52 protein-coding genes, 1 tRNA gene, 2 pseudogenes and 2 other annotated features (2 of these 57 only partly in view) are annotated in these 56,566 nt (G+C 64.3%); of the genes and pseudogenes, 39 read left to right on the top strand and 16 right to left on the bottom strand.

Annotated elements, in window-relative coordinates; translation table 11 throughout:
• Window positions 1-899, top strand: the 3' end of a protein-coding gene (locus tag ACVXZ4_RS13575) for an ATP-dependent helicase (protein WP_461795356.1). The gene continues 2,272 nt to the left of window position 1, outside the view; only the last 899 of its 3,171 coding nucleotides appear in the window; the start codon falls outside the window, past its left edge; the stop codon is at window positions 897-899.
• On the top strand, window positions 892-4,077 hold the full coding sequence (locus ACVXZ4_RS13570; protein WP_461795355.1) for an ATP-dependent helicase: 3,186 nt from the start codon (window positions 892-894) through the stop codon (window positions 4,075-4,077). Before ACVXZ4_RS13575 ends, ACVXZ4_RS13570 begins: the two co-directional genes overlap by 8 nt.
• A gap of 21 nt (window positions 4,078-4,098) precedes the next feature.
• Here ACVXZ4_RS13570 and ACVXZ4_RS13565 read toward each other — a convergent pair whose 3' ends face one another.
• A complete protein-coding gene (locus ACVXZ4_RS13565) occupies window positions 4,099-4,959 on the bottom strand; it encodes a LysR substrate-binding domain-containing protein (RefSeq protein WP_461795354.1) in 861 nt (286 codons plus the stop codon).
• Between the two features lie 124 nt (window positions 4,960-5,083).
• Here ACVXZ4_RS13565 and ACVXZ4_RS13560 point away from each other — a divergent pair, with 124 nt between their 5' ends.
• From ACVXZ4_RS13560 to ACVXZ4_RS13540, 5 genes are all read left to right on the top strand, one after another.
• The gene (locus tag ACVXZ4_RS13560) at window positions 5,084-6,436 is read left to right on the top strand and encodes an MFS transporter (RefSeq protein WP_461795353.1); all 1,353 of its coding nucleotides are present in this window, start codon (window positions 5,084-5,086) and stop codon (window positions 6,434-6,436) included.
• A gap of 122 nt (window positions 6,437-6,558) precedes the next feature.
• Window positions 6,559-7,848 carry an efflux RND transporter periplasmic adaptor subunit gene (locus tag ACVXZ4_RS13555; RefSeq protein WP_461795352.1) on the top strand — a complete coding sequence of 430 codons (1,290 nt, stop codon included), beginning with the start codon at window positions 6,559-6,561 and terminating at the stop codon, window positions 7,846-7,848.
• Window positions 7,848-8,585: an ABC transporter ATP-binding protein gene (locus ACVXZ4_RS13550; protein ID WP_461795351.1), complete on the top strand. Its 738-nt coding sequence runs from the start codon at window positions 7,848-7,850 to the stop codon at window positions 8,583-8,585. The genes ACVXZ4_RS13555 and ACVXZ4_RS13550 overlap by 1 nt, the downstream gene beginning before the upstream one ends.
• Complete coding sequence (locus ACVXZ4_RS13545; RefSeq protein ID WP_461795350.1) at window positions 8,582-9,796, top strand: ABC transporter permease; 1,215 nt, start codon at window positions 8,582-8,584, stop codon at window positions 9,794-9,796. The genes ACVXZ4_RS13550 and ACVXZ4_RS13545 overlap by 4 nt, the downstream gene beginning before the upstream one ends.
• Window positions 9,797-9,835: 39 nt before the next feature.
• Window positions 9,836-10,396 (top strand): hypothetical protein, encoded by a 561-nt coding sequence (locus tag ACVXZ4_RS13540; RefSeq protein WP_461795349.1) that lies wholly within the window; start codon window positions 9,836-9,838, stop codon window positions 10,394-10,396.
• 221 nt (window positions 10,397-10,617) lie between these two features.
• On the opposite strand, the gene ACVXZ4_RS13535 is transcribed toward ACVXZ4_RS13540, so the two are convergent.
• On the bottom strand, window positions 10,618-11,619 hold the full coding sequence (locus ACVXZ4_RS13535) for a phosphotransferase (RefSeq protein ID WP_461795348.1): 1,002 nt from the start codon (window positions 11,617-11,619) through the stop codon (window positions 10,618-10,620).
• Between the two features lie 80 nt (window positions 11,620-11,699).
• On the opposite strand from ACVXZ4_RS13535, the gene nudC reads away from it, so the two are divergent.
• The 3 genes from nudC to ACVXZ4_RS13520 are packed head-to-tail and all read left to right on the top strand — an operon-like array spanning window position 11,700 to window position 15,783.
• Window positions 11,700-12,698 (top strand): NAD(+) diphosphatase, encoded by a 999-nt coding sequence (gene nudC, locus ACVXZ4_RS13530; protein ID WP_461795347.1) that lies wholly within the window; start codon window positions 11,700-11,702, stop codon window positions 12,696-12,698.
• The gene (locus ACVXZ4_RS13525; RefSeq protein WP_461795346.1) at window positions 12,695-14,383 is read left to right on the top strand and encodes an ATP-dependent helicase; all 1,689 of its coding nucleotides are present in this window, start codon (window positions 12,695-12,697) and stop codon (window positions 14,381-14,383) included. The genes nudC and ACVXZ4_RS13525 overlap by 4 nt, the downstream gene beginning before the upstream one ends.
• Window positions 14,380-15,783 carry an MFS transporter gene (locus tag ACVXZ4_RS13520; protein ID WP_461795345.1) on the top strand — a complete coding sequence of 468 codons (1,404 nt, stop codon included), beginning with the start codon at window positions 14,380-14,382 and terminating at the stop codon, window positions 15,781-15,783. Before ACVXZ4_RS13525 ends, ACVXZ4_RS13520 begins: the two co-directional genes overlap by 4 nt.
• On the opposite strand, the gene ACVXZ4_RS13515 is transcribed toward ACVXZ4_RS13520, so the two are convergent.
• Together ACVXZ4_RS13515 and ACVXZ4_RS13510 are read right to left on the bottom strand one after the other, a co-directional pair.
• Entirely contained in the window at window positions 15,747-16,526 is a 780-nt protein-coding gene (locus ACVXZ4_RS13515) for a TOMM precursor leader peptide-binding protein (protein WP_461795344.1), read from the bottom strand. The two genes, ACVXZ4_RS13520 and ACVXZ4_RS13515, sit on opposite strands and share 37 nt — an antisense overlap.
• 66 nt (window positions 16,527-16,592) lie before the next feature.
• A complete protein-coding gene (locus tag ACVXZ4_RS13510; protein WP_461795343.1) occupies window positions 16,593-17,972 on the bottom strand; it encodes a zinc-dependent metalloprotease in 1,380 nt (459 codons plus the stop codon).
• A gap of 103 nt (window positions 17,973-18,075) precedes the next feature.
• Between ACVXZ4_RS13510 and ACVXZ4_RS13505 the strand changes: the two genes are divergently transcribed.
• From ACVXZ4_RS13505 to ACVXZ4_RS13495, 3 genes are all read left to right on the top strand, one after another.
• Window positions 18,076-19,194 carry a YlbL family protein gene (locus ACVXZ4_RS13505; protein WP_461795342.1) on the top strand — a complete coding sequence of 373 codons (1,119 nt, stop codon included), beginning with the start codon at window positions 18,076-18,078 and terminating at the stop codon, window positions 19,192-19,194.
• Between the two features lie 73 nt (window positions 19,195-19,267).
• Window positions 19,268-22,183, top strand: coding sequence for a UPF0182 family membrane protein (locus ACVXZ4_RS13500; protein ID WP_461795341.1), 2,916 nt, complete (start codon window positions 19,268-19,270; stop codon window positions 22,181-22,183).
• A gap of 37 nt (window positions 22,184-22,220) precedes the next feature.
• Window positions 22,221-22,294: transfer RNA gene (locus ACVXZ4_RS13495), tRNA-Met, on the top strand.
• Between the two features lie 211 nt (window positions 22,295-22,505).
• Here ACVXZ4_RS13495 and ACVXZ4_RS13490 read toward each other — a convergent pair.
• Complete coding sequence (locus tag ACVXZ4_RS13490) at window positions 22,506-23,288, bottom strand: hypothetical protein (protein ID WP_461795326.1); 783 nt, start codon at window positions 23,286-23,288, stop codon at window positions 22,506-22,508.
• A 63-nt stretch (window positions 23,289-23,351) separates the two neighbouring features.
• A protein-coding gene (locus tag ACVXZ4_RS13485) for an IS3 family transposase (protein ID WP_461795327.1) occupies window positions 23,352-24,616 on the bottom strand; the annotation gives its coding sequence in 2 pieces (ribosomal slippage) (window positions 23,352-24,313 and window positions 24,313-24,616; 1,266 coding nt in all).
• Window positions 24,183-24,317, bottom strand: a sequence feature (AL1L pseudoknot). Its footprint overlaps the gene before it by 135 nt.
• A 104-nt stretch (window positions 24,617-24,720) precedes the next feature.
• Here ACVXZ4_RS13485 and ACVXZ4_RS13480 point away from each other — a divergent pair.
• Both ACVXZ4_RS13480 and ACVXZ4_RS13475 read left to right on the top strand, forming a co-directional pair.
• Window positions 24,721-25,035: a transposase gene (locus ACVXZ4_RS13480; RefSeq protein ID WP_409158162.1), complete on the top strand. Its 315-nt coding sequence runs from the start codon at window positions 24,721-24,723 to the stop codon at window positions 25,033-25,035.
• Window positions 25,032-25,958, top strand: coding sequence for an IS3 family transposase (locus ACVXZ4_RS13475; RefSeq protein WP_461795340.1), 927 nt, complete (start codon window positions 25,032-25,034; stop codon window positions 25,956-25,958). The genes ACVXZ4_RS13480 and ACVXZ4_RS13475 overlap by 4 nt, the downstream gene beginning before the upstream one ends.
• A gap of 19 nt (window positions 25,959-25,977) precedes the next feature.
• Here ACVXZ4_RS13475 and ACVXZ4_RS13470 read toward each other — a convergent pair whose 3' ends face one another.
• Together ACVXZ4_RS13470 and ACVXZ4_RS13465 are read right to left on the bottom strand one after the other, a co-directional pair.
• The gene (locus ACVXZ4_RS13470; RefSeq protein ID WP_461795339.1) at window positions 25,978-26,625 is read right to left on the bottom strand and encodes an NAD(P)-dependent oxidoreductase; all 648 of its coding nucleotides are present in this window, start codon (window positions 26,623-26,625) and stop codon (window positions 25,978-25,980) included.
• A 48-nt stretch (window positions 26,626-26,673) separates the two neighbouring features.
• Complete coding sequence (locus ACVXZ4_RS13465) at window positions 26,674-27,723, bottom strand: zinc-binding alcohol dehydrogenase family protein (protein ID WP_461795338.1); 1,050 nt, start codon at window positions 27,721-27,723, stop codon at window positions 26,674-26,676.
• Between the two features lie 73 nt (window positions 27,724-27,796).
• Between ACVXZ4_RS13465 and ACVXZ4_RS13460 the strand changes: the two genes are divergently transcribed.
• A complete protein-coding gene (locus tag ACVXZ4_RS13460) occupies window positions 27,797-28,381 on the top strand; it encodes a TetR/AcrR family transcriptional regulator (protein ID WP_461795337.1) in 585 nt (194 codons plus the stop codon).
• 67 nt (window positions 28,382-28,448) lie between these two features.
• On the opposite strand, the gene ACVXZ4_RS13455 is transcribed toward ACVXZ4_RS13460, so the two are convergent.
• Window positions 28,449-28,709 (bottom strand): class I SAM-dependent methyltransferase, encoded by a 261-nt coding sequence (locus ACVXZ4_RS13455; RefSeq protein WP_461795336.1) that lies wholly within the window; start codon window positions 28,707-28,709, stop codon window positions 28,449-28,451.
• A 93-nt stretch (window positions 28,710-28,802) separates the two neighbouring features.
• Entirely contained in the window at window positions 28,803-29,591 is a 789-nt protein-coding gene (locus ACVXZ4_RS13450; RefSeq protein WP_461795335.1) for an LLM class flavin-dependent oxidoreductase, read from the bottom strand.
• Between ACVXZ4_RS13450 and ACVXZ4_RS13445 the strand changes: the two genes are divergently transcribed.
• A complete protein-coding gene (locus tag ACVXZ4_RS13445; RefSeq protein WP_461795334.1) occupies window positions 29,574-29,879 on the top strand; it encodes a hypothetical protein in 306 nt (101 codons plus the stop codon). The two genes, ACVXZ4_RS13450 and ACVXZ4_RS13445, sit on opposite strands and share 18 nt — an antisense overlap.
• A gap of 122 nt (window positions 29,880-30,001) precedes the next feature.
• Here ACVXZ4_RS13445 and ACVXZ4_RS13440 read toward each other — a convergent pair whose 3' ends face one another.
• Window positions 30,002-30,286, bottom strand: coding sequence for a hypothetical protein (locus ACVXZ4_RS13440; protein WP_461795333.1), 285 nt, complete (start codon window positions 30,284-30,286; stop codon window positions 30,002-30,004).
• 432 nt (window positions 30,287-30,718) lie between these two features.
• Here ACVXZ4_RS13440 and ACVXZ4_RS13435 point away from each other — a divergent pair, with 432 nt between their 5' ends.
• The 3 genes from ACVXZ4_RS13435 (at window position 30,719) to ACVXZ4_RS13425 (ending at window position 33,362) form a co-directional block, all read left to right on the top strand.
• Window positions 30,719-31,474 carry a hypothetical protein gene (locus ACVXZ4_RS13435; RefSeq protein WP_461795332.1) on the top strand — a complete coding sequence of 252 codons (756 nt, stop codon included), beginning with the start codon at window positions 30,719-30,721 and terminating at the stop codon, window positions 31,472-31,474.
• Complete coding sequence (locus ACVXZ4_RS13430) at window positions 31,471-32,013, top strand: RNA polymerase sigma factor (protein WP_461795331.1); 543 nt, start codon at window positions 31,471-31,473, stop codon at window positions 32,011-32,013. Before ACVXZ4_RS13435 ends, ACVXZ4_RS13430 begins: the two co-directional genes overlap by 4 nt.
• Window positions 32,014-32,117: 104 nt before the next feature.
• Window positions 32,118-33,362, top strand: a complete 1,245-nt coding sequence (locus ACVXZ4_RS13425) for an IS256 family transposase (protein WP_461794674.1) — start codon at window positions 32,118-32,120, stop codon at window positions 33,360-33,362.
• 440 nt (window positions 33,363-33,802) lie between these two features.
• Here ACVXZ4_RS13425 and ACVXZ4_RS13420 read toward each other — a convergent pair whose 3' ends face one another.
• Window positions 33,803-34,315 carry a hypothetical protein gene (locus tag ACVXZ4_RS13420; RefSeq protein ID WP_461795330.1) on the bottom strand — a complete coding sequence of 171 codons (513 nt, stop codon included), beginning with the start codon at window positions 34,313-34,315 and terminating at the stop codon, window positions 33,803-33,805.
• 620 nt (window positions 34,316-34,935) lie between these two features.
• Between ACVXZ4_RS13420 and ACVXZ4_RS13415 the strand changes: the two genes are divergently transcribed.
• The 4 genes from ACVXZ4_RS13415 (at window position 34,936) to ACVXZ4_RS13400 (ending at window position 39,200) form a co-directional block, all read left to right on the top strand.
• The gene (locus ACVXZ4_RS13415; protein WP_461795329.1) at window positions 34,936-36,090 is read left to right on the top strand and encodes a hypothetical protein; all 1,155 of its coding nucleotides are present in this window, start codon (window positions 34,936-34,938) and stop codon (window positions 36,088-36,090) included.
• A gap of 38 nt (window positions 36,091-36,128) precedes the next feature.
• Window positions 36,129-36,716 carry an ATP-binding cassette domain-containing protein gene (locus ACVXZ4_RS13410; RefSeq protein ID WP_461795070.1) on the top strand — a complete coding sequence of 196 codons (588 nt, stop codon included), beginning with the start codon at window positions 36,129-36,131 and terminating at the stop codon, window positions 36,714-36,716.
• Window positions 36,706-37,743 carry a hypothetical protein gene (locus tag ACVXZ4_RS13405; RefSeq protein WP_461795328.1) on the top strand — a complete coding sequence of 346 codons (1,038 nt, stop codon included), beginning with the start codon at window positions 36,706-36,708 and terminating at the stop codon, window positions 37,741-37,743. Before ACVXZ4_RS13410 ends, ACVXZ4_RS13405 begins: the two co-directional genes overlap by 11 nt.
• Window positions 37,744-37,935: 192 nt before the next feature.
• Window positions 37,936-39,200, top strand: a protein-coding gene (locus tag ACVXZ4_RS13400; RefSeq protein ID WP_461795327.1) for an IS3 family transposase whose coding sequence is annotated in 2 segments (ribosomal slippage) — window positions 37,936-38,239 and window positions 38,239-39,200 — 1,266 coding nt in all. Because the reading frame shifts where the segments join, the coding sequence is not laid out codon by codon here.
• Window positions 38,235-38,369, top strand: a sequence feature (AL1L pseudoknot). Its footprint overlaps the gene before it by 135 nt.
• A gap of 587 nt (window positions 39,201-39,787) precedes the next feature.
• On the opposite strand, the gene ACVXZ4_RS13395 is transcribed toward ACVXZ4_RS13400, so the two are convergent.
• A complete protein-coding gene (locus tag ACVXZ4_RS13395) occupies window positions 39,788-40,570 on the bottom strand; it encodes a hypothetical protein (protein WP_461795326.1) in 783 nt (260 codons plus the stop codon).
• 101 nt (window positions 40,571-40,671) lie between these two features.
• Window positions 40,672-41,352 (bottom strand): response regulator transcription factor, encoded by a 681-nt coding sequence (locus ACVXZ4_RS13390; RefSeq protein ID WP_461795325.1) that lies wholly within the window; start codon window positions 41,350-41,352, stop codon window positions 40,672-40,674.
• 120 nt (window positions 41,353-41,472) lie between these two features.
• Here ACVXZ4_RS13390 and ACVXZ4_RS13385 point away from each other — a divergent pair, with 120 nt between their 5' ends.
• From ACVXZ4_RS13385 to ACVXZ4_RS13355, 7 genes and pseudogenes are all read left to right on the top strand, one after another.
• Window positions 41,473-42,057, top strand: a complete 585-nt coding sequence (locus tag ACVXZ4_RS13385) for a hypothetical protein (protein ID WP_461795324.1) — start codon at window positions 41,473-41,475, stop codon at window positions 42,055-42,057.
• A 158-nt stretch (window positions 42,058-42,215) separates the two neighbouring features.
• Entirely contained in the window at window positions 42,216-43,121 is a 906-nt protein-coding gene (locus ACVXZ4_RS13380) for a peptidoglycan-binding protein (protein WP_461795323.1), read from the top strand.
• A gap of 50 nt (window positions 43,122-43,171) precedes the next feature.
• Window positions 43,172-43,810: an ABC transporter ATP-binding protein gene (locus ACVXZ4_RS13375; RefSeq protein ID WP_461795322.1), complete on the top strand. Its 639-nt coding sequence runs from the start codon at window positions 43,172-43,174 to the stop codon at window positions 43,808-43,810.
• Window positions 43,764-44,990 carry an ABC transporter permease gene (locus tag ACVXZ4_RS13370; RefSeq protein ID WP_461795321.1) on the top strand — a complete coding sequence of 409 codons (1,227 nt, stop codon included), beginning with the start codon at window positions 43,764-43,766 and terminating at the stop codon, window positions 44,988-44,990. Before ACVXZ4_RS13375 ends, ACVXZ4_RS13370 begins: the two co-directional genes overlap by 47 nt.
• A gap of 27 nt (window positions 44,991-45,017) precedes the next feature.
• Entirely contained in the window at window positions 45,018-46,787 is a 1,770-nt protein-coding gene (locus ACVXZ4_RS13365; RefSeq protein WP_461795320.1) for a sensor histidine kinase, read from the top strand.
• Between the two features lie 36 nt (window positions 46,788-46,823).
• Entirely contained in the window at window positions 46,824-47,438 is a 615-nt protein-coding gene (locus ACVXZ4_RS13360) for a carbohydrate ABC transporter permease (RefSeq protein WP_461795319.1), read from the top strand.
• A pseudogene (locus ACVXZ4_RS13355) lies at window positions 47,435-48,629 on the top strand (integrase core domain-containing protein); the annotation flags it as partial. The gene ACVXZ4_RS13360 and the pseudogene ACVXZ4_RS13355, both read left to right, overlap by 4 nt.
• Window positions 48,630-49,014: 385 nt before the next feature.
• Here the strand turns inward: ACVXZ4_RS13355 and ACVXZ4_RS13350 are convergent.
• Window positions 49,015-49,818: an IclR family transcriptional regulator domain-containing protein gene (locus ACVXZ4_RS13350; RefSeq protein ID WP_461795318.1), complete on the bottom strand. Its 804-nt coding sequence runs from the start codon at window positions 49,816-49,818 to the stop codon at window positions 49,015-49,017.
• Window positions 49,819-49,833: 15 nt separating this feature from the next.
• Here ACVXZ4_RS13350 and ACVXZ4_RS13345 point away from each other — a divergent pair, with 15 nt between their 5' ends.
• The 8 genes and pseudogenes from ACVXZ4_RS13345 to ACVXZ4_RS13310 form a co-directional block, all read left to right on the top strand.
• Complete coding sequence (locus ACVXZ4_RS13345; RefSeq protein ID WP_461795317.1) at window positions 49,834-51,513, top strand: carboxylesterase/lipase family protein; 1,680 nt, start codon at window positions 49,834-49,836, stop codon at window positions 51,511-51,513.
• Window positions 51,510-52,649, top strand: coding sequence for a muconate cycloisomerase family protein (locus ACVXZ4_RS13340; protein ID WP_461795316.1), 1,140 nt, complete (start codon window positions 51,510-51,512; stop codon window positions 52,647-52,649). The genes ACVXZ4_RS13345 and ACVXZ4_RS13340 overlap by 4 nt, the downstream gene beginning before the upstream one ends.
• Window positions 52,650-52,663: 14 nt before the next feature.
• Window positions 52,664-53,026, top strand: coding sequence for a YciI family protein (locus ACVXZ4_RS13335; RefSeq protein WP_461795315.1), 363 nt, complete (start codon window positions 52,664-52,666; stop codon window positions 53,024-53,026).
• Window positions 53,027-53,039: 13 nt separating this feature from the next.
• The gene (locus ACVXZ4_RS13330; RefSeq protein WP_461795314.1) at window positions 53,040-53,846 is read left to right on the top strand and encodes an alpha/beta fold hydrolase; all 807 of its coding nucleotides are present in this window, start codon (window positions 53,040-53,042) and stop codon (window positions 53,844-53,846) included.
• Window positions 53,836-54,759, top strand: coding sequence for an alpha/beta hydrolase (locus ACVXZ4_RS13325; protein WP_461795313.1), 924 nt, complete (start codon window positions 53,836-53,838; stop codon window positions 54,757-54,759). The genes ACVXZ4_RS13330 and ACVXZ4_RS13325 overlap by 11 nt, the downstream gene beginning before the upstream one ends.
• The gene (locus ACVXZ4_RS13320) at window positions 54,756-55,079 is read left to right on the top strand and encodes a CoA-transferase (protein WP_461795312.1); all 324 of its coding nucleotides are present in this window, start codon (window positions 54,756-54,758) and stop codon (window positions 55,077-55,079) included. The genes ACVXZ4_RS13325 and ACVXZ4_RS13320 overlap by 4 nt, the downstream gene beginning before the upstream one ends.
• On the top strand, window positions 54,967-55,461 hold the full coding sequence (locus ACVXZ4_RS13315) for a 3-oxoacid CoA-transferase subunit A (protein ID WP_461795311.1): 495 nt from the start codon (window positions 54,967-54,969) through the stop codon (window positions 55,459-55,461). The genes ACVXZ4_RS13320 and ACVXZ4_RS13315 overlap by 113 nt, the downstream gene beginning before the upstream one ends.
• Window positions 55,462-55,577: 116 nt before the next feature.
• Window positions 55,578-55,889, top strand: a pseudogene (locus tag ACVXZ4_RS13310) (integrase core domain-containing protein); the annotation flags it as partial.
• Window positions 55,890-56,046: 157 nt separating this feature from the next.
• On the opposite strand, the gene ACVXZ4_RS13305 reads toward ACVXZ4_RS13310, so the two are convergent.
• Window positions 56,047-56,566, bottom strand: partial view of an SDR family oxidoreductase gene (locus ACVXZ4_RS13305; RefSeq protein WP_461795310.1) — the 3' portion only. Its footprint extends 248 nt past the window's final position; only the last 520 of its 768 coding nucleotides appear in the window; its start codon lies beyond the right edge, outside the window; the stop codon is at window positions 56,047-56,049.

The following is a 56,566-nucleotide window of genomic DNA, read 5'->3' as shown; positions in this document are numbered from 1 at the left end:
CGGAGCGGGCCGCCGCGGCATCCGCTCTCTCGCGGCTCGCTCTCGAAGGTCTGCCCGGCGCCGACCCCGCGCACTGGCACGGGCTCGTGGAGGTGTCGTCGACGGACCCGGTCTTCGCGGCGGATGAGCAGGTGCCGGTCTCCCCGTCGCGGCTCGAGGCCTTCGAGGACTCGCCGGTGGACTGGTTCATCGACTCCGTCTCCGGCACCCAATCGAGCACCGCGATGGGGCTCGGCACCATCGTGCACTGGGCGATGGAGACGGCCACGGATTCGAGCGTCGAGGCAGTGTGGGGAGCCATCGAGACCCGCTGGAGCGAGCTCGCGTTCGAATCCCCGTGGCTCGCCGAGCAGCAGAAACGGGCGGCCCGGGTGCTCGCCGCCGGTGTCGCCGAGTATCTGGCCGACTTCGAGCGGGCCGGCACGACGCTCATCGGTGCCGAGAGCCGGTTCTCGATCGACCTCGACCGCGCGACAGTGAACGGATCGATCGACCGGGTCGAGCGCGCCGCCGACGGTTCAGTCGTGATCGTGGACCTGAAGACCGGCACACCCATCGTCACGCAGTCGAAGATCGATGAGCATCCGCAACTCGGCACCTATCAGCTCGCCTACGTGCAGGGCGTTCTCGACGAGTTCCTCGATCAGCTCGGTGAGCACCGGTCCGGGGGAGCGAAGCTGCTCTTCGTCAAGAGGGGCACTCGCGGCAAGCTCTATCGAGAGGCGAACCAGGCCGCGCTCGACGAGGAGCAGCTCGAGGGATTCCGCACCCGCATCCGGCAGGCGGCGATCGGCATGGCCGCGGCGGCCTTCGACGGTGCCCTCGACCTCGATGCGTGGGGAGCCTTCGACGTCGGCGCGAAGAAGCTGCATCGCGTGAGGTCGGTGGCCAGTGACTGAGTCAACGATCTCGGCGGACGCGATCGCCGACGCCCTCGGGATGCCTCGCCCCACCGCCCAACAGAGGCGGGTGATCGAATCCCCGCTGGCGCCCGGGCTCGTCGTCGCCGGCGCGGGAAGCGGAAAGACCGAGACGATGGCCAACCGGGTGCTCTGGCTGCTCGCCAACGGGCGCGTGAAGGCCGGTGAGATCCTCGGCCTCACTTTCACGCGCAAGGCCGCCGGTGAACTCTCCGCCCGCATCCGCGAGCGCATCGCCCAGCTGCACGGAGCCGGTCTGCTGGCGGATGACTATGACGAGTTCGATCCTCCGACGGTGGCCACCTACAACTCCTTCGCAAACCGCATCTATCGCGACAATGCCATCCTGCTCGGTCGGGAGAGCGACGGACCGGTACTCGGCGAGGCGTCGGCCTGGCAGTTCGCCCGCACGATCGTGGTCGGCTCGACCGACGAGCGCCTGCCGGGCCTCGACAAGAGCGTGGATTCGGTGACGAAGGCCGTGCTCTCCCTCGCCCACGCGGTGAGCGAGAACCTGGCGGACCCGCAGGATGTCGCGGCCTTCGCCGCCAGGTTCGCCGCCCTCGTCGAGCTCCCGCCGGGCGGCCGCGGAGCCTACGAAGACGTCGTCGCGCTCGCGAGGACCGTCGGAGCCCTTCCCGTGCTTCTCGACCTCGCCGCGAAGTTCGCCGAGACGAAGGCCCGGCGCGGATTCGTCGAGTATTCCGACCAGGTCGCGCTCGCCCTGACGATCGTGCGCGAGGTTCCCCGGGTCGCGGACGAACTGCGCGAGCAGCACCGGGTCGTGCTCCTCGACGAGTACCAGGACACCAGTGTGGTGCAGACCTGGCTGCTCTCCGAACTCTTCGCCGGCCTGCCGGTGATGGCGGTCGGCGACCCCAATCAGTCGATCTACGGATGGCGCGGGGCGAGCGCCGCGAACCTCGACGGGTTCGCCCGGCAGTTCGGCGCGGCACCGGAGGGGCACTTCGCACTCACGACCTCCTGGCGAAACGGGCACGACATCCTCGCGGTGGCGAATGCGATCGTGGAGCCGTTCCGGGACACGGACGCCGGGACGGTGGTGGATCGACTCGAAGCCGGACCGTCGGCATCGTCGGTGCCCGTGAGGGTCATCGTCGAGGAGACCCTGCCCGAGGAAGCGGAGGCTGCGGCCCGCTGGCTGAAGGAGCGCCTCACGGTGCCGTTCGGGGTGACTCCGCCGACCGCCGCGATGCTGTTCCGCGCGCGGAAGACCCAGGGTGCGTTCATCGAGGCGCTCCGGAAGAACGGCGTGAAGTTCCACGTGCTCGGGCTCGGCGGTCTCATGGCAGAGCCCGAGATCGCCGACCTGGTCTCCGCGCTCGCCGTGGTGAACGATCCCACCGCGGGTTCGGAACTCGTGCGACTACTCGCCGGGTCACGCTGGCGCATCGGTGCCAAAGACCTGCACAGCCTCGGCAGGGTGGCCTCCTGGTTGCGGGATCGGGACTACGCCCAGCGGGCGTTCGACGACGACGTCAAGGAGGCGCTGCGGGCATCCGTCGCGGACGCCGAGGGGGGATCGATCGTCGACGCCCTCGACTTCATCGCCACCGCGCGCCCCGGGCACAGCCAGCTCGAGCGCTTCAGCGAAGTGGGGGTCGAGCGCCTGAGGGATGCCGGCCGCACGTTCGCGCGGCTGCGAGCGCGGGCGGGACTCGACCTCCTCGACTTCGTCACCTTCGTTGAGCAGGACCTGCAGCTCGACATCGAGGTCGCCGCCAACGAGACGCGGTCGGTCGGCGCGGCGAACATGGAGGCGTTCTTCGACGCGCTCGGAGGGTACCTCACCGTCGACGACTCGGCCAGCCTCGGTGGTTTCCTCGCCTGGCTGCGAGAGGCCGAGTGGCGTGACAACCTCACACCCCGGCCGGAGGACCCGGAGCCGGGAACGGTGCAACTGCTCACGATCCACGGCTCCAAGGGGCTCGAGTGGGACCTGGTCGTTGTGCCCCGCCTGGTCGAGGGCGAGCTTCCCGGCTCGCCGCGTGAGGGATCGAACGGGTGGCTGGGATTCGGGATGCTTCCCTACGACTTCCGCGGGGATGCGGCGGAACTGCCCTCCTTCGACTGGCAGTCCCCGAGCACCCGCAAGGAGCTGCTCGACAGCCAGAAGACGTTCAAGGCGGAGGTTCGCGCGCGACACGACGATGAGGAGCGGCGGCTGGCCTACGTCGCGGTGACACGCGCTCGGCATTCGCTGCTGCTCACCGCCTCGTTCTGGGCGACCCAGGCCAGTGCCCGACGCCCGAGCCCTTTCCTGCGTGAGCTCGAGACCGCGGGCGTGATCGGCGAGCTGCCGCTCGAGAGCGAGCATGCCGAGAATCCGCTCGGGGGTGAGGCGAACCTGTTCCGCTGGCCGATGGATCCCCTCGGCGGCCGGCGCGCCGTGGTCGAGCGAGCGGCCGAGCTCGTGCGGGCGGCCATTCCCGGGGCCGAAGGAGGCTGGCAGACGGAGCTCACCCTGCTGCTCGAAGAGCGGCAGCGCCGGATCGACGTGACCGGGCTCGTCGAGCTCCCGACCAGGGTGTCCGCCTCGCGCTTCAAGGACTTCGTGAGCGAGCCGGCTGCCGTAGCGGCATCACTGCGTCGACCGATGCCGGAGCGGCCCTATCGCGCCACCCGGCTCGGCACGATCTTCCACCGGTGGGTCGAACAGCGCTACGGCGTGCACGGCACCGCCGAAGAACTGGATGCCGCCCCCCTGGAATTGGACGGCGGTGAGCGGGATTTCGAGACCTCCGACGCCCTCGACCCCGCCGGTCTGGCCGAGCTGAGGGCCACATTCGAGCGCTCCGAGTTCGCCACCCTCACGCCGGAGGAGGTGGAGATCGAGATCCACCTCGTGCTCGACGGCGAGGTGATCGTCTGCAAGCTCGACGCGGTGTATCTGGTCGATGGGCGGTACCGCGTGGTGGACTGGAAGACCGGCAAGGCTCCCCGGGATGCCGCGGACCTCGAGTCGAAGCAGCTGCAGCTCGCCCTCTACCGGCAGGCCTTCGCGGAGTGGAAGGGTATCGACCCCGAGCTGATCGATGCGGTGTTCTATTACGTGACAGACGACCGCGTCATCCGTCCGGAACGCATCTACGACCGGGACGAACTCGTGGCGCTCTGGCGCACCGTCGCCCACTGACCGCGCGGGCTTCCGCACCGCTTACACCGAGGGGGAGACCTGGTTCTGCCGGGCGACGATCGCGGCGGCGAGCGCGTCGATCGGTTCGCGGGCGGAGGTCGGATTGTCGAGCAGGCGGAAGTCGATGTCGCCGAGCGGCGGCAGCCCGAGGGAGGCGGGCAGCTGCATCAGGTCCGGAGGGATGAGGCTCTGCGGGAACGCGGCAATGCCGATGCCGGCGCGGGTCGCCGCGAGAACCCCGTTGATCTCGCGGACGTTACAGGTGATCCGCCAGGTGCGGCCCACGGATTCGAGTGCAGAGATCGCCGCAGTGCGACTGAGGCTTGGTGCCTGGTAGGCGATCAGCGGCACCGGCTGGCCGGTTTCGAGGCTGAGGTTGCGATGGCCGACCCAGACGAGCCGGTCGCGTCGCACCAGGCGGCCACCCGGGATGTCGGGCTCCTGTTTCACGAAGACGAGGTCGAGCTGGCCGGCGAGCAGCCGTCGGGTGAGGAATCCGCTCTGGTTGACGGTGAGCTCGAGATTGATCTGCGGATAGAGCTGCCGGAAGTCCCGCAGGATCTGCGGCAGCTGGGTGAGAGCGAGATCGTCGGCCGATCCGAACCGCAACCGGCCACGCATCGCGGACCCGGTGAAGTAACTCGAAGCCTGGTCGTGCGCGGCGAGGATCGAGCGGGCGAAGCCGAGCATCGCATCCCCGTTGTCGGTCAGCCGCACTTCGCGCGTGTCGCGAAGCACCAGGTTGCGACCGGCCGCTGTTTCGAGCTTGCGGATGTGCTGGCTCACCGTCGGCTGGCTCAATCCGAGCAGCTGGCCGGTCACCGTGAAGTTGAGGGTCTCCGCCACAGTGACGAAGGTGCGCAGGAGGAGCGGGTCGAACATCGGGGCCTCCTCTAGGGAAATCGGCATCATTGATAAAACGAATAGGACTTATAGTCTCGATTCTATTCACGAATGACCGCTCCTCCCCGTAGCGTTGACGGCACCATACGAAACTTGTCGAGCAGTGCAGGACCCCTTCCGCGTGACCACCGAGACGTCCACCGCCATCCCGCCAACCGAACCGATTCCCGTCCTCCTCGAACGACCGCGCTGGCGCGACACCTTCGACTCGCTTCGGGTGTTCAACTACCGCCTCTACGTGATCTCACAGGTGCTCGCCAACACCTCGGGCTGGATGCAGAAGATCGCGACGGATTGGCTTGTCAACGAGCTGACGCACAACGTCGCCCTCGTCGGGGTGACCGTATTCCTGCAGTTCGCTCCGGTGCTGCTCTTCGGCGTCTGGGGTGGCGTCATCGCCGACCGCGTGGACAAACGACGCCTGATGATGGTGACCCAGTCCACCACCGCGGTGCTCTGTGCCGCGCTCGGCGCCCTCACGATCGCCGGAGTGGTGGAGGTCTGGCAGGTGTGGGGTGTGGCCTTCCTGCTCGGCATGGTCGCTGTCGTCGAGGGTCCCGCGCGATCCGCATTCGTCAATGAGATGGTCGGACACCGCCGACTTCGCAATGCCATCAGCCTCAACGCCTCGATCTTCCACCTCGGTGGGCTGCTCGGGCCGGCGATCAGCGGTGTGCTCATCGTGCTCGTCGGGTCGGGCTGGTCGATCAGCGTCAACGCGGTCGCGGCGGTGGTCGTGGTGGTGACCCTCGGGTGCATGCGGGTGCGGGAGCTGTTGCCCTCGCCCCGTGCCATCCGGTCGAAGGGTCAGATCCGCGAGGGCGTGAAATATGTGATCGGCAAGCCGACCATCTTCTGGCCGATGGTGATGCTCGCGTTCGTGTCGACCTTCGGCATGACTCTCCCGGTGCTCCTGGTCGCCTTCGCCGACGACGTCTACCGCACGGGGGCGGCAGGCTACGGCCTGTACAGCTCGGCCGCCGCGGTCGGCGCGCTCACCGGAGCCGTGCTGTCGACCAGGCGCATGAACGTGAGGCTTCGCACCATCATGTTCGCCGCCGGCCTGTTCGGTCTCGCCCTGATCCTCGCCGGTAACGCACAGTGGGAGCCGATCTTCCTCGTCTTCCTCGTGGGAATCGGTATCACCCGCCTGCTCTTCGCCACCGGTGCGGAATCGATCGTGCAGCTCTCCACCAACCGTGCCATCCGGGGCCGGGTGATGTCGCTCTACTCGATGGTGATGCTCGGCGGGCAGGCTCTCGGCGGACCGGTCAGCGGGGCCATCGCCGACAGGTTCGGGGTGCAGGCAGCCATGACGGTGGCCGGGGTCGTGCCCGCCCTCGCCGCGATCGTGATCGCCGTGGTGCTGGCACGATCGGGTCGACTCTCCCTGCGGATCCGCATCCGTCGCGCGGGCAGATTCGTCGCCATCGTGCCGCGCGGCCGAGCCGTGTAGTTCGCCGATGCCCGGCTGGTGCCCAGTTCGCAGGGAGATTTCTTTACGTTCTCTCAGACATGCGCGCATCGCACACAGGTTGCTCTTACACGTTTCATAGATTGCGCGAGCAGTTTGCGAAAATGACAATTCGCAAACCCGTGGTGATCAACGTGGTGCTCGCCGTCGTGATCATCGGGGCCCTCATCGGCGCCTACTTCTTCGTGTTTCCCGTCGCCGGGTCCTCGAGCACGGCCACTCAACTCACTTCCACTGTGCAGCAGGGGGTGGTGAGCAACACGATCACCGCGAGCGGATCGGTGGCCCCGGTGACCGAGGCGACCGCGTCGTTCGCCGTCTCGGGCACGATCGCGTCGGTGAATGTCTCGCTCGGGCAGACGGTCGCCGCGGGCCAGGTGCTCGGCACGCTGCAGACAGCGCCCCTTCAGCAGACGGTGAACGATGACGTGACGCTGTACTCGCAGGCGCGGTCGCAGTACGCGAATGCCGGCGCTGAACTCGCGGCGACCGAGTCGGCGCCGGTGACCCCCAACACCTCCAGTGCCCAGACCATTTCGAGCATCAACAGTGCGAAGCAGCAGGTGGCCACCGCCCTCGACCAGATGACCACGGATTCCCAGAACCTGGCGAGGGATGAAGCGAATCTCGCGGACGCGACGCTCACCGCTCCGATCGCGGGCCTGGTGATCGCGCTGCCCGAGTCGGTCGGACAGACGGCGGGCTCCGGCTCGTCCGCGTCGTCCGGCTCATCGGGTTCCGCCGCCTCGGCATCCGGATCGGCGGCGACGACTTCCACGACATCGACGAGTTCGGGATCCGCCTTCGCGACGATCGCGGATGTCTCGGCGATGACCGTGAGCGCGAGCATCGCCGAGGCCGACATCGCGTCGGTGACGGTCGGGCAGAAGGCGGTGGTGACCTTCCCCGCGGTTCCGGGGGAGACCGCGAACGCCACGGTGACCGCGATAGCGCCGACGGCGACGACGAGCAACTCCGTCGTGACCTACGCCACCACGATCACGCTCGCCTCGATTCCCACCGGCCTGCGCCTCGGCCAGACGGCGGCGGTGGCCATCACCACCAAGAGTTCCGCCGCCGACGCGCTCTACGTGCCGGCGGCCGCGATCACCACGGCCAATGGGGTGTCGACGGTCAAGGTCGTCGGCGCCAACGGAAAGGTCACCCCGGTCACGGTCACTCTCGGCATCGTCGGCAATGCCGGTACGCAGATCCTCACGGGCCTTAAGGCCGGTCAGACAGTGTCGCTCGGAGTCGTGACTCCCACGACGACCGGCACGACAGGCACGGGGCGCACCGGATTCGGCGGCGGAAGCGGTGGCTTCGGCACCCGCACCGGGAATGGCGGCTTCGGCGGCGGCGCCGGCGGCACCTCGAACCGGGGCGGTAACTGATGTCGCTCCACGACGACCGGGCGGCGACTCCGGTGGTGCAACTCGCCGCCATCAACCAGGTGTACGGCACCGGCGACGCCGTGGTGCATGCCCTTCGCGGCATCGACCTGGAGGTGGCGCAGGGAGACTACGTGGCCATCATGGGGCCCTCAGGCTCGGGCAAATCGACCCTGATGAACGTGTTGGGCTGCCTCGATGTCGCCTCCTCCGGCACCTACACTCTCGCCGGCAACGACGTGAAGTCACTCGATGAGAACCAGCTCGCCCGCATCCGCAACCAGCAGATCGGGTTCGTGTTCCAATCCTTCAACCTCGTGCCGCGGATGACGGCGCTCGCCAACGTCGAACTGCCTCTCGTCTACGGTCGGGTCGGCCGAGCCGAGCGGCGGGAGCGGGCGCTCGAGGCCCTCGACCAGGTGGGCCTGAGCTCGCGCGCCCACCATCAGCCGCAGGAGCTGTCGGGCGGGCAGCAGCAGCGGGTCGCCATCGCCCGGGCTCTCGTGACCTCGCCGACCCTTGTACTGGCCGACGAGCCCACCGGCAATCTCGACAGCACCTCGACCGACGAGATCCTGGAGATGTTCAGCCTGCTCGCGCTGGAGGGTCGCACGATCATCGTGATCACGCACGAGGCCCATGTCGCCGAACAGTCCCACCGAGTCATCACCCTCAGCGACGGCCTGATCATCGCCGACCGCACGTCGGCGCGCATCGCAGCGTCGGGGGTGCACTCGTGAGCTTTCCCGAGATGATCCTGTCCGCCCTTCGCGGCATCACGGCCAACAAGCTCCGATCGATCCTCACCCTGCTCGGGGTGATGATCGGCGTCGCTTCCGTCATCCTGCTTCTCGCGGTCGGCAACGGATCTGCCCAGACAGTCAATTCCGCCATCTCGCAGCTCGGCACCAACACGCTGACTGTGCGGCCGACCGGTACCGGGGGTGGTGGACAGGCGTCGACGGGCGCGAGCTCGGCGAAGCTCATCACCGTCGCGGTCGGCAAGGAGATCCAGGCGGCGAAGCTCGGGCATGTGAAAGAGGTGATCCCCCAGGTGTCCGGAAGCCTCACTGTGGCGTCGACCACCGCATCCGAGACTGCCATCTCCGTCATTGGAACCACGCCCTCCTATTTCAGCGTCGGCACCAACGCCGTCGCCTCCGGGGCGGCCTTCACCGCCGCCGACGTCACCTCCTCGGCGAAGGACGCGGTGATCGGGCAGACGCTCGCAACGGAGCTGTTCCCCTCGGGTTCGGCGCTCGGGCAGCAGGTGACCGTCGGGGGCACCCCCCTCACTATCGTCGGCATCCTCGCCGAGCAGGGGAGCGTGGGATTCAACGATCCCAATTCGGTGATCATCGCCCCGATCAGCCGCATCCAGGCCTCGTTCACCGGGTATGGCGCGGTCAGCTCGCTCACCGTCGAGGCGAAGAGCGCGGATGCCGTCGCGGCGGCCCAGGGCGAGGTTGAGGTGATGCTCAATCAGCTTCTCGGCTCGACCACGGCGAACGAACCGTACACGATCATCAACCAGGGGTCACTCCTGCAGACCGCCGCGACCAGCGCGGCCAGCTTCACGGTGCTCCTAGGGGCTGTGGCGGCGATCAGCCTGCTCGTCGGTGGCATCGGGGTCACGAACGTGATGCTCGTGACCGTGACCGAGCGCACCAGGGAGATCGGCATCCGCAAAGCCCTCGGCGCCACCCGCGGGGCGATCCTCGGGCAGTTCCTCGCGGAGGCCGCGACGCTCACCCTGCTCGGCGGAGTGCTCGGGGTGATCGCCGCCCTGATCGGGGCGCAGTTCCCGTTCAACGGCACGCAGCCCGTCGTGCTGTCGTATTCGATCCCGCTTGCCCTCGGGGTCTCCGTCGCGATCGGCGTGTTCTTCGGGGTCTACCCCGCGGCGCGTGCAGCGGCGATGCGACCCATCCAGGCTCTCCGAGCCATCTGACGCACCCCATCCATCCCCTCAAAACGAAGGACTTTCGCCATGAACGACCTCACTCCGCCGACAAACCCCGCCCCTGCCGGCGAATCTCCTGCGTTTTCGGCGGGAGCACCCACACCGCCGCCCCGTCGCAAGTGGCTCACGCCGACGCTCGCCCTCGTCGCGGTGCTGGTGGTGGGCGTCTTCGGAGGTGTGCTGATCGGGCACGCCACCGCCTCATCCGCCCAGGGCGTGAGCGCAGGCGGATTCTCGCGGGGCCTCAACGGCGGCGGCGGGACCGGTGGTGCCGGCGGCGCGGGATTCGGCGGCGGCGGCTTCACGTCGGGCACCATCGTCTCGGTCTCGGGCTCGACGATGGTCGTTAAGGCCCAGGACGGGACCCAAAAGACGGTCACCATCGCCAGCAGCACCCGGGTTACGAAGACCTCGTCCGCCAGCGTGTCCGACCTCAAGGCCGGCCAGACGGTCACGGTCATCGGCGCGACGGGCTCCAATGGAGACATCGCGGCGACCAGTGTCTCGGAGGGTGCCCGTGGCTTCGGTGGTCGGTTGGGTGGCGGTGCCGGATCCGGATCCGGATCCGGCGGCAGCACCAACGGCTGACGGCGGCTGTACCGCCGTCTCGGGCGAGCGTGCATTGGCTCCGCGCGATGCCGACCAACGGGCCCGGGCATCGTTCACGGATCAGGAGTGTCGCGCGACACGCCGAGTCGCCCCGTGCGACACGCGGCATCCGCGTCGTAACTCCTGATCCGCGAACATCAGAGCGCTCGGGAGGGAGCGCGGGAGGAGAACTCGGGAGCAGCGCCGGGGAAGACGTCGCGTCAGAGCTTCGAGCGGCGATCGCGGTCCAGCATCGCCTCGACCTCGTCAACGGCCATGACCGGCATGGTGTTGTGGCTCAGGGTCTGATCGAGGTCGTTCTGCACGGTGTCGACGAGCCCATGCAGCATCTGCACTGCGTCGTCCACGATCTCGGTGCTTCGCTCCTGCGTTCCATGCAGCAGCCACTTGGCGATCTCGAGCTCCGCGTAGAGCATTGCACGATGCTTCACCTGGCGATCGCTCGACCCGCGCGCTTCGTTGTAGGCATCGAAGGCGGCCTCGGCAACGTATTCGCCCCGGGCGCTGAGCAGCCAGTACAGGTCTCGCGCCGGGTCGCCGACGCCAAGGGATTGCCAGCCGAGCACGCCGGTGACCGCGTCGTCCGAGGTGAGGAACGAATCGGCGGAGAGCCCGCCGTTGATCACCGTCGGCGCGAACTGCCAGAGAGGGCCGTCTTCGGTTGCCTTCTCCCAGCGTCCGAGCAGGGCCGCCGGCACCAGGTTGGTCGCACTGGCCCGATCCATGATCGTGATCGTCGATCGCAGGATTTCGGCGGGGCTGAGCACCGGGAGTCCGGCATCCGCTACGAAGCTGGTCGGCAGCGTGTGGATGGCGGCGATGGCCCGACCGAGGGAGGGCGCGAGGGGGCTGCCGTCGGGGATCGCCGAGAGGTCGAGCGGAGAGCCATAGACGAAGTCGTAGACGACGGCCCGTGTGCCACTGATGGGTGTTTGGCCGGCGAATTCGGAGACGGCGAAGGGCAGCCGGGCGCGCACTCCGGTACTCAGCGCGCGGAGGGCGACGAGGTCCGCCGACTGCTCGGCCTCGGCGCGTTCGGAGGTCGGGACGCGGATGATCCAGTGGCTTCCGTCCCGCGTCGTGAGCAGCGCGGACTCGAAATCGCCGTGGGTACCCGACCCGAAACCACTGGCCGACGCGACATCGAGCCCGGCGACAGCCGAGGTTGCGAGCGCGGCTAGAGTGAGATGGGATCTGGCCATACCTCACAGGGTAGGTCGTCCTCCGGCGGCCGGTGCCGAACGCCACGCCTTTCCCGCCCCCTTCGATGATTGGTGCCTCGATGCCTTCCGACGCTGTGTCGCCCATCCCCGCGGCCGACTCGGACGCGTCGCCGTCATACTGGCAACCGCTGCCGGCATCCGCGCTGCCGCTCTCGCGCCACGGCCTCGATCGCGACTATCTCACTCGCGCCGACCCCGACCTGTTCGAATCCCTCCGGCATGACCCGCGGATGCGCCAGCTCGTGCTCTGGAACGGCAGGGCCCTGCTCGACTCGGCTGGTGCACTCGACCTGCTTGCGCACGACGCCGAGCTCGACTCGGTGCTTCGCCTGTACCTCGGCCGCTCCGTCGAACCCGGATCGGCCGGAGATCCGGTGATCGCCGTGATTGTGGACGACGAGGCCGCGACAGCGCTCTCCCCCCGGGATTCCGGCCGATGGGGTGACCTCCGTGCGCTCGGCAGCACCTTCAGCGACCGCGATGCCGGGCTCTTCACGGCCGCTCTCGCGCTGGCGAACTGGCACGACTCGCATCCGTTCTCGCCGCGCACCGGTATGGCCACCGTCGCAGGCCAGGGCGGATGGGTGCGTACCGATCTCGAGACCGGCCGCGAGGTCTTCCCCCGCACCGATCCCGCCATCATCGTCGGCATCGTGGATGCCGACGATCGCCTGCTTCTCGGCCACAACGCCCAGTGGCCGGCGAATCGCTACTCCCTCCTCGCCGGATTCGTCGAGCCGGGGGAGTCGCTCGAGAGTGCCGTCGTGCGCGAGGTCTACGAGGAGTCGGGCATCCGCATCGTCGATCCCGTCTACCTGGGCTCGCAGCCCTGGCCGTTCCCGGCATCCCTCATGCTCGGATTCATGGCGCGTGTCGACCCGCAGCTCGAATCGACCCTCACCCCGGACGGCGCGGAGATCCTCGACCTTCGCTGGTTCAGCCGGGACGAATTGACGGCATCCCTCGCCGACATCGGCCTTCCCGGCCACACTTCCATCGCCCGGGCGATCATCGAGCACTGGTACGGCGGTCCCATCACGGACCACCGCGAGTGGTGACCTCCGCAGACTCCCTGCTCGACGCCCTCGACGACGAGCAGCGGGTCGCCGCGCAGACGCTCCTCGGCCCACTCTGCATGCTCGCCGGGGCTGGCACGGGAAAGACCCGCGCCATCACCCATCGCATCGCCTACGGGGTGGCCACCGGTGTCTATGCCCCCGATCGCGTGATGGCGCTCACCTTCACGTCGCGCGCCGCAGCGGAGTTGCGCGGTCGGCTGCGCCAGCTCGGAGCGACCGGGGTCGCCGCCCGCACCTTCCACGCCTCCGCGCTGTCGCAACTCGGCCATTTCTGGCCGGAGGTGATCGGGGGGCAGATGCCCCGTCTCCTCGACAGCAAAGCCCGGGTGATCGCCCAGGCCGCCGAGACCCTCCGGCTCAAACTCGACACCGCGACCCTGCGCGACCTCGCCGCCGAGATCGAGTGGCGCAAGGTATCCCGCCTCACGTTCGACCAGTACGCTGCGGTGCTCCCGCAGCGCACGCTGCCCTCCTCCCTCGATGCCGACAAGATGCTCGCCATCCACCGTGCCTACGAATCCGTGAAGGATGAGCGTCGCCAGCTGGATTTCGAAGACGTGCTGCTTGCGACCGCGGGCATGATCGAAGCCGAGCCGCGGGTCGCCCAGCAGGTGCGCGAGCAGTACCGCTTCTTCGTCGTCGACGAGTACCAGGACGTCTCGCCCCTTCAGCAGGCACTGCTCGACCTGTGGTTGGGGGACCGGCAGGATCTCTGTGTTGTCGGCGATGCGAGCCAGACGATCTACTCCTTCGCCGGGGCATCCGCCGACTTCCTGCTCGGGTTCCCCACCCGGTTCCGGGAGGCGGCTGTGGTGCGTCTCGAGCAGAACTACCGCTCGAGTCCTCCCATCGTCGCAATGGCGAACCAGCTCATGCGGGGACGCCCGGGCGCCCTCGCCCTTCGCGCCTCAGCGGGCACCCCGGAGGCGGCGGCCAAGGCCACCCCCACCATCACGAGCTTTCCGAGCGAGGTCGCCGAGGCCCGGGCCGTTGCCGCGCAGGTCTCCGCCGCGATCGCGAGCGGAACACGTCCGCAGGATGTCGCGATCCTGTTCCGCATCAATGTCCAGTCGGCCCCCCTCGAGGCTGCCCTCACCGATGCCGGGGTGAGCTTCCAGCTGCGCGGTGGCACCCGGTTCTTCGAACAGCAGGAGGTGAAGCAGGCGCTGATGATGCTCAAGGGCGCCGTCGTCGGAGCGACCCGCGAACCCCTGTTCAAGACGGTCAGCGATGTGCTGCGATCCCTCGGCTGGACCCAGGACGCCCCGGATGCTCGGGGTGCGGCGCGCGACCGCTGGGAATCCCTGAACGCGCTGATGGGCCTGGCCGAGGCATCCGCCGTCGGCACCTCGCTCAAGTCCTTCGTCGACGAGCTGTTCGAGCGGGCAGCGAGCCAGCACGAGCCCACGATGGCTGCGGTGACGTTGTCGACCCTCCACTCCGCCAAGGGCCTCGAGTGGGACACCGTGTTCCTCGTCGGACTGAGCGACGGGTATCTGCCCATCACCTACGCGAAGACGGAGCAGGCGGTGGAAGAAGAGCGTCGCCTGCTCTATGTCGGCATCACCCGCGCGCGTCGTCGGCTGCACCTGTCGTGGTCGTCCGGGGCTTCGGGGCGCGGTCCGGAGCGCCGGGCGTCCCGTTTTCTGGCCGGACTCGCGTGAGCTCCCCCGAGGGCATCTTCGGCGCCCGGTTCCTCTGGGTGACCGTCGGCAGCAGCGCGCTGGTGTTCCTCGCGGCGTTCGAATCCCTCGCCGTCACGACGATCATGCCCGTGATCAGCCGCGATCTCGACGGCGCATCCCTCTACGCCCTCGCATTCGCCGGCCCCTTGTCGACGGCCGTGATCGGCATGGTGATCGCCGGCAACTGGTCCGACCGATCGGGTCCGGTCCTGCCGCTCTACGTCTCCGCCGCGCTCTTCGCACTGGGCCTCCTCGTCGCCGGAAGCGCGCCGGACATGGGGGTCTTCGTGGCTGGCCGCCTCGTACAGGGTCTCGGCAGCGGCGCGATGACCGTCGCGCTGTACGTGGTCGTCGCCCGGCTGTATCCGCCCGGCCTGACGCCGCGCATCTTCGCCAGCTTCGCGGCCGCCTGGATCGTGCCGTCGCTCATCGGCCCGTTCATCGCGGGTCTCGTCGCCCAGCTGTGGAGCTGGCACTGGGTGTTCCTCGGCGTCGTGGGTCTCGTGATCGTGGCCACGGCGATGCTCACCCCGGCGACGCGGATGCTGCGGCTGCAGCCCCGCGAAACCTCCGCGACACCGTGGAACGCCCGTCGCATCGGCTGGGCCGTGCTCGCCGCCGCCGCCGTGCTCGTTGTCAACCTGTCGGTGGACATCGGCGGGATCGCGGCGGTGCTCCTTCCGCTCGCGGCCCTCATCGTCGCGGTGGTCGCGGTGCGTCCACTGCTGCCTCGCGCGACGCTCTCCGCGCGGCGGGGACTGCCGACGGTCATCCTGCTTCGCGGGCTCGCCTCCGCGTCCTTCCTCGGCGCCGAGGTCTATCTTCCGTATCTGCTCGTGCAGCAGTACGACTTCTCGCCCACCTTCGCCGGACTCGCCCTCACCGGCTCGGCCCTCGCCTGGTCGGGCACCTCCTGGCTGCAGGGACATCTCGGAGACCGTCTCCGCCCGGCCACCGGGATGAGCGTCGGCATGTGGCTGACTCTCGTCGCCGTGGTCGTCGCCTTCGCCACGGCCGCCCTTCACCTGCATCCGGCGGTGATCATCCTGGGCTGGGTGGTCGGCGGGGGAGGAATGGGGCTGGTCTATCCACGCACCAGCGTGATGACCCTCGGGCTGTCCGACCAGGCCGAGCAGGGGTTCAACAGTTCGGCCCTCTCGATCTCCGACTCACTCGGTGCCGCCATCGCCCTCGCCCTCACCGGCGTCGTCTTCGGGGCCCTCACCCGCGTCGGCGAGACGGCGGCGGGCGGCTCCTGGGCCTTTGCCGGCAGCTTCGGCATCGCGGTGCTGTTCGCGATCGTGGCCGTCGGCGTCGCGCGGCGCGTCGTTCCACGCCCGGCTCAGGCGGTGAGCGACGTGCAGCCGCAGGCAGGGTGAACCGACCATTCCCGCAACGTCCTCTGGCCGGTGGCCGGGTCGAGTTCGATCGACGTGAGCGGCTCGACTCGATGCACGACCTGCCGCGCGAGCACCCGCCGCGCGACTTCGGCCGCCACCTCGCCTGCCGTCAGCGATGACTCGAGGGCGCTGCGCCGGCTCCAGAGCTGGGAGGCCATCGCCGGCCAGGAGGGGTCGGCCCCGGTGCGATGAAGCTCGAGGCAGTAGAGACACGGCCCGGCTCCGGGTCGGATGACCGGACCGATGCTCACCGTCCGATCGCCGTAGACCACGGGCAGGTGCGGGATGTCGCGGCGCAGCCACCGGCCGTGATCCTCCGGTTCCACCACGAAATGGGCCACGATCACGGCCATGTCCGGGGCGGCCTCCGCCAGATCGGGAAGCACGTCGACCCCCGCGTCGCCCAAAAGGCGCCTGACCCGCTGGGCCGTCTCGCCGGTGCCGCTGACGACCGCCGACTGCGGCGAGCGATGCGAGGAGGGGTGTTCGAGCGCCGGTTCGAGGCGCAGCAGCAGCGCGGAGATCGCGTGGTCATCGAGTCCGGCCGAGTGCCCGATCATCTCCGCTCCCGAACGACTCACACCGGCCGCGAGGGCGGCGATCACCATCTCGTCGGCATGGGAGACCGTCTCGAGCACCACGCTCGGTCGGTCCAGCCCGAACTGGAGGCTCTGGGGTGTTCTCCAGAGCAGGGGATGACGGGAATCTAGTCGGAGCACCATGCACGACATGATGCACCGGTTTCGCGGATGCCGTCGCCGACCATCCACAGGTGGCCGCTGGTGTCGCTAAGCCTTCGGGTCGTCCGCACTGCCGTCGTCGGCTTCGTGCGGCCGATCGTCCCGGTCATCGTTGAGCAGGTCCTCGATCGCCTGGTCGATGTCGTCCGCTGAGGTCTCCGAGCCCGAGAGGCGCGCGATGAGCCCGGAGGGGTCGTCGATGTCCTGTGAGGTGGGTAGCAGATCGGGGTGGGACCACAGGGAATCGCGCTTCTCGTCGCCGGCCTCGTCGGTGATCTTCTGCCACATCGCGGCCGCCTCACGCAGGCGGCGCGGCCGAAGCTCGAGCCCGACGAGAGTGGAGAATGCGGACTCCGCGGGGCCACCGGCGGCACGCCGGCGTCGCACGGTTTCGGCGATCGCGTCGGATTTCGGAAGGCGGGCGGTGGCCTGGGCCGTCACGACATCCACCCATCCCTCGATGAGAGCGAGCACGGTCTCGAGGCGTCCGAGGGCCGCAAGCTGCGCCTCCGACTTCGGCGGGATGAGCGCGCCGCTCACCATGGCTTCCCTCAGCTCTTCGGGGTTGGACGGGTCGAAGTCGGCCGCGAGCTGCTCGAGCCGGTCCGTATCGATACGGATGCCCTGGGCGAACTCGGTGATCGAGGTCATCAGCTGGAGGCGCAGCCATTTGGCATGACGGAACAGTCGTGCATGGGCGAGCTCGCGCACCGCGAGATACAGCTGCACCTGGTCCTGCTCGATGTCGAGGCCCGCGCCGAACGCCGCCACATTCTGGGGCAGGATCGCAGCCTGCTGCTCGCCGTCAGTACCCGAGCCGAGGAGTGGGATGCCGATGTCGCCGCCGGAGACCACCTCGCTCGCGAGCTGGCCGACCACCTGGCCGAGCTGCATGGCGAAGAGGGTGCCGCCGACGTTGCGCATCAGCTTCGAGGCGCCCTCGATCATGCCCGACATCTCCTCCGGCGCCTGGTCACGCAGCACCTGGGTGAGCGAGTTGGCGATGCTGAGGGCCACCGGCTCCGCGAGCTGCGTCCAGATCGGCATCGTGGCGGTGATCCACTCGGTGCGCGACATCAGTCGCGGAGTGGAGGTCAGTTCGGAGACGTAGGTGGCCTCGTCGAGCCAGAGGGCGGCAACGTGGAAGGCCTGCTCGAGAGCGGACCTTTCGGCGGGAGTGGTCGCCACCACGTCTTTCGCGGCGAGCGTCTTCGCCTGCTCGAGGGCGAGATCCCAGTTGATCCCGTCGCCGCTCGAGTGCATTGCGGCCTGCAGTTGCCCGATGAGGTTGCGGATCATCTCCGGGTCGTCGGGCAGCCCCGCTGCACTCGCAAGTCGCGCGGGGTCGATGTCTCCGTTTCCGGAGAGGAACTGGCTCAGCATGTCGCGGAATTCGTCTTCCGGGTTCTGGGCCGAATCTTCAGGCATGGCAACTACGCTAGCCGCTGCACGCTGCGCGCGGTGTGTGTATCGAGTTCGTCACGTCAGGCTGCTCTGCGCCCGTGGCGAACAGCTTGCAGAAAGGACCCCGGTGGCACTGTTCATCGACGACCGCCACCAGTCGGCACCATCCCCCGCACGGCGACGCATCACCCGCCTCGGCTGGGTGCTCCTCGTCGCGGCAGTGTTCGGCACCCTCGCCTTTACCCTCGTGCCCGCGCCCTACGTGATCGAGCAGCCGGGGCCGGTGTTCAACACCCTCGGCACGGTCGCCAACGGCTCCAAGCAGGTGCCGATGATCGAGATCCCGGGCCAGAAGACCTATGCCACCAGTGGCGCGCTCGACATGCTCACCGTCAACATCGCGGGCAGCCGCGAGCAGCCTCCCAGCTGGTTCGAGGTGGCGCAGGCCTACCTCGACTCGAGCAAGGCGGTACTTCCGGTGGATGCGGTCTACCCGGCGGGCACCTCGGTCGAGCAGTCGAACGCCCAGGCCACCGTCGACATGCAGAACTCCCAGAAGGATGCGGTCGCCGCAGCGCTCACCCAACTCGGCTACACGCTGCCCGCCTCGCTCACCGTCGGCGGACTGTCGCCCAAGTCGCCGTCGACGGGCATCCTGCAGAAGGGCGACACGATCGTCCGTGTCGACGGCCAGACCACCGACAGTGTTCTCGGGCTTCGGGCGATCGTCGCGAAGAGCGGCGCCGGCACACCGGTGAGCATCGACATCGAGCGCGGGGGAGTGGCGAAGACCGTGCAGGTGACGCCAGAGCTGAGCGGCGGAGCGGATCCGGTGCCTATCGTCGGCATCTTCCCTGCGATCGTCTACAGCTACCCCTTCGACGTGAAGATCCAGCTCGAGAACGTGGGTGGCCCGAGTGCCGGACAGATGTTCGCTCTCGGCATCATCGACAAATTGACCCCCGGAAAGCTCAACGGCGGCGCGAAAGTGGCCGGCACCGGCACCATCGACGGGGATGGCGTGGTGGGCCCCATCGGAGGGATCCGGCAGAAGCTCTACGGCGCGCGCGCGGCGGGGGCCACCTGGTTCCTCGCTCCGTACTCCAACTGCGACGAGGTCACCGGCCACATCCCCAGCGGCATCCGGGTGCTCGCGGTGAAGACCCTCGACGACTCGCTCGCGGCGCTGAAGGCGATCAAGGACGGCTCGAGCACGAGCGGCCTGCTCTCGTGCCCGACCCGGTGAACGCCGGGCGCCTCCCAGACCATGCCCTTAAGATGAGGGAGCACAGCATCCGCCACAAGCCAGGAGCAGTCTCGTGACGTCCACCCCCACCGAAGAACGTCGACCGGCATCGCGATCGAGGGTAACCCTCCTGATCACGCTCGCTGTCGTTGCGGTCCTCGTCATTCTCTTCTTCATCTTCGCGAGCCTCTACACCGACTGGCTGTGGTTCGAGCAACTCGGCTTCCTCAAGGTGCTGACCACCCAGTGGGTCGCGAGCACGGTGATGTTCTTCGTCGGATTCGTGGCGATGGCGGTGCCGGTCTTCGCCAGCATCGAGATCGCGTTCCGCGGTCGGCCGGTCTACGCCAAGCTCAATGCGCAACTGGACCGCTACCAGCAGGTGATCGAGCCGCTGCGTCGACTCGCGATGTGGGGCATCCCCGCGATCCTGGGTCTCTTCGCCGGAGTCGCGACCTCCGCGCGCTGGCAGCTCGCCCTCGAGTGGATCAACGGTGTTCCCTCCGGCAAGGTCGATCCGCAGTTCCACCTCGACATCTCGTTCTATCTCTTCGCGCTGCCCTTCTACCAGGCCGTCGCCGCATTCGCCTCCGCTGTGGTCCTCATCTCGGCGATCGCCGCGATCGCCACCAGCTACCTCTATGGGGCGCTGCGATTCAACGGTCGTGAGGTGCGGATCTCACGCACCGCCCGCATCCAGCTCGCCGTCACCGGCGCGGTCTATCTCGCCCTGCAGGCGGCAAGCATCTGGCTCGACCAGTACGCCACTCTCAGCACCAAGACCTCGAGCACGCTATTCGAGGGTGCCTCCTTCGCCGACGCGACAGCGGTCATCCCCGGCCGCCAGATCCTCGCCGGTATCGCGGCCGTCGTGGCGATCCTCTTCGTCATCACCGCCGTCATCGGACGCTGGCGCTTCCCCCTCATCGGCACCGCGCTGCTTCTGGTGAGCGGACTTCTCATCGGATCCGTGTACCCCTGGGTCGTGCAGAAGTTCCAGGTCGAGCCGAACGTGCGAACCCTCGAAGCTCCGTATATCCAACGCAACATCGATGCGACGAGGGATGCCTACGGTGTCGCCGGCGTGCAGGAAGAGGCCTACTCGGCCAAGACAGACGCCCAGCAGGGTGCGCTGCGCAACGACGCCGAGACGACTGCGAGCATCCGCATCATCGACCCGGCCCTTGTCTCCGATGCCTTCGGCCAGCTCGAGCGCATCAAGCAGTACTACCAGTTCAACAAGTACCTCGACGTGGACCGCTACACGATCGACGGTAAGTCCCAGGACACCGTGATCGCAGTGCGCGAGCTCAACCAGTCCAACACCAACGCCGCCCCGAGCTGGTACAACAACACCCTGGTCTACACCCACGGCTACGGCGTCGTCGCGGCGTACGGCAACCAGCGCTCGAGCGAGGGCCTCCCGGTCTTCCTCGAGTCGGGCATCCCGGTCACCGGTGATCTCGGCAAGTTCGAGCCGCGCATCTACTTCGGTGAGGAATCGCCGACCTACTCGATCGTCGGCGGGCCGAAGGGCAGCAGCAAGATCGAGCTGGACTACCCCGCTGGCGACTCCAACGCCAACCAGAACGCAACGACCACCTTCTCGGGCAACGGCGGGCCGAAGCTCGACAACGTGTTCAAGAAGCTCATCTATGCGATCAAGTTCCAGTCGGAACAGATCTTCCTCTCCAACGGGGTGAACGACGACTCGCAGATCCTCTACACGCGCAACCCTGTCGATCGCATCCAGAAGGCAGCGCCGTACCTCACGCTTGACAGCGATCCGTATCCCGCCGTCGTCGACGGACGCGTGCAGTGGATCGTGGACGGCTACACCACGAGCGCGAGCTATCCGTACTCCGCAGTGCAGCAGCTCAGCAACGCGATCTCGGACACCTACACGCCGACACCGCAACTCGCTCTCGACGACATCAACTACATCCGCAACTCGGTGAAGGCCACTGTGGATGCCTACAGCGGCAAGGTCACCCTGTACGCCTGGGACGACAAGGATCCGATCCTCAAGACCTGGCAGAAGATCTTCCCGTCGACGGTGAAGCCGATCAGCGCGATCTCCGCCGACCTGATGAGCCACGTGCGTTATCCGGCCGACCTGTTCAAGGTGCAGCGCGAGATCCTCGGCACGTACCACGTGACCGACCCGAACACGTTCTACTCCTCGAGTGATGCGTGGATCACGCCCAACGACCCGACGAAGGCGGCCGCGACAGCCCGCCTGCAGCCGCCGTACTACCTCACGATGAAGCTCCCGGGTGCGTCCGAGTCGGCGTTCTCGCTGTATTCCACCTACATCCCGAGCTCGAAGGGAGCCGGCACCAGCAACATCCTCACCGGCTACCTCGCGGCGAACGCGGATGCCGGAAACGTCAAGGGAGAGGTGTCGAAGGGCTACGGCAAGCTCACGCTGCTGGCCCTGCCCAAGCAGAACTCGGTGCCCGGACCCGGGCAGGTGCAGAGCAACTTCAACACCGACACCGCTGTGGCCAACCAGCTCGCACTGCTCCAGCGCGGTAACACCACAGTCGATCTCGGCAACCTGCTGACCGTGCCGGTCGGTGGCGGACTGCTCTACGTGCAGCCGGTCTACGTCAAGTCGAACGCGGAGACGAGCTATCCGATCCTGCGCAAGATCCTGGTGTCGTTCGGTGACAAGGTTGCGTTCGAAGACACCCTGGATGCCGCGCTGAACTCGCTGTTCGGGGGGGACTCCGGTGCGAGCGCGGGTGACGGCGGAGTCACGCCGACTCCGGATCCCGGAACGGGCACCGGCACGACCGATCCCGGAACGGGCACCGGAACCGGAACCGGCGCGACGAGTGCGGAGCTCAAAGCCGCGCTCGCAGACGTGCAGACCGCACTCACCGCCCGCGCTGCGGCCCTCAAGTCCGGAGATCTCAGCGCCTACGCGACCGCGGATGCTGCGCTGGTGACCGCCCTGAACAACGTGTTCTCGCTGGAGAAGTAAACCGACCTCCATCCCCGTGGTAAGCTTTTCTACGTGCCGCGGGGTGGAGCAGTTCGGTAGCTCGCTGGGCTCATAACCCAGAGGTCGCAGGTTCAAATCCTGTCCCCGCAACAGAGGGTCATTCCGGAAATGCAGGTCGTAATTTCCGGATATTGATCGAAAAAGGACCGGGACGACTTAAAAGTCGTCCCGGTCCTTTTTTTGCGCCGTCAACTTGAGTGATCTTGGCGCTCACTCGCTGCCTTCTCCGGTTAAACAGCAATTCGGCCTGCGTTTGGGCAGGCCGAATTGTGTGGGTTCTTCGTAGGAATTGCGATCTGGACTAGGCGGTTTGCCTTGGCGGGCTTTCGCGGTCGGATTGAACCAGCGGCGCGCCGAGTGCGTCGTGCCGTCGCCTCGTTCTGTGCTTTGCGACTAGTCCTGAACTTGCGTCTTGGAGGCGGTGAGCCTCAGCTTTGAAGAAGGTTGCGATTCGTCGGAGATTGGATGTGACGACTGAGAATGTCAGTGTCAGGTAAAGCGCGGCGTATCCGCGTCCGGACCTTTTCTTGGGATTGCCGATATCGCCGTGGGGGACCGTTTTCAAGAGGTTATTCGAGCTCTCAACGAGACTGCGCAGTCCATATTGCCGCCGCCACTCGACGGTCTTGTGTGGAAGGTGCTGGCCGAATTTGATCGGTTGTCGTTTGGTATGTGCGTCGGCAGTGTCTTCAGTTGCTGCCTTCCGCCCGGATCGTTTTCCGGATGCCACAGCATCGTTGATCGGGAGAGTTGGCGGAATTGTGAGACTGGTCACTTTTGGCGCAACCTTGGGCTGCACGAGCATCTTGTTCAGCGGAGGATAGCTGAACCGTTGGTACCCGTCGGCGTCGCGCCGCCCTTTCGGGATCATTCGATATGGCTCGCGAGCATCGATGTTTCGCTGAAGGTTCGGGAGGGCTTCTTCACTGTCGGCCAGGTTCCTCATGGCGGTCTGGACGTCCTCGAAGCTTGGGCCTTTTCTCTTGGTGGGATGCTCCGTCTTGTAGACGACAATTTTCGCTTCGTCTCGAGCTGCTTCTGTTGCGGCGACTTTCCGCGACGCTTCGATCAGCGATTTCGGCATCCAATTCACGTACCAGCTGCCGTCTACCAGGATGAACCGCTCTGGGTTTGATGGAGACTCGCGCTATTTGATTTCGACCGCCTGCTGGTGGTCGGTTTGTTCAGCATAGAACGCTGTCTCGAACTCAGCGGGTGGGATGTCGCCGAGGTAGCCGTGGAGTCGCTGCGTGTTGTGCCAATGGACCCAGCCGAGGGTGGCTAGTTCGAGATCTTCCACCGTTTTCCAGGGGCCCGGGCGTGCGGGCCCTCGGACGAGTTCGGTCTTGTAGTAGCCGTTCACCGTCTCGGCGAGGGCATTGTCATACGAATCGCCGACCGTTCCGATTGAGGGTGTCGCGCCGATCTCGGCGAGACGTTCCCCGTAGCGAATAGACGTGAATTGACTGCCCGCGTCGCTGTGACACCGCAGGTCCTCATGGTGGGTGCCGCGACCCCACCGAGCCATCTCGATTGCGTCCAGGACCATGTCCGTGCGCATGTGACTGGCGCACCGCCAGCCAACGATCATCCGCGAGAACACGTCGACGATGAAGCAGACATACGCGACTCCGGCCCAGGTTGGCACGAAGGTCAAATCGGTGACCCAGAGCCTGTTCGGGCTGGTCGCGCTGAACTCACGGTGGACAAGATCCGGGTGACGGGACGCGGCAGGATCAACCCTCGTTGTCTTGACCCGTTTTGTCCGAGTTGCGCCCTCGATGCCAGCCGCGCGCATCAACCTGCCCGTCTGGTCACGGCCAATATCGATACCGGCCCGACGTGCAGTCTTCCAGAGCTTGCGGACCCCATAGACGCGGTAATTGTTCTCCCAAATCGTCACCAACTCCGGAACCACGACGGCGTCGCTGACCGCTCGCGCCGATGGGGCGCGATCTTTCGCGGCGTAATAGGTGCTCGGAGCCATCTGCAACAGACTGCAGATGGGCTCGACTCCGAGCCGGCGACCTTCGAGGACATCGTCCTTGTTGGTGTCAATGAACGCGACTACTTCCGGTGTTGGCGGTCGAGCTCCGCCCCGAAGAAAGACGCGGCCCGCTTGAGTATCTCGTTGGCCCGCCGAAGTTCCCGGTTCTCCTGCTCGAGCTCCCGAACACGCCGCGCCTCCACCGTCGTCACACCCGCCACGTGACCGTCGTCAACATCGGCCTGCTTGACCCACATCCGCACCGACTCGAGCCCGTAACCGAGCTGCAACGCCACGCGTTGAACTGTCCCATGCTCGGTTCCCAACTCCGCTCGCAACGTCCGCACCATCCGGACCGCTGAGGCCTTCTCCTCTGGCGAATACCGACGTGTCGTCGGCTTCCCCACTGATCGTTCTTTCGACATAAACCCATCCTCGTTTCCAAGGTCAGGAGTCTCCAAGAAACCCAGAGCGGTTCAATGAATCGCCCTGGGTTTCGTTCCGCCTGATCCTTTTGGAGGATTGAACTATGTCGAACCCTTACCCGGCCGAGTTTCGCGAACGTGCTCTTCGGATGCTCGCCGAAGCACGAGCTGATCACTCATCTGATTTCGCTGCGGCCAACCATGTCGCGGGTCGTCTTGGGGTGAATCCTGAGACGCTGCGATTGTGGAAGAAGCGTGCCGATATCAATGCCGGCCGGACACCGGGGACGACCTCGGAGGCGCAGGTGGAGATCAAACGGTTGAAGAAGCAGATCGTCGAGCTGGAGAAAGCGAACGAGATCCTCCGGTCGGCGAGCGTGTTTTTCGCCACCGAGCTCGGCCGCCCCTCATCGAGATGATCCGCTTCATCGACAAGATGAAGCAGCGTTTCGGGGTCGAGCTCGTCTGCCGCACTATGCGGGCAGCTGAGGTGGGATTTGTGAGCGCTCGCGGATATCGAGCGGCGAAATGCCGCCCGGCATCGGCCAGAACCCTGTCAGATCAGTTGATCGGCGGCGAGATCAGCCGCCTGCATGCGGAGAACTACGGCGTCTACGGGGTGCGGAAAATGCACCGACTGCTGGGGCGACAAGGTTGGAGCATCGGCAGGGATCAGACGGGCCGACTCATGCGATCCCTTGGGCTGCGCGGGGTGAAACGCTCGAAACGAGTGTTCACCACCAAATCGGATCCCGCCGGCAAACGCCCGACTGATCTAGTGCAGCGACGTTTTCGTGCTGATGCACCACGCCGGCTTTGGGTCGTTGACGTCACGTATGTGCGCACTTGGCAGGGATTCGCCTATGTCGCGTTCGTCACCGACGTCTTCTCCCGCCGCATCGTCGGCTGGAACGTCGCCGCCACACTGAAAGCCGACATCCTGCCGCTGCAGGCCCTGGACATGGCCGCCTTCGACGCGGGTGGAGATCTCACCGGGCTGACGCACCATTCGGACCACGGGTCGAACTACATGTCGTTGGTATACACGGATCGGATCATGGAACTCGGCGCGATCCCCTCAACTGGAACCGTCGGCGATTCATACGATAATGCGATGGCCGAGGCGCTCAACGCGCTCTATAAGTCGGAGCTGATCCGAGCTCGCGGGCCTTGGCGCACGGTCGAGCAAGTCGAACTCGCAACCCTGGAATGGGTGTGGTGGTGGAACAACCAGCGCCTTCACTCTGAGCTCGGTTACCGCACCCCCATTGAAGCCGAGACCGACTACTACGCTGAAACCGAATCACTCTTGGAAGCGACCGCTTCCCAAGAGAACACCTAGGAACGAAACCCAGGGCGATTCACTTCGCGTACCGGCTCCCGTCGCAGGTGTGGATGGCCGTCGCGTCCTGCACTGTCCGCAGGTTGTATGCGGCGCAGTCTTGGAACGTCGCGATGCTGATCGCGCGCTGCGATCGCTGGAGGACTCCTTTTGACGGACCGTCGGACCCTATTCCGGCGCGGTGCACCATCCATTCGATGTCGTTCGCCTCATCGGTGAGATAGCGCATCACGGCCTCATTGTCTCTGTGCTGTCCCTCGAAGCCGCGAGCGACGGTGTGGCGGATGATCCAGAGTACGAGCGGCAGCCGACGGTGTGGTTTGGCGCTCAGCCCACCGGCCTGATGGAGAAACCGTGAGACGCCGTTGCGCCGCATCGCCGGAACGAGTTCCCGAACGAGGTCGGCGACGATGGTGTGCTCGCGCTGCTCCGCCGCGTTTCCGAGCATCGATACCACGAAATCTGCTCCGGCAACGAGCGCGTCGAGGTCCGGGATGGCAGCGATGGATCCTTGGATGATCTCGAGATTCGGGTCGGTGATGCTGAACTTCGCGGGGTTGCGTGCCAGGGCGCGCACTCGGAGCCCGTCCTTCAGCGCGAGACGCACGAAGTGCTCTCCCGTCTGGCCGGTGCCGCCAAAGACGAGGACAGTCTTCTGTTGATTCATGGGATAAATCTTCTCTTCTTGTACATGCGGGTGGGGGATGAGTCGAGGTCAGAGTCGGACGACGAGCTTCGTGGCGGAGATGCCTTCCTTCAGCCGGTCGAGCGCTGCCGGGATGCCCGCGAGCCCCTCCCCGGCAATCGTTGCTACGGGCTCGGCACGGTAGGCGCCACTTGCGAGGGCCGCGGGCAGGAAGTCGCAGTAGATGGCCGGCCCGACCTCGTTGTCTTTCAGGGTGGCACCCCAGATGGTGCTGACGGTGACTCCGCGACGTCGAGCCAGCATCGCTCGAACATTCGTGATAGGAGTGGGATGCGCGGATGACACACGCTTCGAGCCGGGCATGAGCGCCGCGATCTCGATTGCCGGCGACAGCGACCCCGCGCCGATCGCCAGGACGCCGGCGAGCGACTGGTCGCCGATTGCTGCGACGAGTTCATCCACAACGTCCGAGCTCGTGCGGTCAATGACCTCAGCCGCTCCGAGCGAACGCAGCCAGTCGAAGTGCTGAGGCGACGACGTCGCAACGACGCGGTAGCCCGCGTTGCGCGCAAGTTGGATGGCGTTGACGCCGACGCTCGTCGACCCGCCCCACACCAGAACTGTCTCGTTCCGGTTGGCGGGGTTCGCTGTCGGGAGTGCGAGCGCAAGCTGATCCTTCTGGAACAGTCCACACGACGCCGTCGACATCGCGAGCGGCAGCACGGCCGCCTGCTCGAACGAGAGCGAGTCGGGGAGCGGGGCGACCATGTGCGCCATCAGCACGACGTAATCCTGGAACGCCCCCTCGGCCGAAGTGTTGCGGGATTTTTCCGTACCCGCAGCGTGCGCCACGACCCGATCGCCGACCTGCAGGCGCGTCACTCCGGCGCCGACCTCAACAACCTCGCCCGCGACATCCGATCCGATGACAGCCGGAAAGCTCAGCCACGGCAGCACGAATCGGTAGGCGAAGCCGGGCATGGCGTCGATGAAGTTGACGGCGACGGCCCGGGTTCGCACAACCACCTCGCCCGGCTTCGGGGCCGTGTAGGTCGAAGAGCCGACGGTTAAATCTCCGCCGCGTTTGGGCAGCCACAGAGCGTCATTTATATAAGCCATAACCATATTATAGACACTGTCTAGAAAATAGTCAATGTCTAGTTGAGCGGCCGGAGTCCGCTATCGTAGAGGCATGACGCAGCGACCCTTCCATCACGGTAACCTGCGGACGGTCCTGCTCGACCAGGCCGAACTGGCGCTTCGGACCAAGGGCGTCGAGGAGCTATCACTCCGCGAACTCGCGCGCGAGATCGGCGTCAGTCACGGCGCTCCGCGCAGCCACTTCATCGACCGAAAGGCGTTGCTCGACGCACTCGCGGAGCGCGGATTTCTCGCGCTCGCGTCCGCCATGCGAGCCGGAGCAGACAGCCGCACCGAGTATGCGGAAAGCCTTCGGGCAGCCGGCCAGGCCTATGTCGACTTCGCAGTCGCCAACGCCGCACTGCTCGACCTGATGTTCGCAGCCACGATGGACCGGCCGCCCGCAAGCCTGCTTTCCGCAGCCGAGACCCTGTTCTCGACCATCAGCGATGTGATGCAGGCGGGCGTCGAGGCCGGTGTATTTCGCGAGGCGGAGATCGAGCGCCTGACGCTGCTGATGTCAGCGACCATGCAGGGCGTCGCGACCTTCGTCGGCGCCGGTCGCGTGTTACCCGCGGGCGGCGACCAACTCATCGACGACGCGATCGCGCTCTTCCTCCGTCGGCCGATTGATTAGATCTGCCCGGCGGATTTTGGCGGTTGGGTGCGCAGATTGCGCGAGCGCGACGATCTTCGCCGACCGGTCAAACGCCTAATACTTCAAGCGACGGGGTTTGCGACCGGAGGTAGGTCATCATCCGGCCGGCTCCGCACCCAGCGTCCAAGACCTTCGCAGCGGGACGCGTGGCCACCTCGTTCACGAATTCATTGCCGATGGCCAGGTCAAGCGGCGCCTCGAAGCTTGTGTCGGGAATGATCGTCGCGTAGTCAGAAGCCACCGAATTGTATGCGGTTCCGGTATGCTCGCGGAGTTCTTTTTTCACGGATACGACCAGGTCTAACACGCCCGCACGAGAAACGCTGTGCAGTGCACAGAACTCTTCCCTGACTTCCAAATGCCCGGTCAGCTACCTCATGTCCGAAGGTGGTTAGGGCAGCTACAAACCAATCGCATCCGCGAAATAGCTGAGGTGCTCGAGATCCGCCAGATCTAGAATCTCGACGTAAACGCGATCTACGCCCGCAGCTTCGAAATCTGCGACCTGGCCGCGGATGTCACGCTCGTTGCCAACCAAGCCTGCGAGTTCGGACAGAGACACACCCATCCCCGCAGCACGTCGTTCGCGGTCGGCGGCGGTGTCCCCGCCACACAAGGTCTGCACGGTCGACAGGCGGAGGGACGAGGGATCTCGACCTATGCGCGTGCAGGCTGTTGCTACCCGATCGAACTGGAACCTGGTAACGGTCGGATTCTCCCAACCCGAGTTGAACTCCTGCGCCCAGCGCGCAGCCAACTCGGGCGTGCGGGTCTTGCCGTCTCCCCCGATAATTACGGGAACTTGCACTTGCATTGGCTTCGGGAGACCGGGGGCTCGGTCCAACGTGTATAGGTCTGAGGAGAACGAATAGGTCTCCCCGACCGGCGTGCTCCACAGTCCATGAAGAATCTCCAACTGCTCTGCGAATCGGTCGAAACGCTCGCGAATCTCCGGAAATTCGATTCCGGTCGCCGCATGTTCACGCACCCACCACCCGGCTCCTAACCCGAGCTCTACCCGTCCGCCGCTCATCTGGTCGACTTGCGCTACCGACACTGCAAGTAGCGACGGATGCCGAAAGGGACTGATGGCGAAATAGTTGGCTCCTCGTCGAAAGACTGGCAGGGGGTGCTGGATGCGCTGCATATCGGGCCCTGGCAACTTTCGTTCGTGGGTGACGATGTCCACGATGTTCCGCGCCTGGCGGATGATCTGCCCCCGGGCTTCATCCTCCAGATCCTCGCCGTCGGTCGCGTGGTAGTGAGGCTCTACGACTGGGAAACCGTCGGGTTCGATGTAGACCTTCGAACTGTCAGCGAGCAGGCCGACGTGAACGCTCTCACGGTGCTCATGAGAACCATAGGTAGTGCCGCGGACAAATCCGTCATCCTCTCCCAAGAGGGAGAACTGGGAAAGAATCCGGTAGTCACCTACGACCTCGAAGCGGACACTGTGAAGTTATTGCCTATCCGCTGACCGCCAGCCCCATCCTGCCCGCAAGCCGGACCTTCACCGGGACGTCTATCGAAAGCCAACGTCACGGGCATCAATGATGCAAGGCTGCCTGGTCGTAGAAGCCACCGTCCGGTTCAACAACCTCAACTTGCGGAACTCTCAGTGAAGATCCTCCAAGACGCTTTACCTGCCACGATTCTTTCGACTACGTCCGAAGAAATTCCGGCATCGATCCTTATAGTTCTCGCGCTCGCGCCGGCACTCGCGGCTTCTCGAACAAGCAGATCGAGACGTTCGCTCGCTCGTTTGCTTTCTATGAACAGGTCTTGAGTGATTCTTGCGGCGAACTGGATAGCCTTCTTCAGATCGTCCGGAAGGGGAACGTGGTTCGGCGTCTCGTTGGTTGATTCGAACGTGCGTTCATCCATGTCGGCAGCGTAGACCCTGCTCTTACGGGGTCGCGCCCTTCGAACAGATATCCGTTCTCATAGACGTGGGGTCGGCCCGCCTCATGCCTTGCTCGCCCCGCTGAGCAGCCCCGCTGCTCGGCCAAGCGCCGCACTCCTCGTGCTGGTCGCCAGAGGTTGAAGCTCGCAAGGAATAAATGACTCTGCTGGAGCGAAGAACCGTCGAAAGGCTCGCCTCTGACCTTGCGATCTCATGGCGCCGGCGTACCAAAAGCCGACCATAAGACGGACCTTTAATGCAACATGTTGAAATCAGTTCCAGTAGCAGTGAGCTCCGGCGTTGCCGCTAGTGAGACAGATGTTCTCTCAGTGGTTCCATTTGCCGTTATTGTGACGTTTCGTCCTCTTCTGGACATGTTCAGGGTGTAGGTCCAATTACAGGAAGGCCACATCGTGTCAGAATCGCAGTCCTATGTCGATCTCGTCGAGCGGTTTCGTGAGTCGGATCCGGCTCTGTCTCTTCGGGTGGATCCTGACCAGCTGCAGGCCCTGCTCTCTGCAGCTACAACGGAACCTCAGAGAAGGCGTCCTGCTCGCTGGGCTCTGATCGCCGGCGGACTGGCGGCGGTTGTTGCCTTCGGAGTTGCCAGTCCGGCGATCGCGGAAGGGGTGCACCACTTTCTTGCCCAAACAGGGTGGATCGGCACTTCTCCCAACCCCGTACGAGTAGGGCAACCTCCCGCTGCCGGTGAGTCGACAGAGTCGGACCAGTCCGAATGGATCTCTACCTCCGCGAGCGACTTCGTGACGTTCTCCGTCTCGGTGTTTCCTCAGCAGATCACCTTGCCGGCGCAATACGATCGGGCCAAGTTCGCGACGGTTGTCGCCGCTGCCCAACAGGATGGGTTCCCGTCCGCTGGTGTCATCCAAACCACAGCCATTCAGGACAACTACGAGACTGTCGCTCGATGCGCCTGGATCGACGAATGGCTCTCCGCTTTCAACAGCAACGACTCAGCCAAAGCGAACGCTGCCGCTGCAGTGCTGAGCTCCTCGGCAACGTGGCCCGCGACCGTCGCAACCGACGGAGGAAATATTGTCTCCACACTGCACGGTGTCGCTGCGGCCGCGACTTCCGGCGATCGGGGGCCGGTGCTCCAGCAGCAGTCTGCGAACTGCGCGCCTATTCCGGCCGGGGCCACCCGGTGACCGGCACCCCCCGCCCCGCCGGGGGCGCGGGCGCGATCGTCGCTGAACCGACCAGCGTGGGGACTGATAGCGCGCCCGACTTCACCACCTTGATGACCGCGCTGATGCCCGACCTCCTCGCCTACTTCGTCCGCCGGGTAACCCCCCGAGAAGACAGTGCTGACTGCCTGTCAGAGACCATGATCGTCCTCTGGCGAAAACGCGACACCCTGCCGACTACTGCACCAGAGCAACGCGCCTGGGCCTTCGGCGTAGCCAAGAAAGTACTCAGCAACCAACGCCGAGGCACGATCCGACGGCACGCCCTCGGTGAGCGAATCCGCGAGCAAATCAGGCACAGTAGTCCATCGGATTCGGCCGCAGGCGATTCAGATCTGCTTCGAGGACTGTCTAAGACCGACCAAGAGCTGGTGCGCCTCATCGTGTGGGATGGCTTCCCGGTCGCGGAAGCCGGAGCTCTCCTGAATCTCCGCCCCAGTGCAGCTCGAATGCGCTATTCCAGAGCGAAAGAGAAATTGCGAGAGGTTACGTCCCCTTGAGTGGTGTGGTTTCCCGCTCTTGAGCGTTGCTTCGTCGACGTGAAGAGCCACCGTGGGATGGTCAGTGAGTACCGACTAAAGCAACTCACAAAGGACACCACACGATGGCTCTAGATCAGTCTGCCCTGCTCGACCTGCTGGGAGAACTCAAACTCACCGATGTCACCGATCGAATCCGCGTCGCGACCGAAACTCTCTATCAAGAACTGATCGATGCGGAAGCGGCCGCGTTCATCGGTGCCGCCCCGTTCGAGCGCTCCCACGAACGCACCACCCACCGCAACGGCACCCGACCGAGGACCTTGTCAACGACGGCCGGCGACCTTGATCTGAAGATCCCCAAGCTGCGCGCCGGCTCGTTTTTCCCGGCGCTCCTTGAGCGGCGCCGCCGGGTGGATCAGGCGTTGTTCGCGGTCGTGATGGAGGCCTACGTCCATGGCGTCTCGACCCGGAAAGTCGACGACCTGGTCAAAGCGCTTGGCGCGGACACCGGGATCTCCAAGTCGGAAGTGTCCCGGATCTGCGCAGGCCTGGACGCCGAGGTCGCCGAGTTCCGTGACCGCACCCTCGCCGCGCAGGACTTCCCCTACGTGTTCCTCGACGCCACCTACTGCAAGGCCCGGGTCGGGCACCGGATCGTGTCCCAAGCCATCGTCGTGGCGGTTGGAGTGGCCGCTGACGGCCGCCGGGAAGTGCTCGGTTTCGACGTCGGTGACAGCGAGAACGAGGGCTTCTGGACTAGCTTTCTGCGGTCGCTGAAGACCCGCGGCCTCGACGGGGTCAAGCTGGTCATGTCTGACGCTCACACCGGCCTGAAGAAGGCCATCGGGACCGTGTTCCAGGGCGCCGGCTGGCAAAGATGCCGGGTGCATTTCATGCGCAACGTCCTCGCCGTGATCCCGAAGGGATCCCAGGACATGGTCGCCTCGATCATCCGCACCATCTTCGCCCAGCCCGATCGCGAGCACATCGAGAAGCAGTTCCTCGAGGTGACCACGATGCTCGGCCGCTCGCACCCGAAGGTCGCCGCGATGCTCGTCGACGCGCAACCCGACCTGCTCGCCTTCGCCGCGTTCCCCAGGCGGCACTGGCGCCAGATCTGGTCCACGAACCCGCTCGAACGGGTGAACAAGGAGATCAAACGCCGCACTGACGTCGTCGGCGTGTTCCCCAACGCTGCCGCCCTCCTGCGCCTGGCCGGGTCGGTTCTGATCGAGCAGCACGACGAGTGGGAGGCCGGCGAACGCCGCTACTTCTCCGAAGCCTCCATGCTCGAGCTGGCCACCATGAACAACCCCCTCGAGGTCCTCGACGAGGCGGTAATACTCCCCGAACTGACCGCCGCCTAAACTAGAACAACTGACCCGCACGGTGTTGAGAAACTCCACCACTCAGCGGGACGTGACCATTGCGAGATCTACACTCGGTCGACTAACCAGCGCCGAACTCGTCATTCGACGGACGACCACCGGACGGTATTTCCTCCCCTCGCGAGGGCGCGCGCGACACCACTTTTTGTCCGCATCGCCCGCCCGATAGTGGAACGCTCTACGGACGCCCGGCGATTCTTCGTCAGGAACGCCGAAGCTGGACCTTCCTACGCGCGAATTGCAAGGAGAAATGCAAGGGTCCGGATCACCAATTCTCCGAGCCGACCGCCAACGGCTTTGTGTCAAAGGCGGACTCGATGCGCCCGATGAATAGGATTTCATTGACCACTGTTGGCCGCCGACTTGTCGATCGGTGAAGGAGCCAACGAACCGACGACAGAACGCCCACGACTTTGCGTTCAGCCCTGCGGGTATACCCGTTTGTAGCACTTGGCTGCGTCGATATGGGCCTGTTGGAGCTGCTCGTACCGAGCTTCTTCCGTTTTCTTCGGTGTGATTCCCTTTTCGGTTAGGCACACGCCGTATGACTTGGCTTGGTTTGATGTGTCTTCTCGGCTGGCCTGCCACACTCCGTCCACCCACTGGAACTCTTTCGTATAACACGAGTCGTTGAGTTTGCCGGCTGCAGCTGGAACGCCATACTGGATGACCTCATTCACAGCGTCGTTTTCCATCACTACGAATCCACCTTTGGCAAGACAGGCGGAGAATCGGCGGAATGACGACTGATACTCGTCATTGGTGACGGTGCCGTCTGCGAGCACGCCACGCTGGGCCGATGAGATTGGGGCGTTTTGAGGGACCGTAATTCCCCAGAGGGGCTGCTCTGATCGTGGCAGCGCGGTCGAATGTGCACAACCGGCGAGCGTCATGATCGCGGCGAGCATTACCGGCACCAATAGCCTCTTCACCCAAACGACGCTAGCACCGCGTGAGAACAATTCATGTCCTCATAAAGGCCGTCTTTCGCACGCGGGATATTCGGAATAGTGTCCGGCTCATATATTCACTAAAGAAAGAAAGGGAGACTCAATGAAGCGTCGAACACAACGGTTTATTGCGATGGCATCGACGGGGATAGTCGGACTGGCGCTCGTCGTCGGGGTGGCGGGACCTGCCAGTGCAGCACTCGTGAGCCAGCAGCACCCCAGTTGCGCAGCCTCGGGTACCTACTATGCGAAGCTGTTCACAGATCACTCGGAATCCGTGCGCGACTCGATAGGCGGATGTGGCACCTACTACGCCGCTATGACCTATTACTACAACGGGATCAAATACTGGAGCGGTTATGCCTCCAGTACCACTGACGCGATTCAGAATCCTCCGTACTCGCCAGGGTCGAACAGCAGGCACAAGACATCGGCGTCTGGCGTGGTGATATCGCTTCCCTAGGTGCCGTGAGCCGGTCCGGTCGCCCAATGAAGTTTGCCGTTTCTTCAATCGTGACCGGGCCGTTCGGCGGCGAGCAATTTTGAGATCGGACGTCTGTGCAGACCCGAAGGATGCTCGCCGATGTTAGATTTCTGACACGATGACGATGTCGAAGGGTGATTCCGCGAGCGGGCGACCGCGGAGTGGGATTGCGTTCGTGCTTCCACTAGTGGCGCTGTGGGTCATTCCGGTGCTACTTTTCGTCACCTTGGTGCCATTCTCGCAATCGATGGAGTCCACTGCCCTTGCAGCGCGCGCGCCCGTAACGGTGGCGGTTGGATCCCGACTCGATGCTGCACGACAGGCCGTCGACGTTACCGCGGTAACCTCGGCCTCCTCGCAGGTGAAGTCGGCAACATCGGGCCTTGTAACTGCCGTCAAGGTCGCACCGAATTCGCCGATGGTGAACGGAACTCCACTCATCGATGTCAGTGGCACCACGATCCGCGCGTATATTGAACCGTCCCCGCTGTTCCGGGACCTGAGCGTCGGGGCGAAGGGTGACGACGTAAGCCAGCTCGGAAGTTTCCTTGCGTCGCTGGGTCTACTCCCCGCTGCTTCGATCTCGTCGACATATGGGCGCTCCCTGGCCGCAGCAGCCTCCGCCTACGCGAAATCCATCGGTGTCACACCGAACGGGGTCTTCAGCGCGGCAAACGTGGCTTGGGTTCCCGCCGACTCAACTTCGGTCGGAGTAGTGAAGGTGCGAGTTGGCGACACCGTTGGTGCTGGTGATGTCCTTATCGAAAGCGCCGGGGTGCCGACCTCAGTGAAATTCGTCGTGTCCGGAGGAGGTAGCCAAAAACCAACCGTTCCTACGGGGACGCTCAGACTGACGTCTGGCTCCGCTCACGTCGATATCGAGTCGCTATCGCTCACACCGGCAGAGAGCTCCAGTGTGCTGGGCTTGCTTGTGGCGGCCACGACATCAGGCTCCGTCAGCGCCACCAGCCAAGGCAGTCAAGGCAGTCAAGGCAGTCAAGGCAGTCAAACGATATATTCAGGCGCCGTGCTTTCCGTCGCATCGCCAGCGCGGGTTGGCGTCGTGCCGAGCGGATCGATCTATTTGACCGGTAGCGATGTCGCCTGCGTGTTCGTTGCTGAATCAAAGACCTATCGGAGTATTCGGGTGTCAGCACCGGACCTGATCAGGGGCGAGCTTGGCTCGGTGGCCGTACCAACGACATTGATCGGATCTCGGGTGGTCCGAGACCCATCGGCCTTACCGCCGACGGTGCGCGCCACATGCAAGTGATTGTGACCGAGGGCCGACTGTCCTTCGGAGATCGACGCGTGCTTGAGGGAGTAGATGCAACCTTCAACAATGCACGTGTCACCGCGCTGGTTGGGCCGTCGGGCAGCGGCAAGTCGACCCTTCTCGCGGTGATGGCAGGCTATCAACGCCTCGATAGCGGCAACGTTTCTTTTGTGAACGATGACGGCGAATTCACCGCTCCCGACCCTGCCCTGGTTGCCTGGGTGCCTCAGGGAGCAAACGCGCTCGGCACTCGAACAGCGCTGGACAACGTAATGATCGCGCCACTGGCCGAGGGCCGGGGACTCGCCGCCTCCCATGCGATCGCCGAAAGAGCACTGACGGACGTCGGTTTGCTTTCCCGCGCGAACGCGGGGGCACGCGTGCTCTCCGGCGGCGAACTCCAACGGGTAAGTTTCGCGCGAGCACTCGCGACCTCGAAGCCGCTGATCTTCGCGGATGAGCCCTCTGCGAGCCTGGACGCAGCGAACACCTATGTACTCGCCGAGCTTCTCATCGGCCTTCGTAGTCGGGCGACAATCATCGTCGCCACGCACGATCCGATACTTATCAATGCTGCGGAGGCAGTAGTGTCACTGCGGTCGGAGCACACCAATGCAGCGTGACCGATGGGCGCCTGGACAGCTCGCTCGCGAGGCGGCCAAGAACGTCTTTTCACTGCAATCGCGCTTGTATGGCGTGCTCGTCTTCGCGACGATCATCGGGGTAGCGATCCCGCTCTACTCCGCCTGGGAATCGGTGCAGTTGCGCGAACAACTTGCCCAGGAAGCACAGTCTGGTCGCGGTGTTTTCGTCCTAGCCGCGGCCGATGAGAATTCCCCGGTCGCCATTGACCGGGCGTCGTGCGAGGCGCTCACTAGGGACCCGGACGTGCTTTCCTCGGGATTGCTTATCGCCGCCGGTTCCTTCGACTTTGTGCAGGTCGGGACTGACATCCCTGTTATCGAGGCGAGCAATACGCTCTTGCCAACTCTGGATGTCAGTGGTGCAGTGGTAGGCGCGGCGCTGCGAGATACGAGGCAGCGATTCACACTGCGAATGCCGGATAGCACCATCCAGTCCGCGTCGGTGGGCGATAGCCAGCCCGACGTCATCGGCACGAATTCCGCGATCGTCGTCGGTCTGCCACCTGCGATTCGAACCGGCAGTCGCTGCTTCGTGAAGATCAGTGAACTAGCCAGCGAGCCGGCGGTGTCGTCGCGCGTCACCGCTGAACTCCAGTCAACCGGCGGGCCAGTCTCTGCCAGCTACAGATTCTCTGAGCCGCGCGATCCCGTGACAGTTTTCCTCAACCGGCCCGAGCGTTTCCTCCCTCTCATACTTGCGATCGCAGGTGCAATCACCGCCGGAGCCCTTAACCGTCTCCGCACCGGGGAGTGGGCCGCCTACAGAATGTCGGGCACATCCCCCCGCTCGCTCGCCCTCATCCAGCTCATCGAGCAGTTCGCGATTGCGGGTTGCCTCGTTCTCGCAACCGCACTCGCATCGGCGGCGCTCACACCCAGCCTCATCGACCCAGCAGCAACAATACTGATCGGAGTGGCCAGCGGCGCACTATGGACGATGATCGCCACTCTGATCGGAATCGATCTGCCGTTCCGCAAACCTACCGACCTAGCCAAAGACCGCTAACGCAGCTAGGAACCGCTCACGGTTTGGTTGACCGGGGTGACGGGTGTTCTGTCTATGGCGGAATGGAAGCGTTTGGTATACGCAACGCTCACCTTGGGCACATCGCCGCTGCCAAAAGTTTTCGAGTTCACGGCTGCCTGAACCGCTCTGGGTTTCTTGGAGACTCCTGACCTTGGAAACGAGGATGGGTTTATGTCGAAAGAACGATCAGTGGGGAAGCCGACGACACGTCGGTATTCGCCAGAGGAGAAGGCCTCAGCGGTCCGGATGGTGCGGACGTTGCGAGCGGAGTTGGGAACCGAGCATGGGACAGTTCAACGCGTGGCGTTGCAGCTCGGTTACGGGCTCGAGTCGGTGCGGATGTGGGTCAAGCAGGCCGATGTTGACGACGGTCACGTGGCGGGTGTGACGACGGTGGAGGCGCGGCGTGTTCGGGAGCTCGAGCAGGAGAACCGGGAACTTCGGCGGGCCAACGAGATACTCAAGCGGGCCGCGTCTTTCTTCGGGGCGGAGCTCGACCGCCAACACCGGAAGTAGTCGCGTTCATTGACACCAACAAGGACGATGTCCTCGAAGGTCGCCGGCTCGGAGTCGAGCCCATCTGCAGTCTGTTGCAGATGGCTCCGAGCACCTATTACGCCGCGAAAGATCGCGCCCCATCGGCGCGAGCGGTCAGCGACGCCGTCGTGGTTCCGGAGTTGGTGACGATTTGGGAGAACAATTACCGCGTCTATGGGGTCCGCAAGCTCTGGAAGACTGCACGTCGGGCCGGTATCGATATTGGCCGTGACCAGACGGGCAGGTTGATGCGCGCGGCTGGCATCGAGGGCGCAACTCGGACAAAACGGGTCAAGACAACGAGGGTTGATCCTGCCGCGTCCCGTCACCCGGATCTTGTCCACCGTGAGTTCAGCGCGACCAGCCCGAACAGGCTCTGGGTCACCGATTTGACCTTCGTGCCAACCTGGGCCGGAGTCGCGTATGTCTGCTTCATCGTCGACGTGTTCTCGCGGATGATCGTTGGCTGGCGGTGCGCCAGTCACATGCGCACGGACATGGTCCTGGACGCAATCGAGATGGCTCGGTGGGGTCGCGGCACCCACCATGAGGACCTGCGGTGTCACAGCGACGCGGGCAGTCAATTCACGTCTATTCGCTACGGGGAACGTCTCGCCGAGATCGGCGCGACACCCTCAATCGGAACGGTCGGCGATTCGTATGACAATGCCCTCGCCGAGACGGTGAACGGCTACTACAAGACCGAACTCGTCCGAGGGCCCGCACGCCCGGGCCCCTGGAAAACGGTGGAAGATCTCGAACTAGCCACCCTCGGCTGGGTCCATTGGCACAACACGCAGCGACTCCACGGCTACCTCGGCGACATCCCACCCGCTGAGTTCGAGACAGCGTTCTATGCTGAACAAACCGACCACCAGCAGGCGGTCGAAATCAAATAGCGCGAGTCTCCATCAAACCCAGAGCGGTTCAGCCCGTAAGACGGACGTTGATCGCGACAGATCCACCTAACGCTCCCCAAAGCCGGGGCAGTGTCGCTGGCGCCGATCGATAGTCAGCGGCACGCAACTATCGCCGATCAGCGGCACGCAACTATCGCCGTGTCCGTAAGACCCGCCCGCAATTAAGTCGCAAAAGGGTAGGTCAACCGCGACACGCTAGTCATCTCTTTGCCCTTTCCCCAGGACCGCTGGCTGTTGGCGATTCGCACCCATAGAGTTCAGCTGGAACTTTTTCAAGCCAAGCCTGGAATCACCAATCCGTCCTTCGGAAAGTGGCCAATCATTCCCGGGCTATATGGATTTGCGGAACCACCCACAGAGGGTCATTCCGGAAATGCAGGTCGTAATTTCCGGATATTGATTGAAGAAGGACCGGGACGACTTAAAAGTCGTCCCGGTCCTTTTTTTGCGCCGTCAACTTGAGTGATCTTGGCGCTCACTCGCTGCCTTCTCCGGTTAAACAGCAATTCGGCCTGCGTTTGGGCAGGCCGAATTGTGTGGGTTCTTCGTAGGAATTGCGATCTGGACTAGGCGGTTTGCCTTGGCGGGCTTTCGCGGTCGGATTGAACCAGCGGCGCGCCGAGTGCGTCGTGCCGTCGCCTCGTTCTGTGCTTTGCGACTAGTCCTGAACTTGCGTCTTGGAGGCGGTGAGCCTCAGCTTTGAAGAAGGTTGCGATTCGTCGGAGATTGGATGTGACGACTGAGAATGTCAGAGTCAGGTAAAGCGCGGCGTATCCGCGTCCGGACCTTTTCTTGGGATTGCCAATATCGCCGTGGGGGACCGTTTTCAAGAGGTTATTCGAGCTCTCAACGAGACTGCGCAGTCCATATTGCCGCCGCCACTCGACGGTCTTGTGTGGAAGGTGCTGGCCGAATTTGATCGGTTGTCGTTTGGTATGTGCGTCGGCAGTGTCTTCAGTTGCTGCCTTCCGCCCGGATCGTTTTCCGGATGCCACAGCATCGTTGATCGGGAGAGTTGGCGGAATTGTGAGACTGGTCACTTTTGGCGCAACCTTGGGCTGCACGAGCATCTTGTTCAGCGGAGGATAGCTGAACCGTTGGTACCCGTCGGCGTCGCGCCGCCCTTTCGGGATCATTCGATATGGCTCGCGAGCATCGATGTTTCGCTGAAGGTTCGGGAGGGCTTCTTCACTGTCGGCCAGGTTCCTCATGGCGGTCTGGACGTCCTCGAAGCTTGGGCCTTTTCTCTTGGTGGGATGCTCCGTCTTGTAGACGACAATTTTCGCTTCGTCTCGAGCTGCTTCTGTTGCGGCTACTTTCCGCGACGCTTCGATCAGCGATTTCGGCATCCAATTCACGTACCAGCTGCCGTCTACCAGGATGGGGACTGCTGTCGGTTCAGTTGACTTGACGTGCCCTACAGCTTGGTTACCCTGACTGCCAAATGCATCTAAAGCCCTACGAGCTTGTAGCCCACCCCATAGACGGTGACTAGAAGGACCGGGTTGCGAGTATCGACTTCGATCTTTAGGCGGAGGTTCTTGACGTGTGCGTCGATCGTGCGGCCGGTGATGTAGATGTCGCTGCCGTGCAGGCGAGTGAGTAGCTGGCTGCGACTGAGGACCGCGTCGCGGTGTACCGCCAGTTCCTCGAGGAGATCGAACTCGGCGCGAGTCAGGGCGACGTCGTTCCCTCTCACTCGAACAGTTCTTCGGCGTGGGTCGATGGTGAGCTCGCCGACTTCAATGGTGGTCGCCGAGTCATCCTGGCGGGTGCGTCGCAGCAGGGCGCGCACACGGGCTACGAGTTCTCGTGGGCTGTAGGGCTTGAAAATGTAGTCGTCAGCCCCGAGTTCGAGGCCCAACAGCATGTCGTTCTCAGTGGCGCGCGCGGTGAGCATGAGCACGGGGGTTAGGTCGTGCTCGTCGCGAAGCTTGCGGCTGACAGTGAGGCCGTCCATGCCGGGAAGCATCACGTCCAGCACGAGTAGGTGCGGGGTGGCGCGGCGAACCTCATCGAGGGCCGCGGTACCGCTGGAGACCACGGTGACCTCGTAGCCCTCGCGAGAGAGGTATCGCTCAAGCAGCGACGCTTGCAGCTCGTCGTCTTCCGCCACAACGATTCTCGTCATTCCGAAACTCTACGGGGCTCGGTGTCGTCGACCGCAAGCGGCACATCTTTCGCATTCGACAAGCACAGGTTCTTCACATTTGGACGCGACAGTGGACTTTTCAACCATTCAGGAGGAAGCATGCAATCCACCCATACATCCTGGGCTTTCGTTGCCGCGATGGCCGTCACGTGCACACTACTCGCCGGTTGTAGTTCCGCCCCAGGCTCTGAGCGTGCGGGGGAGATCGCGTCGCTCGCGACTCCCCACCCGAAAGCGACGTCCGAGACCAACCCGCTGTTCGAGAAGTATGGAGAACCCATCCGACTACGTCTAGATATGACTGACGGGGAACAGCAAGCCGCGTATAAGAACTACGTTGCCTGCATCGCGGACGAGGGTGGGCACGTGAAAGGGAAGAAAGAGAGCGGCGCGGCGACCGGTGCCGGCTCGGCAGATCAGGGGGCAGAGGCGTTCTGCGCTGCCGTCAGCCCTCTCCCGCCGTGGGAGCTTGACAGGTCAAACCCCGATGCACTCGCCTTCGTCCAGGGAGTGGTCGACTGCCTTCGGGGTAAAGGAGTAACCAAGGTGGCGATTGCGCCAGACGATGGGTCAGGGCAAGTCAGTATCGCCTACGGAGGTGCAGACAACGACTCCCGATCCATCTCGCTCGGGTTGCAGTACACCTCCGAATGTCAGCGCACCGTCTCGGCGGCGACCAAATGATGTCGGAGCCGAAAGCACCGTGGTGGCGAAGACGAGTTACTGTCATCGTGATAGCCGCGGCTACAGCAATCACAGCGGCTGCGATCGCGTCTTTGTTGCTCACCGTAAGAGTCGCTCCAGTCGAGAAAGAGGCGGTGATCAAAGGTCCGACAATAAGCGTGGAGCGAAAAGATCTGTCCACCGCCAGCGTTCTGGAGGGGACCCTCGGCTACGGCACGCCGATCCCACTCAAAATCGCCGGGACCGGCACGATAACGTGGTTGCCCGAGGCGGGCCGTTCGCTGGACCGCAACTCGCAGCTTCTGCGGATCGATGAGCGCCCTCTTGTGGTGTTCCTCGGAAGCACTCCGCTCTACCGGCCCCTCGATGTGCCAGGTCTCCGCGGCGCAGACGTGTCGATGGTTGCGAGCAACCTCAAGGCTCTCGGACTGCTGAATGTCGCCGATCCGGCGAAGGCAGTGACCGGTGTTAGCCTGTCAGCTGCCCTGCGTGCGTGGCAGAAGAACCTTGGTCTGGAGCCGACCGGCACGATTGCTCCCGGCGACGTCCAAGTTCTTCCGGAGCCCTCCCGTGTCGCCAGCGTGACATCGCGAGTGGGTGACGCCCCGGGGGAGTCGCTCACGGTTACCGGTCTAACCAAGACAGTCGTGGTGGATGTTCCGGCCTCTCGCGCCGGTGCCGTTGCCGTCGACGCCCCCGTCACAGCGACGCTCGTGGACGGAACCAAACTGAGCGGTCACGTGGCGAGCGTCGCCACCGTGATAAACGACGGTCAGGATGCCTCCGCGGAGCCAACCCTAGGGATCACGATCGCTCTCGACGATCAGGCCGCGACCGGCGACACGGTCGCCTCGCCGGTGTCGGTGAGCGTCGCCGCAGAGACTCGAATCGGCGCGCTCGTTGTGCCGATCGCCGCGCTGCTCGCATTGCGGGAGGGCGGCTACGCGCTGCAAACGCCGTCGGGTTCGCTTCTCGCGGTGACCACAGGCCTGTTCGCGGGCGACTTCGTCGAGGTGTCAGGGAAGGGCGTCACGGAGGGCCTCACCGTGGTGACGGCCCGATGAGCGCGCCGGCACTCGAGCTTCGATCGATCGGTCGCGAGTACGCGGGAGGAGTGGCAGCCCTCGACGGGATATCCCTCACTATCCAGCCGTCTGAGCTTTTGGCGATCGTCGGCCGCTCGGGGTCAGGCAAGTCGACCCTCCTCAACATTATGGGTACCCTCGACCTGCCCTCGACGGGAACGGTGCTTGTTGGCGGCACGGACACGCGAGATCTTAACGATCGCCAGCTGTCATGGCTTCGAGGCAATACGATCGGCTTCGTCTTTCAGGGCTTCCATCTGACCGACGGGATTACCGCCGAGCAAAATGTCATGACTGCACTACTGTACGGCGGCACCCCTCGCCGCCAGCGATCCGCGCTTGCGCGCGACGCGCTCGACCGGGTGGGACTCGCAGGACGGATCGGCCACCGCGCCCAGCAGCTTTCTGGAGGCGAGAAACAGCGGGTTGCCATCGCCCGGGCGATCGTAACCGACCCACTAGTGGTGCTTGCCGATGAACCCACCGGCGCACTCGACACCGCGAACGGAGAACGCATCATGAGCCTGCTCGAAAGTCTCAATTCCCAAGGCACAACCGTTGTGGTTATCACCCACGACAATCAGATCGCGGATCGTCTGCCACGTCGCATCGAGCTGCAGGATGGCCACCTGGTCGCCGATTCGTCCTGGGCGGCATCGCGTGCTTAGGCGACCAAGCGCACCCCGACTCAGCGTTCAGGACCTTCTTGCAGTAGGCACCATCGGCCTGCGCACGCGACGGCTTCGCGCGGCGCTCTCCGCACTGGGAGTCGCGATCGCCCTCGCGACGGTGATGGTAGTCACCAGTATCCCTGCTTCATCGCAAGCGGCGTTAGAACACCGGCTCTCGGCGCTGGGTGCCGACATGCTCCGAGTGGACCCCCTACCCGGCGAGACCCCTGTAACCCTGCCGGCACAAAGTGTCGGGATGCTGAGGCGTATCGGCCCTGTTCACGCCGCCGCCACCGCGGCGAACGTTCACTCTCCCGTACGCAGGAGCGACCGCCAACCAGACGCCGACTCCGGAATCACTGCGCTCGCCGTCTCGACAGATCTCCTGGCAGTCGTTCGCGGCTCTCTCGCCGATGGCAGCTGGCTTGTCCCCGGGGAGCTCCCAACAGTAGTTCTCGGCTCGGACGCTGCGAACAGGCTCGGCCTGGGGCAGCTCCCTGATCGTTCGGTCACCATCACCATCGGGGCGGTAGATTTCGCCGTGGTGGGTGTGCTGGCACCGACACCGCTGGCCGCCGACCTGGAGTCCGCGGCCTTAGTCACCGGCGAGGCCGCGGAACGCTGGCTCGGCTTCGACGGCAGGCCAAGCGTTGCGTATGTGTTGGCGGATGAAGCGTCGATCGAAGACATCCGCTCAGTTGTGGCGTCCACACTCTCACCGAGGGCGAGCGGCCTGGTGGTCGTCAGCCAGCCGTCGGGCGTTCTTGCGGCGAAGAAGGAGACTCAGACCGCGTTCTCCGGACTATTTCTGGGGCTGGCCGGTGTCGCGCTGCTAGTCGGCGGCATCGGTATCGCGAACACGATGTTCGTCTCGGTGCTTGAGCGGCGAAGGGAGATAGGACTGCGCCGGGCCCTTGGGGCACATCGCGGCCAGATTCTTGCACAGTTCCTCACCGAGGCCGTGACGCTCTGTCTTGTCGGCGGATTCGGCGGAGTCGTCCTGGGTGCGGTCGCGGCCGCAACATGGGCGGTGAGCAACAGCTGGCCCCTTGTCGTGCCGTGGGAGACGATCGTTGCGAGCCTCGTGGCGGCGCTTTCCACGGGCATACTGGCGGGTCTTGCGCCGTCCATTCGAGCGGCGCGTCAGTCGCCGACAACCGCATTAGCCTCGGAGTGATCGGCTTTTCTAACAAGGAGGTGTGGCGTGGGGCCCCTTTCGCGCATGCTGCGCCGCTATCTGGCGGCTGGTCTGGCAATCGCCGTGCTCTCGGCGTTCGGCGCGATATGGCTCGCCACCACGAGCACCATAAGTTACAACCAACCCCAGGCGGAGGCGAACTCTGTTAAAGACCAAGAAATCTACGGTGCGCTAATTCGTTGGGCAGGACGTCATCGTTCGTGGGACGGGATCGACCGCTACCTGGAGTCGATAGCTAACGTTAAGCAGCGCCGCGTCGCATTGATCGCCGGCAATGGAACGGTTGTCCTCGACACACGTCCGGACCTGCCCTTGCCCTCCGGTGAAAGCAGCCGCATCGATCCACTGCAGCTGGTAGCGGTGCCTCCAGGGGACGGTAATCTCACGATCGATCCGCGGGTCACCGGGGCATTCGAGCTGGACGTGAAGGACCGAGCCAGAATGGGCAGTTTTGCCGCCAAGGTCGTCGACTGTCTCGGCGAGGACAATGCGACAAGTGCCGTGTGGGAAACGGGGAGGATCACAGTGAGTGCACGATCCGACCTCGCGGATTGCGGGCGCGCCGCGCTCAACACCCCACTGCCTGCGGAGCAAGCTGCTCTCGACCAGCTAAGCGGCCTAGTATCTGCATGCAGGGTTGCACGTGACGAGCCGGCCGCGGCTACCGTCGCCTTCGCGCTCGATGATCTGGAAAACCTTCCCCGCGAGCTCACGATCCGGGTCACGGTCGACGAGTCGTCGCCCTCTGCCGAGCAATGCCTGTTGCGTGCACGGCTCGATCAGGCAGCAATGTGGACGGCCCCCGCGCTCGACCTGTTCATCACCGATTACCGAGGCGATCAGCGTGGACTGCTCGATCTCAGCCCGGGTTCCCGGGCACGGATCGCCGTTGTGGCCGCCGCGATCCTGCTCATGGTGCTGCTCGCCTCGACAATCATCGTTCTGCCTACCCTCCGTGGAATGCGCGCGCTCACCGCAGCCGTCGATCGCTTCGCGGGCGGCGATCGAACGGACCGTCTCGGTGTGACCGGACGGGACGAGTTCAAGCACCTCAACGACGCGTTCAACCGGATGTCCGACCAGATCGCGGGCCATGAGGACGCCCGACGCCGCTTGCTCAGCGACATCGCGCACGAATTGCGCAGTCCGCTCACCAACATCCGGGGGTGGCTCGAGGCGGCTGACGACGGCATGGAAGTCTCAGAGGCAGAGCTGAGGGGAATCCTGCTCAAGGAGGCTTTGCGCCTGCAACGGATCACCACCGATCTACAGCTGCTGACAAACGCTGAGGCGGGGGAGTTGCCTATCCACCTCGAGCCCGTCGACCTCGCAAGCCTCGTCAAGGACGTCGTGGCCGGACACCGGCCGGGCGCGTTCGGCCCGGCGCTCAACGTTGCGGTTCTGGGACCGATCGTCGTGGAGACTGATCCCGACAGACTGCGCCAAGTGCTCGATAACCTCATCGTAAACGCTGTCCGGCACACGCCACCGGGCGGTTCCGTGCAGATCACGGCAGAAAGAGGGAGAGACGACGTGCGACTGGTGGTCGCTGACACTGGGAGCGGAATTTCCCAAGCCGATCTTCCACACATTTTTGACCGATTCTGGCGCGGTGATCCTTCCCGCATGCGGGAAGGCGAAAGCACCGGCCTCGGGCTCTCCATCGTGCGCGCGCTCGTCGACGTGCTCGACGGAAGGATCACGGTTCGCAGTGACCAGAGCGGGACCGTCTTCACGGTGACCTTGGACCGAGGCCGCGAATCCGTTGGTGACTGACCTTGGGCACTCGACCACGGAAATCGAAGGACATCGATGGTGACCTGGGGCTTCCTCCTCGCACCCGACGGATGCCTTAACGGCTTCCTGAAGCTTTTCGGCATCGACGGCCCCAACTGGCTGTTCCATCCGTCGACAGCTTTGAATTCGGTCGTCGCGGTCCAGGTATTCAAAGGTGTCGCAATGAATATCGTGCTGTTCGCCGCAGCTCTGCAGAGCGTGCCGGAGGAAATGTTGGAGGCGGCCCAGCTGGATGGGGCGAGCCCATGGCGATCGTTCCTTGCCGTCACCGTCCCGATGATCGCGCCGACGATCCTGCTCACCAGCATCCTGACCACCATCGGATCGCTCGAGGTGTTCGCTTCTGGCCAGCTGCTGACCAGCGGCGGCCCCGGCGATTCGACCAATGTCCTGCTCTTCCTTCTGTTCCACACCGCCTTCATCAGCCAGCGGCGTGGCTACGCCAGCGCGATCGGGGTCATTCTCTTCGCAACAATCATCAGTTGCGCTCGTTTCTGGTTGGTACTTTGTGCCGATCCTCGGATGGGTGTGTTATGTCGCAGGACTTCGGTGACAGTTCTGCGTCGTGACTTCGGTGACGTTTCTGGGGTTCTTGGTGGTGATACTTCTCCCTCCAGAGTCGAGGGATGAGCCAAAATGATGCTGTTGATCCCCGTGTTCGTCTTGCGATCTCGCAGTGGCCCTCGGATGCTCCGCGTGGTGCGGTGACGACGTTCTGCGCAGAGCACGGCATCTCCCGGAAGACGTTCTATCTCCTGCGCGCGCGAGCCGCCACCGATGGACCCGCCGCGGTGCTCGAGCCGAAGTCGGCCCCCACGAACGTCGCCGACGCGGTTGAGCGAGGACGTGAAGCGGCAGTCGCTGGGGGTGCGGGCATCGTTGGAGCAGTCGGGACTGGACCATGGGCCGATCAGCGTGCGGGCGAAGATGATCGCGATGGGGTTACCCGCCCCGTCGAACGCGACGCTATCGCGCGTGTTCCGCGACGCGAGTGTTGCCAGGGCGGCACCGAACAAACGCCCGCGCGCGTCGTTTCGCCGGTTCGTGTATCCGTCGCCGAATGCGTGCTGGCAGCTGGATGCGACCGAGTATGTGCTCACGGGAGGTCGCAAATGCGTCATCTTCCAACTCCTTGACGACCACTCCCGCCTTGCTATCGCTTCCCACGTCGCTGCCGGCGAGACCTCGGATGCTGCCGTTCACGTCGTCGGGAAAGGCATTGCTGCGCACGGCGTCCCGCAGCGACTCCTGACGGACAACGGCGTCGCGCTGAAACCGTCCCGGCGTGGAATCGTCGGCCAGCTCGTCGACTACGTCACCCGGCTCGGAGTCAAGCCGATCACCGGCAAGCCCTACAAACCGACGACGCAGGGCAAGAACGAACGCTTCCACCAGACCTTGTTCCGCTTCCTCGACAAGCAGCCCTTCGCTGCGACCCTCGGTGAACTCCAGAGGCAAGTCGATGAGTTCGACCGGATCTACAACACCGAACGCCCCCACCAAAAACTCCCTGGACATGTCACCCCGCAGCAGGCCTGGGACGCGATACCCGTGGCTGACCCGCCCCGGCCACTCACGCCAGCCTCCCCGTCGCCGTCACCTGTCGCGGCCAAGGGCGCGCTCCTTCCGGAGAACACCCGCCACGTCACTGCCAGCGGAGGGATCAAAGTCCAAGGGGTGAAGTTCCAGATCGGTAGCCGCCTCGCCGGAACACTCGTCACCATCGTCCGCGATGAGAGGACCATCGCCTTCTACGACGTCAAGACCGGCGAACTCCTCATCGCACACCCCTGGCCCGAACCAGGCACCCGCTACGTTAGCAACGGCAAACCCCGCGGGCCAAGAAAAGCGTCCGCAGCCGGACCTTACCGAAGTCCTGACACATCGAATGTCACCTATCTCCTGACACAGATTCGTCACCGAAGTCCTGACACATCACAGGACAGGGAAGCAACTAGGAACCAAGCCCAGGCCGAATCAGTAACCGATCTTCGACATGTAAGAGCGGTAGTAAGCGCAGCGTCGGCGTCGGCAGAAGTCGTGGTGGTGCACGCGCACATGGGCGCTAAGGGGCCGAGCGCGAACGTCGTTCGATCGGGCCAAGAGCTGAATCGCCCTGGGTTGCATTCCAGGTGATCCGCTGACCGACGCGGAGATGAGGCCGTGAGTACGGTCAGACTTGCACTGCGCTGTAGATCGAGCGTATTTAAATCAAGCGCATTTCTTTCTCAATTTCCGCCACGGTCAGCTGCAGCTCCCGCCGGTAGTCAAAGAACCGACGGTCGAGGGCCCCTTCTGTTATGTTCGTTGCGCTCATTGAGATGTTGATTGCTGCCACCACTGAGCCGTCTCGGCCGTGTAAGGGGACGGCTACCGAGACAATTCCTGGTTCGAGCTCCCCGTCTACCAGCGACCATCCTTGATCGCGGACCCTCGCGAGCTCCGCGCGGAGGCTACCAGGGTCGGTCATGGTGCGTCCAGTCAGCGCGGTAAGGCTGCTTGCATCGATTGCTGCGGCGAGTTCGGCGTCGTTCATCGCCGACAGCAGGACGCGACCGGTACTCGTCGCATATGCAGGGAACCGGGTTCCAATCGTGATGCGCACATTCATGATGCGTTTGGTGGGAACACGGGCGACGTACACGATGTCGGTGCCATCGATGACGGCCGCCGACACCGACTGGCCGACCTGGCGAGACAGCAGTTCGAGATGCGGCTGCACGATGTCTGGAAGCGAGAGCGCCGACAGATACGAAAAGCCGAGCTCGAGCACCCGCGGAGTGAGTGCGAACAGGCGTCCCTCCGTGCGAACGTAGCCAAGAGCCAACAGTGTGTGGAGGAAGCGGCGTGCCGCGGCTGGAGGGAGAGAGGCCCGACGCCCAACCTCGCTTAGTGAGAGTTCAGCATGATCGGCGTCGAATGCGCGAATGACGGACAGCCCCCGAGAAAAGGAATTGACGAGGACGACGGAGTTGGCAGTCTCGAGGCGTGGTCGTCGTGAGTCGGACATGCTACCGATCCTCTCATGGGGGCAAAGCTTCCGTTCGCTATGCGAAAATCAATTCGCTGTGCGAAACATATGTTAGATTGGTTTCGACACCAATGGAGGTATCGACTCATGAGTAATGAGCCCATCGCCGAGACCGCGCACGGCACAGTGCGCGGCACGCGTTACGGTGATGTCTGCGTATTCAAAGGCATCCCCTATGGCTCCTCTGTGAGCGCGGCGTACCGATTTCAGCCCGCCCGGGAGCCCGATTCGTGGGACGGAATCCGCGACGCGGTTAGTTACGGGCCGATGGCCGTGCAGTTCGTTCCGCCCGGAGGGCCCGAAGTGTCCGCAGCCGACGACCCGGCGGACAACCTCTTCATCGGTAACCAGAATCTCTTTCGACCGATGAGCGAAAACTGCCTCGTCCTGAACGTGTGGACACCCTCGGTCTCCGACGGCGCACAACGTCCGGTCATGCTCTGGTGCCACGGGGGAGGCTTTGCACGAGGCGTGGGCGATGCCGAGTGGCATGACGGAACCCGACTCGCTCGCGACCAGGACGTGGTGGTAGTGCAGCTGAACCACCGCTTGAACGTCTTCGGCTTTCTTTCGCTCGCCGAATTCGGCGGGCCCGAATATGCCGAGAGCGGGAATGTCGGAATCCTCGACATCGTGACGGCGCTGCAGTGGATACGCGACAATATCGGCCGATTTGGCGGTGACTGCAATAACGTCACGCTGTTTGGCCAGTCCGGTGGAGGCGCAAAGATCAGCGCGCTCCTGGCCTCGCCAATCGCTCAGGGCCTATTCCACAGGGCCATCGTGCAGAGCGGCTCCATCGTCAGCGCTCAGACGCAGGAGAAGGCCTCGAAAGCGGCCGCTGCGGTATTCCGTGCATTGGAAATCGACTCGACCGACATCTACGGTCTCCTCCAGGTACCGTCGGAGCGGTTACTCGGCGCCTACGCCACAGCCGTGCGTGCCGGCCATCTTTTCATGCCGGTCATCGACGGCACGACGCTTCCACATCATCCCTTCGATCCCGGCGCTCCTGCGGCCTCCGCCTCCGTACCGCTTCTGGTCGGAACGACCAAAGACGAGAATCGGCTGGAGCTGTGGCTTACGCCCCCGGGCGCCGGCAAGTTCGATGAGGCCGCTTTGCGGAAGGACCTCACCAAATTCGGCGCCAGCGACGAGTCCCTCAACACTCTTCTAGAGTCGTATCGGTCACGGCGACCGGAGGCCTCTCCGAGCGACATCTATTTCGCAGTTAAAACAGACGCGTGCTTTCGGGCGAACGCCGTGCTGCAGGCCGAACGCAAGGCGGCGCAGAACGCCGCCCCTGTGTACATGTACCTCTTCGCGTGGGAGGAGCCCGGCGGCCGGCTCGGATCTCCCCACGTCGTCGACGTGCCTTTCGTGTTCGACAACCTCGACCGCGCCCCAGGGCTCAGTGGTCTTCGACCTAACCCGCGTTGTCTCGAGCTGGGCAAGACGGTCAGCACCGCCTGGGCGGCGTTCGCTCGCACAGGTCGTCCTGCGGCCCCGGGACTGCCTCACTGGAACCCCTACGATCTCGACCGGCGAGAAACGATGATCATCGACCACGACAGCCAGCTGGCTGCCGACCCCCGGCGCGAGGACCGGCTTGCCATGGCAGCGCTCGGATCGAGCTATCCCCCGCTCGGCGGCTGGGTGGGGTTGGCTCCATGACGCGCATCAGATCGATCGAGACGGTCCTATTCGACCTGCCGACCGTCCGGCCTCACAAGCTCGCGATGGCCACGATCAACCAGCAGAGCCTCATCCTCGTGCGTATTCGTGACGAGGACGGCATCGAGGGTCTCGGCGAAGCATCCGTGATTCCCCGGTACGGAGCGGAGACCATCGAAGCCATCCAGATCGTCATCGACAAGTACCTGGCTCCGTCGTTGATCGGCCGGGACCCGGCGCAGCTGCGCGCAGTCCTGTCCACCATGGACGCCGCGTTGAAAGACAATCCGTACGCGAAGGCTGCCGTCGAGATGGCGTGCGTAGATCTTGTGGCTCGCCGACTGGGGGTGGCTGCTTCCACTTTGTTCGGTGGACCAGTACGGGACCGGTTGCCCGTTGTCCTTGTGCTTGGGGCCGGGGAGACCGAAGCGGACATCGCTCTCGCCCAAGAGATGCTCGACCGGCGTAGGCACGATCGGTTTCTGGTGAAGCTCGGCAAGGACGACCCGCAGCGCGACGTGGCGCGTGCGGCGGCGGTGAAGCGTGCTCTCGGCGACGACGTGCGCGTGCACGTCGACGTCAACCAGGCATGGAACGAAGCGACCGCGACCTGGGCCATTGAAAGGCTCGAAGGGGCCGGTATCGCTGTCGTGGAACAACCGTTGCCGCGGGAAGACATCGAGGGTATGCGGCGGCTGACCGAGCGCTTCACGATCCCGATCATGGCCGACGAGGCCATCGACACGGTGCAGAGCGCGATGGCATACGCGCATTCCCATGCCGCCGATGCGTTCTCCATCAAGGTAACCAAACATGGTGGGATGCTCCGCACCCGCGAGGTCGCGGCTATCGCCGAGGCCGCGGGAATCACGCTTTTCGGGGGAACCATGCTGGAGAGTGGAGTCGGCACTGCAGCGTTCGCGCAGATGTTCTCGACGGTGGAATCGCTCGACTGGGGTTGTCAACTGTTCGGCCCCCTGCTCTTCGCAGACACCATCACCGTGCGCCAGCCGACCTACCGCGACTGTTATCTCGAGGTGCCGAGCGGTCCGGGCTTCGGCATGACAGTCGACGAGGAAAAGCTCGCCCGCTACCGCCGCGACAGCGCGGAACCCCGCCACCTCACGACAGCCTGATTGAGGACCAGCCCATGCCCTATGTGATTGAAACCTGGGACAAGCCCCAGCACCAGCAACTCCGCGCGTTCAGCCGAGCCGAGCACCTCGATTATCTGGACCGTCACAGCGCACGCCTGCTTGCTTGCGGTGCCAAACTCCGCGACGACGGCAGCGACCTCGGCGGTGGTCTCTACGTCTTCGATACCGAGGTGCGTGCCGATGCAGAGCGGTTCATAGCCGACGACCCGTTCAGCCTGGTCGGACTGTTCGAGCGAGTGACCGTAACGCGCTGGCGCAAAGCCTATGTCGACGGAAAGTGCTACCTACCTTCGATGGAAAACACTCCGAAGTCGGATTCGGGGCAAGACGGTCCGACGCTATTGGGGGCCGACTGAAATGCCATTCACTGTGAGCACCGGCATCCGGCTGCACTGGAGATTCGACGGTGACGCGGCATCGACTCTCGTTCTACTCAACCCAATCGGCACCGACATGGGGCTCTGGGACGCGACGATGCCGCACCTGCTGTCCGATTTTCAAGTGCTGCGGATAGACACCCGGGGACACGGGGCTTCGAATACGGCGGCCGACGACTTCTCTCTCTCCCTTCTCGCCCAGGATGTCCGCCGGGTAATGGATGACGCAGACGTCGACCGCGCCGTCATTGCCGGTGTGTCGCTGGGCGGAATGATCGCCATGGAGCTCGCGCTGGACAGTCCGGACCGTGTCGCAGCGCTGGCTCTGATATGCACCTCGGCAGAGATGGATGCCACGATGTGGGCCGATCGTGTGACGCAGGTGCGCGAAGGAGGCATGGCGGGCGTGGCAGATGTCGCAGCCAGCCGTTTTCTGTCGCCTGAGTTCATCGCCCTTCATCCGGATACGGCATCTCGTCTACATCGCGCACTTCTCACCATGAATCCAGCGGGGTATGTGGGCGCCGCGGCCGCCATACGCGACATGACGCTTCTCGATCGTCTCGATCAGATCTGCGTGCCGACAGTCGTCATCGCAGGTTCGCGCGATGTCTCCACACCTCTCGATGAACATGGCGCGTTGATCGCTTCCCGGATTTCCGGCGCCCGCACGATCCTGATCGATAGCGCGCATCTCGCGCCGATCGAAGCACCGGAAGATCTCGGAACGATCATTCGTGACCTTGGAACCTACGTTCGTTTTACCCAGAAGACCGATGAATGGAGCAATGATGCTTAGTCCACAGCTGACCGAAATCCTCAAGCGATTCCAGAGGGAGGGAGATGAAGTTTCCCCTGCGGATTTTGATTTGGCGTCGCTGCGATCGCTCATCGACCTTCAAGCCAGCGACCAGGTGACTCTGGACGATGCACGATTTGAATCGCTGCAGCTGGGCGGAGTGCCCGCCGAGCGAGTGACCACGGGTTCGGACCAGGATGACGATGTGGTCCTCTTCTTCCACGGTGGCGCGTATATGTTCGGTTCCTCGCTCGGCTACCGGGGGCTGACCTCCACCCTCTCGTCGGCTACGGATGCGTCACTGCTCTCAATCGACTATCGGCTTGCTCCGGAGCATGCATTCCCAGCGGCAATCGTGGACACGACCAGTGCCTATCGCGCAGTCCTGGAAAGCGGAACACCCGCGTCGCGAATCGTGTTCGCAGGAGACTCGGCCGGCGGCGCTCTGGTGCTCGCCACCATGCTAAGCGCCCGCGACGCAGGGCTGCCGATGCCCGCCGCCGGATACTGCATATCGGCCTGGCTGGACCTGGCTGGCGACGGCGCCAGCTTCCGGGAACTCGCCGACAAGGACCCGGTCATGACCGAAGAAGGAGCGCACGGCGGGGCGGCGGCCTACCTTCAGGGAGCCGACGTACGTCATCCGTGGGCGTCGCCCATTCACGCCGATCTGACGGGACTCCCGCCGCTCCTGTTCCAGGTCGGCTCCACGGAGATGTTCCTGGATGACAGCACGCGCACTGTTCGGGCGGCCGCACTCGCAGGCGTGCACGTGGAGATGCAGGTCTGGCCGGACATGCCGCACGTGTGGCAGCGCTTCCCCGCGACCCTGCCTGAAGCGGCTGCCGCCCTGAAATCCGCCGGGGCCTTCTTGCGAGGCCATTTGAGACGAGATTCAGACGGAACCAAATGATCGAGAAAGTAGTGGATCACACCATCGATGCGGTGGCTGGGATCGAAGACGACTCGACAGTGATGCTCAGCGGTTTCGGCTGGGCCGGGCATCCGATCGCTCTTATCGACGCACTGCTCGAGACGAAGGTCTCCGGCCTCACGATCGTCAGCAACAACGCGGGTAACGGTGAGACCGGGCCTAGCCGCACTGTTGCAGGCTGGGCGAGTGAAGAAGGTCATTTGCTCTTTTCCTCGCCAAAGCGATTCATGGGTGTTCGATGGCCTGAATCGCGCCGGAAAGATCAAGCTCGAGCTGGTTCCTCAGGGCAATCTTGCTGAGCGTATCCGGCGGCGGGCGCTGGCATCGGCGCCTTCTTCACGCCAACGGGGGGTCGGCACATTGATCGCCGCCGGAAAAGAAAGGCGCACTATCGGCGCGCGCGATTACATCCTCGAGTACGCGATCCATGCTGACTATGCCTTCATCTCGGCCTACAAGGCCGACCGCTGGGGCAATCTCGTGTATCGCAAGACGGCTCACAACTTCGGGCCGATCATGGCCGCGGCGGCACGCACCACCGTTGCGCAGCTCGATGAGATCGTCGAGCTGGGATCGATTGATCCGGAGAGCGTTGTGAACCCCGGACTCTTCGTCGACAGGGTGGTGGCGCTTGGGGAGAGGCCTTGGCTCGAGGGCGGCGCGCTCGTCGTTACTGAGTAGGCGTCGTGACAGGCATCGACCGCCGCGGGCGTGCCAAGCGCGTCGCCGAGGACATCCCGGAAAGCGCCATCGTCAATCTCGGAATCGGTGCCCCCATTCTGATCGCCGATTGCTGCATGTCGTTGGTCTACACCAACCGCATCATCGAGCTCGGCGCCACCCCGTCAACAGGAACCGTCGGCGACAGCTATGACAATGCCCTCGCCGAGGCCATCAACGCACTTTACAAAACCGAGCTGATCCGCCGGCAAGGGCCCTGGCGCACGGTCGAGCAAGTCGAACTCGCGACGCTGGAATGGGTGTGGTGGTGGAACAACCAACGCTTGCACTCCGAGCTCGGCTACCGCACCCCCACCGAAGTCGAGGCCAGCTACTACGCTTACCTCGAAACCCCCGAGATGGCAACCGCCGCCCTCGAAAAACAATAGGAATCAAACCCAGAGCGAATCATCTAGACACGCATAGGAGACATGCCTTGGTATTGAGGATGTGATTGTCTTTTTCGCTCGAACTCTGGGCAGGGCCCTTGCATCCGCGATGTGTGTGGGCCGGACGCCGTCCAGTTAGGCTCCGCAAAACGCCGATTCATACCGACGTGTAACCGCCATCTATGACGATTTGCTGTCCGGTCAGGTAACCAGAGCTGTCAGAGAATAGAAAACTGACGAGGCCGGTGAGATCTGAGGGCATCGCCATGCGTCCTAGGGGGATACGCGAGATCCAGTCCTCGAGTAACTCCGGTTCCCGGTTGATGATCTGCTGCGTCAGGTCTGTTAGTACGTATCCCGGAGACATCGAGTTCACACGGATGCCGGCGGCGGCCCACTCGACGGCCAGCGACTTCGCGAGGTGGGCGACAGCCGCCTTGGATGAATTATAGGAAGCCGCCCACTGGGGGACGTTGACGATCAGTCCGGACATCGAGGCGATCAGCACTGCGCTGCCGGTCAGTTCGTTCGCGAGGAGTCCGCGGCCGAAGGCCTGTGCCGCGAAGAATGTGCCGGTGAGGTTCACATCGATGACCTTGCGCCAGTGGTCCGCCGTGACATCGATCGAGTCGCCGTTGATTTCGATGCCTGCGGCGGTCAGAAGCACCTGGGGCACT

The sequence above is a fragment of the Lacisediminihabitans sp. FW035 genome (assembly GCF_054880895.1).
Note: the sequence above shows the minus strand (reverse complement) of the source record. Positions and strands in the feature narration are given on the sequence as shown.

What these genes read in the sequence shown, in the direction of transcription:
- ACVXZ4_RS13405 (WP_461795328.1), top strand. Translation starts at nt 36,706, where the DNA reads ATGCAGCGTGACCGATGGGCGCCTGGACAGCTCGCTCGCGAGGCGGCC.
- ACVXZ4_RS13475 (WP_461795340.1), top strand. Translation starts at nt 25,032, where the DNA reads ATGATCCGCTTCATCGACAAGATGAAGCAGCGTTTCGGGGTCGAGCTC.
- ACVXZ4_RS13465 (WP_461795338.1), bottom strand. Translation starts at nt 27,723, where the DNA reads ATGGCTTATATAAATGACGCTCTGTGGCTGCCCAAACGCGGCGGAGAT.
- ACVXZ4_RS13345 (WP_461795317.1), top strand. Translation starts at nt 49,834, where the DNA reads ATGGGGGCAAAGCTTCCGTTCGCTATGCGAAAATCAATTCGCTGTGCG.
- ACVXZ4_RS13535 (WP_461795348.1), bottom strand. Translation starts at nt 11,619, where the DNA reads ATGGCCAGATCCCATCTCACTCTAGCCGCGCTCGCAACCTCGGCTGTC.
- ACVXZ4_RS13415 (WP_461795329.1), top strand. Translation starts at nt 34,936, where the DNA reads ATGACGATGTCGAAGGGTGATTCCGCGAGCGGGCGACCGCGGAGTGGG.
- ACVXZ4_RS13360 (WP_461795319.1), top strand. Translation starts at nt 46,824, where the DNA reads ATGGTGACCTGGGGCTTCCTCCTCGCACCCGACGGATGCCTTAACGGC.
- ACVXZ4_RS13335 (WP_461795315.1), top strand. Translation starts at nt 52,664, where the DNA reads ATGCCCTATGTGATTGAAACCTGGGACAAGCCCCAGCACCAGCAACTC.
- ACVXZ4_RS13565 (WP_461795354.1), bottom strand. Translation starts at nt 4,959, where the DNA reads ATGTTCGACCCGCTCCTCCTGCGCACCTTCGTCACTGTGGCGGAGACC.
- ACVXZ4_RS13550 (WP_461795351.1), top strand. Translation starts at nt 7,848, where the DNA reads ATGTCGCTCCACGACGACCGGGCGGCGACTCCGGTGGTGCAACTCGCC.
- ACVXZ4_RS13540 (WP_461795349.1), top strand. Translation starts at nt 9,836, where the DNA reads ATGAACGACCTCACTCCGCCGACAAACCCCGCCCCTGCCGGCGAATCT.
- ACVXZ4_RS13325 (WP_461795313.1), top strand. Translation starts at nt 53,836, where the DNA reads ATGATGCTTAGTCCACAGCTGACCGAAATCCTCAAGCGATTCCAGAGG.
- ACVXZ4_RS13320 (WP_461795312.1), top strand. Translation starts at nt 54,756, where the DNA reads ATGATCGAGAAAGTAGTGGATCACACCATCGATGCGGTGGCTGGGATC.
- ACVXZ4_RS13350 (WP_461795318.1), bottom strand. Translation starts at nt 49,818, where the DNA reads ATGTCCGACTCACGACGACCACGCCTCGAGACTGCCAACTCCGTCGTC.
- ACVXZ4_RS13470 (WP_461795339.1), bottom strand. Translation starts at nt 26,625, where the DNA reads ATGAATCAACAGAAGACTGTCCTCGTCTTTGGCGGCACCGGCCAGACG.
- ACVXZ4_RS13490 (WP_461795326.1), bottom strand. Translation starts at nt 23,288, where the DNA reads ATGCCGAAATCGCTGATCGAAGCGTCGCGGAAAGTCGCCGCAACAGAA.
- ACVXZ4_RS13385 (WP_461795324.1), top strand. Translation starts at nt 41,473, where the DNA reads ATGCAATCCACCCATACATCCTGGGCTTTCGTTGCCGCGATGGCCGTC.
- ACVXZ4_RS13460 (WP_461795337.1), top strand. Translation starts at nt 27,797, where the DNA reads ATGACGCAGCGACCCTTCCATCACGGTAACCTGCGGACGGTCCTGCTC.
- ACVXZ4_RS13390 (WP_461795325.1), bottom strand. Translation starts at nt 41,352, where the DNA reads ATGACGAGAATCGTTGTGGCGGAAGACGACGAGCTGCAAGCGTCGCTG.
- ACVXZ4_RS13555 (WP_461795352.1), top strand. Translation starts at nt 6,559, where the DNA reads ATGACAATTCGCAAACCCGTGGTGATCAACGTGGTGCTCGCCGTCGTG.
- ACVXZ4_RS13370 (WP_461795321.1), top strand. Translation starts at nt 43,764, where the DNA reads ATGGCCACCTGGTCGCCGATTCGTCCTGGGCGGCATCGCGTGCTTAGG.
- ACVXZ4_RS13515 (WP_461795344.1), bottom strand. Translation starts at nt 16,526, where the DNA reads ATGGTGCTCCGACTAGATTCCCGTCATCCCCTGCTCTGGAGAACACCC.
- ACVXZ4_RS13510 (WP_461795343.1), bottom strand. Translation starts at nt 17,972, where the DNA reads ATGCCTGAAGATTCGGCCCAGAACCCGGAAGACGAATTCCGCGACATG.
- ACVXZ4_RS13425 (WP_461794674.1), top strand. Translation starts at nt 32,118, where the DNA reads ATGGCTCTAGATCAGTCTGCCCTGCTCGACCTGCTGGGAGAACTCAAA.
- ACVXZ4_RS13440 (WP_461795333.1), bottom strand. Translation starts at nt 30,286, where the DNA reads ATGGATGAACGCACGTTCGAATCAACCAACGAGACGCCGAACCACGTT.
- ACVXZ4_RS13395 (WP_461795326.1), bottom strand. Translation starts at nt 40,570, where the DNA reads ATGCCGAAATCGCTGATCGAAGCGTCGCGGAAAGTAGCCGCAACAGAA.
- ACVXZ4_RS13340 (WP_461795316.1), top strand. Translation starts at nt 51,510, where the DNA reads ATGACGCGCATCAGATCGATCGAGACGGTCCTATTCGACCTGCCGACC.
- nudC (WP_461795347.1), top strand. Translation starts at nt 11,700, where the DNA reads ATGCCTTCCGACGCTGTGTCGCCCATCCCCGCGGCCGACTCGGACGCG.
- ACVXZ4_RS13480 (WP_409158162.1), top strand. Translation starts at nt 24,721, where the DNA reads ATGTCGAACCCTTACCCGGCCGAGTTTCGCGAACGTGCTCTTCGGATG.